Annotated in this window: 41 protein-coding genes; 10 read left to right on the forward strand and 31 right to left on the reverse strand. The window is 60.1% G+C overall.

The genetic code is table 11. From position 1 onward, the window contains the following. Nucleotides 1-13: 13 nt before the first annotated feature. The 29 genes from xylB to dnaK form a co-directional block, all read right to left on the reverse strand. A complete protein-coding gene (xylB, locus tag FJ404_08685) occupies nt 14-1,540 on the reverse strand; it encodes a xylulokinase (protein ID MBM3822943.1) in 1,527 nt (508 codons plus the stop codon). Between the two features lie 23 nt (nt 1,541-1,563). After that, on the reverse strand, nt 1,564-2,859 hold the full coding sequence (locus FJ404_08690; GenBank protein MBM3822944.1) for a histidine--tRNA ligase: 1,296 nt from the start codon (nt 2,857-2,859) through the stop codon (nt 1,564-1,566). 380 nt (nt 2,860-3,239) lie between these two features. Then, nucleotides 3,240-3,575, reverse strand: a complete 336-nt coding sequence (locus FJ404_08695) for an integration host factor subunit beta (protein MBM3822945.1) — start codon at nt 3,573-3,575, stop codon at nt 3,240-3,242. A 465-nt stretch (nt 3,576-4,040) separates the two neighbouring features. Next, nucleotides 4,041-4,712, reverse strand: a complete 672-nt coding sequence (locus FJ404_08700; protein ID MBM3822946.1) for a hypothetical protein — start codon at nt 4,710-4,712, stop codon at nt 4,041-4,043. A gap of 117 nt (nt 4,713-4,829) precedes the next feature. Beyond that, complete coding sequence (locus FJ404_08705) at nt 4,830-5,486, reverse strand: hypothetical protein (protein ID MBM3822947.1); 657 nt, start codon at nt 5,484-5,486, stop codon at nt 4,830-4,832. A 205-nt stretch (nt 5,487-5,691) separates the two neighbouring features. Further along, nucleotides 5,692-7,482 (reverse strand): CRTAC1 family protein, encoded by a 1,791-nt coding sequence (locus FJ404_08710; protein MBM3822948.1) that lies wholly within the window; start codon nt 7,480-7,482, stop codon nt 5,692-5,694. Nucleotides 7,483-7,506: 24 nt separating this feature from the next. Beyond that, nucleotides 7,507-13,224 (reverse strand): hypothetical protein, encoded by a 5,718-nt coding sequence (locus tag FJ404_08715; protein MBM3822949.1) that lies wholly within the window; start codon nt 13,222-13,224, stop codon nt 7,507-7,509. A gap of 89 nt (nt 13,225-13,313) precedes the next feature. Next, nucleotides 13,314-14,624: a bifunctional folylpolyglutamate synthase/dihydrofolate synthase gene (locus FJ404_08720; GenBank protein ID MBM3822950.1), complete on the reverse strand. Its 1,311-nt coding sequence runs from the start codon at nt 14,622-14,624 to the stop codon at nt 13,314-13,316. Beyond that, nucleotides 14,621-16,228, reverse strand: coding sequence for a CTP synthase (locus tag FJ404_08725; GenBank protein MBM3822951.1), 1,608 nt, complete (start codon nt 16,226-16,228; stop codon nt 14,621-14,623). The genes FJ404_08720 and FJ404_08725 overlap by 4 nt, the downstream gene beginning before the upstream one ends. A gap of 39 nt (nt 16,229-16,267) precedes the next feature. Next, nucleotides 16,268-17,017, reverse strand: a complete 750-nt coding sequence (gene kdsB, locus FJ404_08730) for a 3-deoxy-manno-octulosonate cytidylyltransferase (protein MBM3822952.1) — start codon at nt 17,015-17,017, stop codon at nt 16,268-16,270. 52 nt (nt 17,018-17,069) lie between these two features. Further along, nucleotides 17,070-18,026, reverse strand: a complete 957-nt coding sequence (locus tag FJ404_08735; protein ID MBM3822953.1) for a pyruvate ferredoxin oxidoreductase — start codon at nt 18,024-18,026, stop codon at nt 17,070-17,072. Between the two features lie 58 nt (nt 18,027-18,084). After that, complete coding sequence (locus FJ404_08740; GenBank protein ID MBM3822954.1) at nt 18,085-19,908, reverse strand: 2-oxoacid:acceptor oxidoreductase subunit alpha; 1,824 nt, start codon at nt 19,906-19,908, stop codon at nt 18,085-18,087. A 346-nt stretch (nt 19,909-20,254) separates the two neighbouring features. Further along, entirely contained in the window at nt 20,255-21,073 is an 819-nt protein-coding gene (locus tag FJ404_08745) for an HAD-IIB family hydrolase (GenBank protein MBM3822955.1), read from the reverse strand. Next, a complete protein-coding gene (locus FJ404_08750) occupies nt 21,070-24,351 on the reverse strand; it encodes an efflux RND transporter permease subunit (protein MBM3822956.1) in 3,282 nt (1,093 codons plus the stop codon). Before FJ404_08750 ends, FJ404_08745 begins: the two co-directional genes overlap by 4 nt. Next, nucleotides 24,348-26,111 carry an efflux RND transporter periplasmic adaptor subunit gene (locus FJ404_08755; protein MBM3822957.1) on the reverse strand — a complete coding sequence of 588 codons (1,764 nt, stop codon included), beginning with the start codon at nt 26,109-26,111 and terminating at the stop codon, nt 24,348-24,350. The genes FJ404_08750 and FJ404_08755 overlap by 4 nt, the downstream gene beginning before the upstream one ends. Next, nucleotides 26,108-27,547, reverse strand: coding sequence for a TolC family protein (locus FJ404_08760; GenBank protein ID MBM3822958.1), 1,440 nt, complete (start codon nt 27,545-27,547; stop codon nt 26,108-26,110). The genes FJ404_08755 and FJ404_08760 overlap by 4 nt, the downstream gene beginning before the upstream one ends. A gap of 643 nt (nt 27,548-28,190) precedes the next feature. Then, entirely contained in the window at nt 28,191-28,475 is a 285-nt protein-coding gene (locus FJ404_08765; protein ID MBM3822959.1) for a hypothetical protein, read from the reverse strand. Nucleotides 28,476-28,543: 68 nt separating this feature from the next. Continuing rightward, nucleotides 28,544-29,566 (reverse strand): Gfo/Idh/MocA family oxidoreductase, encoded by a 1,023-nt coding sequence (locus tag FJ404_08770; protein MBM3822960.1) that lies wholly within the window; start codon nt 29,564-29,566, stop codon nt 28,544-28,546. Between the two features lie 225 nt (nt 29,567-29,791). Further along, on the reverse strand, nt 29,792-30,073 hold the full coding sequence (locus FJ404_08775; GenBank protein ID MBM3822961.1) for an ATP-binding cassette domain-containing protein: 282 nt from the start codon (nt 30,071-30,073) through the stop codon (nt 29,792-29,794). A 2-nt stretch (nt 30,074-30,075) separates the two neighbouring features. Next, a complete protein-coding gene (locus tag FJ404_08780; protein ID MBM3822962.1) occupies nt 30,076-30,480 on the reverse strand; it encodes a GntR family transcriptional regulator in 405 nt (134 codons plus the stop codon). 265 nt (nt 30,481-30,745) lie between these two features. Then, on the reverse strand, nt 30,746-32,734 hold the full coding sequence (locus tag FJ404_08785) for a c-type cytochrome (GenBank protein MBM3822963.1): 1,989 nt from the start codon (nt 32,732-32,734) through the stop codon (nt 30,746-30,748). 21 nt (nt 32,735-32,755) lie between these two features. Next, nucleotides 32,756-35,035: a hypothetical protein gene (locus tag FJ404_08790; GenBank protein MBM3822964.1), complete on the reverse strand. Its 2,280-nt coding sequence runs from the start codon at nt 35,033-35,035 to the stop codon at nt 32,756-32,758. A 62-nt stretch (nt 35,036-35,097) separates the two neighbouring features. Continuing rightward, on the reverse strand, nt 35,098-36,651 hold the full coding sequence (rny, locus tag FJ404_08795; protein MBM3822965.1) for a ribonuclease Y: 1,554 nt from the start codon (nt 36,649-36,651) through the stop codon (nt 35,098-35,100). Beyond that, entirely contained in the window at nt 36,651-37,253 is a 603-nt protein-coding gene (locus tag FJ404_08800; protein ID MBM3822966.1) for a 5-formyltetrahydrofolate cyclo-ligase, read from the reverse strand. The genes rny and FJ404_08800 overlap by 1 nt, the downstream gene beginning before the upstream one ends. After that, a complete protein-coding gene (locus FJ404_08805; protein ID MBM3822967.1) occupies nt 37,250-38,647 on the reverse strand; it encodes a replication-associated recombination protein A in 1,398 nt (465 codons plus the stop codon). The genes FJ404_08800 and FJ404_08805 overlap by 4 nt, the downstream gene beginning before the upstream one ends. Nucleotides 38,648-38,814: 167 nt before the next feature. Further along, nucleotides 38,815-39,960, reverse strand: a complete 1,146-nt coding sequence (locus FJ404_08810; protein MBM3822968.1) for an RsmB/NOP family class I SAM-dependent RNA methyltransferase — start codon at nt 39,958-39,960, stop codon at nt 38,815-38,817. 125 nt (nt 39,961-40,085) lie between these two features. After that, complete coding sequence (gene groL, locus FJ404_08815; protein ID MBM3822969.1) at nt 40,086-41,723, reverse strand: chaperonin GroEL; 1,638 nt, start codon at nt 41,721-41,723, stop codon at nt 40,086-40,088. A 37-nt stretch (nt 41,724-41,760) separates the two neighbouring features. After that, the gene (locus FJ404_08820; protein MBM3822970.1) at nt 41,761-42,054 is read right to left on the reverse strand and encodes a co-chaperone GroES; all 294 of its coding nucleotides are present in this window, start codon (nt 42,052-42,054) and stop codon (nt 41,761-41,763) included. A gap of 137 nt (nt 42,055-42,191) precedes the next feature. Continuing rightward, nucleotides 42,192-44,141 carry a molecular chaperone DnaK gene (gene dnaK, locus FJ404_08825; GenBank protein MBM3822971.1) on the reverse strand — a complete coding sequence of 650 codons (1,950 nt, stop codon included), beginning with the start codon at nt 44,139-44,141 and terminating at the stop codon, nt 42,192-42,194. 186 nt (nt 44,142-44,327) lie between these two features. On the opposite strand from dnaK, the gene grpE reads away from it, so the two are divergent. Next, the gene (gene grpE / locus FJ404_08830) at nt 44,328-45,209 is read left to right on the forward strand and encodes a nucleotide exchange factor GrpE (protein ID MBM3822972.1); all 882 of its coding nucleotides are present in this window, start codon (nt 44,328-44,330) and stop codon (nt 45,207-45,209) included. 467 nt (nt 45,210-45,676) lie between these two features. Here grpE and FJ404_08835 read toward each other — a convergent pair whose 3' ends face one another. Next, nucleotides 45,677-46,168, reverse strand: a complete 492-nt coding sequence (locus FJ404_08835) for a hypothetical protein (GenBank protein MBM3822973.1) — start codon at nt 46,166-46,168, stop codon at nt 45,677-45,679. 11 nt (nt 46,169-46,179) lie between these two features. Next, nucleotides 46,180-46,977, reverse strand: a complete 798-nt coding sequence (locus FJ404_08840) for a prepilin-type N-terminal cleavage/methylation domain-containing protein (protein ID MBM3822974.1) — start codon at nt 46,975-46,977, stop codon at nt 46,180-46,182. A 511-nt stretch (nt 46,978-47,488) separates the two neighbouring features. Here FJ404_08840 and FJ404_08845 point away from each other — a divergent pair. The 9 genes from FJ404_08845 to FJ404_08885 all read left to right on the forward strand — a co-directional run bounded on the left by FJ404_08845 (nt 47,489) and on the right by FJ404_08885 (nt 52,581). Next, nucleotides 47,489-47,704, forward strand: a complete 216-nt coding sequence (locus tag FJ404_08845) for a redoxin domain-containing protein (protein ID MBM3822975.1) — start codon at nt 47,489-47,491, stop codon at nt 47,702-47,704. An 18-nt stretch (nt 47,705-47,722) separates the two neighbouring features. Further along, complete coding sequence (locus FJ404_08850) at nt 47,723-48,049, forward strand: peroxiredoxin family protein (GenBank protein ID MBM3822976.1); 327 nt, start codon at nt 47,723-47,725, stop codon at nt 48,047-48,049. 311 nt (nt 48,050-48,360) lie between these two features. Continuing rightward, complete coding sequence (locus FJ404_08855) at nt 48,361-48,951, forward strand: transcriptional regulator (GenBank protein MBM3822977.1); 591 nt, start codon at nt 48,361-48,363, stop codon at nt 48,949-48,951. A gap of 24 nt (nt 48,952-48,975) precedes the next feature. Next, a complete protein-coding gene (gene rpmG / locus FJ404_08860; protein MBM3822978.1) occupies nt 48,976-49,143 on the forward strand; it encodes a 50S ribosomal protein L33 in 168 nt (55 codons plus the stop codon). 6 nt (nt 49,144-49,149) lie between these two features. Continuing rightward, nucleotides 49,150-49,407, forward strand: a complete 258-nt coding sequence (gene rpsR / locus FJ404_08865) for a 30S ribosomal protein S18 (protein MBM3822979.1) — start codon at nt 49,150-49,152, stop codon at nt 49,405-49,407. A gap of 73 nt (nt 49,408-49,480) precedes the next feature. After that, nucleotides 49,481-50,452, forward strand: a complete 972-nt coding sequence (locus tag FJ404_08870; GenBank protein MBM3822980.1) for a hypothetical protein — start codon at nt 49,481-49,483, stop codon at nt 50,450-50,452. Then, nucleotides 50,449-51,252 (forward strand): metal ABC transporter ATP-binding protein, encoded by an 804-nt coding sequence (locus tag FJ404_08875; protein ID MBM3822981.1) that lies wholly within the window; start codon nt 50,449-50,451, stop codon nt 51,250-51,252. Before FJ404_08870 ends, FJ404_08875 begins: the two co-directional genes overlap by 4 nt. A gap of 11 nt (nt 51,253-51,263) precedes the next feature. Further along, on the forward strand, nt 51,264-52,070 hold the full coding sequence (locus FJ404_08880; protein ID MBM3822982.1) for a metal ABC transporter permease: 807 nt from the start codon (nt 51,264-51,266) through the stop codon (nt 52,068-52,070). Further along, entirely contained in the window at nt 52,048-52,581 is a 534-nt protein-coding gene (locus tag FJ404_08885; GenBank protein MBM3822983.1) for a transcriptional repressor, read from the forward strand. The genes FJ404_08880 and FJ404_08885 overlap by 23 nt, the downstream gene beginning before the upstream one ends. The last annotated feature ends 212 nt before the right edge of the window (nt 52,582-52,793 follow it).

A 52,793-nucleotide genomic window follows, 5' to 3' on the forward strand; every position in this document is an offset into this window, starting at 1 on the left:
GATCCTTCCATCATCATGCTTGTTGAAACTTTCGCTGCGCCGGGAAGAGCGGGCGCAACGCGACACTGAGACGGTCTTGAAGAGCCTGCCTTTCGCGGTAGCGCGCCGCGGCCTCCGCGTTGGGCGAGGCGCTCTGGCCCGAATTGATCTTCACAAATCGATCCGTGATTTCATGAATCTCGACGCGTTCGCCCTCCTGCCGCCTCCAGCACCACAAGGCTTGCAACGCGGCTCCGTAGGCCGCGCCCTCTCCCACCTTCAAGGTCACCACTTCCGTGTTAAAGACATCCGCCATGATTTGCCTCCACAAAGCGGATCGAGCCCCGCCGCCGGTCGCGCGAATCTGCGCGGGGCGCACACCGAGCTGCTCCAGTTTTCGCAACCCGTAATTCATGCCCAGCGTCACGCCTTCCATGGCCGAACGAGCAAAGACCCCGGGATGAAAAGTGCCCGGATTCACCCCCAAAAACACCCCGGTTCCCTCCGGCACGTTCGGGGTTCGCTCCCCTTCAAGATACGGCAAAAGCAAAAGCCCCATCGACCCGGCCGGAACCCGGGACGCCTCGCGCTCGAACTTTCGGTGATCCCAGCCGAAACACTTCCTCAGCATCTCGGTCGCGACGGTGACGTTCATGGTGCAGAGCAGCGGAAGCCATTGGTCCGTCGAATCACAAAAGGCGGCGATCTCCCCATCGGGATCCACCACGGGCTTTTCCGAGCAGGCATAGATGGTTCCACTGGTGCCAAAACTCGCCGTGATCACGCCCGGACGCGTGTTGCCCGTGCCAATGGCCCCCATCATGTTGTCCCCCCCGCCGGCACTCACCCAAACGCCCGCGCCAAGGCCCAAGGCCTTGGCCACTTCCGGTCTCAACGAACCGGCGGGCTCCGCGCTCGATTGCAAAGGCGGAAACTTCCCGGGCAGATCGGCATCGATCGCAGCCATGGCTTCTTCGCACCACCGGCGACGACGCACGTCCAGCAACGCGGTTCCACTCGCGTCCCCGTACTCCATCGTCATCTTCCCCGTCAGCCAGAAATTCAAGTAATCGTGAGGCAGCAAGACCTTGGAAAGACGGGAAAAATTCCTGGGCTCATGGTCTTTCAACCACAGGATCTTCGAGGCGGTGAATCCCGGAAGAATCGCGTTGCCCAACAGCTTCGTCACGCGCCGCGATCCTCCCAACTTTTCGGTTAATTGGACGCACTCCTCCCCGGTCGTCGTATCGCACCAAAGCTTCGCGGGACGGATGACCTCCCCGTGCTTGTCGACGGGAACAAATCCATGCTGCTGACCGCTGACCCCCAGGGCCCGAACTTCCCCCGTGCGAGCCCCTGCTTGCCGCAAGGCCATGCGAAGCGCCTTTTGTGCAGCCTGCTTCCAAACTTCAGGATGTTGTTCCTTGGCTCCAGGGGGAAGCCCCTCAATCAATCCATAAGCGCTGGATCCCTCCCCTTCGACACGCCCGTTGCCGGCGTTAACCACCAACGCCTTTGTCGATTGGGTCCCGCTATCGATTCCCGCCACCAATGTTCTCATGCTGCGCGAAGGAAGCATGCTGCTCATCCCACCGGCTGTCCAATCTTCTGTTGGCATCCGCTTCGCAATTCCCCCACCCACCCCGGAATGGCTTCCCAGTCCAAGGAAACCTCTTCTCGAGTTCGCAAATTCCGGCACCACGCTTTGCGCAAACCGGAGCCCTCGGCCCGCGCCAAACCCAAACACCCCAGCTCCACAGCGCGCTTGATTTGCTTGTCCAGCTTCTGCGGCGTGAAACTGTGATCCACCGCGCATCCTCGATCCCGCAGCCATTGCACCAAACTCAGCGCTTCAGCGCGCGAGCCTCCCGGTTCGCTCAGGACAAAAACTTCGGCCCCCGCGCCAAATTCCGGCAAGAGACCGCGATCCTTCAAGAGTTCCAGCAACACCACATCGCCCATGCCGAATCCCAATCCGGGCAGATCCGCCCGGCCCCCGCTGAGCATCTTGACCAGTTGATCGTAGCGACCTCCCCCGGCAATCGCACGAAAAACGCCCTTGCGATCGAATGCTTCAAAAACTGGCCCCGTGTAGTACGCCAATCCACGAATCACGGAGTAATCGATCGCGACATAATCGGATAATCCTCGTGCGCACACATCATCCAGAATCTCACGGAGATCGGGCGTCGGTTCGGCGGCCGCAACGTAAGCCTTGACCTGATCGAGGGTGCAGCCCGCGAGGGCGAGCTTCCCGTCCGTCGTCTCGGGAGGTTCCCGCTCCATCTTGTCGATCGCCTGGAAAAACCCGGCCGGATCAGCGCCGGGTTTCGCGTTGCGCTCGAAAAAAGCCTGCCAAGCCAGCCGGCTGCTCAGGCGCACCACAAAATCTCCGGAACCCAAACCGAGCTCGCGCAGGGAGTCAATCAAGAGAGCGATGATCTCCGCGTCCGCCGCTCGCCCCGTTTCCCCGAAGATATCCGCGTTGAACTGAAAGTGTTCCCGCAGCCTGCCTTTCTGCTGCTTCTCGTAACGGAAGAGCTGGGGAATGGCGAACCACTTGATCGGCTTCCTATAGTTCCGTTCCTGTCTGGCCACCATGCGCGCGAGCGTCGGCGTCATCTCAGGCCGAAGGGAAACCGCACGATCCCCTTTGTCCGTGAAATTGAACAGTTGACCGACAATTTCGTCCCCGCTCTTGGCCGTGTAGAGCTCCAAGGGCTCCAAGGGCGGGCCGTCGTACTCGCGGAACCCGTACCGAACGGCCACTCGACGCCACGCCTCAAAAACGTGCCGACGCGCGTCCAAACTCCAACTTTCGTTGGCAGGCAGTGGCGCCGGATAGAACTCGCGGAATCCTGGAAGGTGATCGAGGTTCACAACAAAACTTGGCGGTATTTCGTCTCTCTACGACTCGCCCTACGTTCGTTCGCCATCGGAGCGCGGACGTTGACGCCGCCTCAACGTCCACCCATCAACTCGCGCCGAATCACTCCGGCCCCGAAGCTGACCACGCTGGGAGTCCTCACCCCACAAACAACCCCGTCGATCGAAAGCTCGAGGTTCCCTGTCCAAATCCAATGCTGAAGCGTTGTCAAGGCCGGGCTCGCCAAGGCCAATGACCCTGCAATCTTCGCTGCTCGCCCATTCCCATCTCCCATTGCATCGCAACAGCTTGGTGGACATAAGAAAGTGCGATTGGTGAACAAAAAAGGCGCCCCCGGCCAAGCAGGTGCGCCTCTGCGAAATATTCTTAAGGTTCAATCAGGCTTCTCAGAATCCCCGCCCTCGTTGGCGCTTTCAATTTCAGTCGGAGTAAGCTTGAGCACCGCTTCACGCATTTCCTTGCCAGGCTTAAACTTAACCACAGCTCGAGGAGGGATGATCACATCAGCCTCGGGCGCATTCGGATTCCGTCCGATGCGGGCCTTGCGAACCTTGACTTCGAAGACACCGAAATTGCGCAACTCCACTTTCCTTCCCTTGGACACAGCCTCTCCGATGTAATCCAATGTCTTTTGGATGACATCCAATACGGTCTGTTGCACAAGGCCTGTTTCGTTACTGATGCGGACCACCAGATCACGTTTCGTCATAGGGATCTCCGTTGAGAGAGTAGTTTGAGCCGCAAAACACAACAGCACGTGCAATCTAAACCCTTAGCAATCAAGGGTCAAGTGAGGAATTACGTTGAGCCAAATGGGTTATCCCGAAGTTGACGGCAGAGAAGCGCAGGCGGCCAAGCCTGACGAATAGTCTCCAATTCAAGCGATTGGCATTCAACGATTTAGATTCCGGATTCCGGGGCGAGAATGGCGCCAACGTGTGGCAAACTCGAACTCGATTCCTCCTACCCCCGGTCTCCAGGCGATAGGATGCTGTTCCGCCGACGGCCCGTTGGCGCCGCAGGCCACATCAGCCGGTGATTCTTTCTCCCGAGGTGCCTCGTTCCTAGCGCTACCTCCCAGGTCGGGCGAACGGCACAACGAGAAACAGGGCTGTCTGCGCTCAGATCTCAACTCCGTCATCGTGGACTGAGACGGCTCGCGGGCCACCGCTTTTCACGACTCACCCCCTATTCCTCGCGCGATCTGCCACACATTCCGAAGAAGCCACGCCGTATCCTGAAACAGCGTCGCCCCGAAACGCTCGATCCCTTCTCCCCCATGCAGACAGGAAACGGCAAAGCCAAAAACCAAACCATTCCCCAGCCACACCACGACACCGGAAAAAAACATCCCGTGCTCCATCCAATCGGGCTGACGCACTTTCAGCACCTCCCAATTCATCAAGAGATGAAAGGCAACCGTGAAACCCAGTCCCACGTGAAAGAGTGCCCCCAACAACGGACCATTCCTCCACATCCGCACCAGCCCATAAACGAGAATCAATGCGCTGGAATAGAGTGGAAAAAAGTAGGGGGCGAGCGAAATCAAGACATTGGACTTCGTCACCACGACGTGGCCTCCTCGGGCGGTGGCCTTGAGGCGTCGAACTTTTCCCCCAAACAGAATCACCCACAAGGCATGAGTCAATTCATGTCCAACCACATAAATCCACATGGGCTTGGGAACCCAAAGAAAGAGTAGTAAGAAGGCCATGAAACCCGCCCCGAAGGGGACCCAAACCTGATCCAATTCAGTGGCAACCTTCAGCATCCGCCAAAGCGTGATGCTGCTGGACAAGGCGGCAGGCAAGAGCAGAACACCCAGTGCCCATTTCAGCCATTTCATGGCCGAGCCTCAATGAGGGATCAAACTCACCAGATCCTCACCCTGAGATATCCGACAAAGAAAAAACCCCCGGCGATGCCGAGGGTTTCGTGTTTAAATTGAACAACTCAAACCCGATCAACGATTCGGATCTGCACCTGGAGATGCGTAGTTATTAACGCTTACGGGTGGAAGGACCGTAAATACTAGGCGTGTGTTGATTCGATCAATCCGAACTGTGAATTTACCAATCGTGAGGAGTGGAGGAAAACGACGCCCCACATTTGAAAGAGTCTCACCTTCAGTCAACTCAGCCGCAATTTTAGTGATAGCCTGCTGTTCCTCTAAAACCGCAGATTTCACCAACTCCATTGAGTTTAGGGAAGAGTTCTGCAAGGCCGAAATGATATTTTCTGCCTGACCCGAAGCTGTAATCGTGGCGACGCGCGCTATGTCAATCGTTTCATCGGGAGCAACTTCCGCAACCGTTGCCACCAAGCTAGGAGCCAACTCAGGCGCTACTATTGAGAGACTTCCCACCACAGAAGCCAAGTTCACCGAGCTCTTCTTGGCAACAGCTTTAACGACCAAGATAGCCGTTTCCTTGCGTGTTGCATCGCTGGCCTTCTCCACTAGACTCACCGCTTTAGGAACGAGTTCAACCGTCGGAGTCTTCTGGATTGTGGTTTGGATTTTATCCTGCTGGCTCTTGGTCAGTGTGGCCGTGGTTCCGGCCATCAACGTCACCGAGCCCGCCAAGGCCGCAACAAGGATCAGTTTGTTCACACGTTTCATAAAAATTTTGGTCGCCAATGGTGGTTAACAGAACCACTTATATCTGATTGAGCACACGCGTCAATCGAATTTTTCGAGCTCGAGGCTCATCTCACACAGAGCAAACTTAATGCCACCAACCGAGGTGCCATCCTAGGTGGAAAATTCTTCCAAAGCAATATGAATTTTCTCAATCCCAGCAAACCAGAGGCAAGAACTGCCTGCCTCACGGCTCTTGAATCAAGGTCGAACGGTTCACCTCAATTCCTTCGACTTTCTGAATCCGACCGTTCGGCCAGCGAACTTCCAGACTCCCAAGCCGCCCGGACTGGCCCAGTCCCAGTGTTATCGGCAGTTCCGACTGAGAAAGATAGCTTTTTGTGGGCATCACTTGCCGTGCCAACTCCTGGCCGTTAACCCGCGCCATGACCCACGCCCCAATGGCATCGGTGTTTCCGCCTCGGCCTTTCAAGCGCAACCGAATCCAGCGAACCGCCGCAGAAGACTCATTCCGAACCAGTAAGGCGGGACCGCCAACCTGCGTCATCACCACGTCCAAATCCCCATCCCCATCGATATCCGCATAGGCCGAACCCCGCCCGACCATGGGCTGGAAAAGATCAGAGGGACCTTCCACGGGCACGAACCGTTCACCCCGCACACCGCCCTGGTTCCAAAACAATTGCGCAGCTTGTCGATATCGTTGCCCGGGACTTGATCGCTCGATGAACTCGTCAAGGTGGCCATTCGCGGTCAGCAAATCGAGGCGTCCATCCAAATCGTAATCGAAAAAGAACAGACCGAAGGTGAGGCGATCGCGGCTGGCCGCTCCAAGTCCCTCCGCCACCGCTTCGTCCGCAAAAAGAGTCATCTCCCTTTGCGAAACATAAAGAGCATTCATCTCGTTGGCAAAGTTCCCAATCGCAATCCCCAAGGCCTCATCATTGCGAAACTTCGCCGTGTCAATTCCCATCGCGCCTCGAGTCTGTCCCAAGGTGTCGAAAGCAATGCCATACCTCGCCCCCACCTCCTCAAATGTTCCATTCTGACGGTTTAAAAAGACAAAATTCTGCACGGTGTCGTTGGCCACCACCAAATCCATCCACCCGTCTCTATCAATATCCACCGGCGCCACCGCAAGTGATTTCGCCTTAGGCCCTCCCCCACCCGGCAGCCGCACTCTCAAACCTGCCTGCTGCGAAACCTCTCGGAATTCACCCCGGCCCTCGTTGAGAAAAAGCCACGGATAGGCGCCACCAAAGTTGACCGGCGGACCGTAACTTCGTCCCAATCCGGGCAGCCGGTAATTGGCCTCCATATCCAACTCACGGCTCCACTTGACATAATTGCAAACAAACAGGTCCAAATCTCCATCCCGGTCAAAATCGATCCACGCTGCCCCGGTGCTCCAGCCTCCATCCCCACCCACACCCGCCTTCAAAGTGGTCTCTTCAAATTTTCCGCCGCCCAGATTGCGAAACAAAAAATTCCCTCCCACCGCCGTGCAATAAAGGTCCGTCAGCCCATCCCCATCGTAATCTCCACAGGCAACTCCCATTCCATAAAACCGCTTTTCCAACCCGCTGCCTCTAGTGGCTTCCCGAAACTTTCCATGACCGTCGTTCAAGTAAAGCTCGAGCGAGGACTGGGGCCCTCCCGACCCGCTCCAAGCCGTCCCGTTCACGAACACCAAGTCCTGGTCGCCATCATCCTCAGCGTCGAAAAACGCGACTCCGCCCCCCATCGTTTCGGGCAACAGCTTCTCACCCGTGGCGCCGTTGAAATGAACAAAGCGAAGTCCGGACTCGAGGGTCACATTTCGAAATCGAGCCGGTGCCGCCGCAGGGCTGGAGTCTTCGGATGAAGCAGGCGGCTTGGGACTTGCCGGCTTCCTCCCGACCGCCAGCCACCCCATCAACCCGCCCAATGACAAGACGCCGCATCCGGCCAGAAAAAACACCCACAGCCGCCCGACCGGTTTCGGCTTCCCTTCGACCCAACCCTCGCCATCCTTCATGTCCCGAACGATGAACGCGCCTGCCTACGGGAGCAATACCAGCCTGAAGTAACGTTCCGTCGCACTCCCCAGGTCCAACGCTACTTCTTGCGGACCGGATGCCGCAAACGAGATGGCTTGGCCGGAACCCTCCCACCGCCCGGACACCAACGAGGTCCGGGTCTCGATCTGATAGCGTTTCCCCGCTTGAACTACAAATCCCAAGACCAAGCGCCCGCCGCGCAGGGTCACGCGATCGAAGCGCAATCGCTGGAGTGATGGGGAGGCGTTGGATGCCGCCGGAGTGGGTCCCTCCACAAAACGCGTCCAGGAGGCCGAACCGTCCGGCCATCTTCCCTCCGATACGCCAGCGGATTGCACCCCAAAATCAACCCCATCGAGCAAAGCCAGGCCGGGAGAATAAAGCCGCAAGGTCTCACCGCGATTATGGAGCGAGAAGGTCACATGATTCCCCCCCTGGGAAGGATCCCGATCACAAATCCACAAGGTGAATCCTTTCGGGCCGACAAACGAAAGGGCGCCAATCGCATAGCGCGTAATGCCCGCAATCGAAGGATCGTCCGTCAGGTAGTGGCCCGAAAGCTCCACGGGCTGGGAGCCCGGATTGTAAATCTCAAACCAACTGGCCCCCTCTTCCGGAGCGGCCATCCATTCATTGAATTTCAATTCGGATGAAGCACCGAGCGATACCGGCGCGGCATTCGCGGTTCCAGGAGTGGATTTCGCAAGCAGTTTCCAACTCCCGGAGGAAAGCCCGAGGCTCAAGCCTTCCACTTGATATCCGAACTCCACCCGGTCGATGAGCCGTCCCAACGCGTCGAACAAGAACACCGCATCACCTTCCGTGGAAAGTCCCATGCCGGAGTTGAGCGGCGGTTGGGAGCTCTTGGAAGCTTCCCGGGCGGGTTCCATCCATACGACCAAATAAGCCCCTGGAGAAATCTGAGTGCCGGACGGGAACCGCCATTCCCCCGCTTCGGGAAAACGCGTACTCAAGCTCATCCCCGATAAATCCATCGATGATGCGCCCGTGTTGTGCAGCTCAATCCAGTCAGAACCGCCTCCCCAGGGCGAAAGATCCGCCAAGCCCGGTGAGGCCAGCAACTCGTGCAGCCTCAAGGCCACATTCGGAGCGGCATAATTCGGCGCGCCACCGCTACCCCCGGCCGGGAAGTTCGCGATGATGGTGGACCCGTCCGGCAAACGGCCTTCCGAAAACCCCTGCCGCTGCGCCCGATAATCCACCCGGGCAATCTCCTTTCCAACGCGATCCGACAAGGCGATCCATCCTCCGGCCGACGGGAGCTTGAAATGCAAATGTCCGCCGCCGGAAGCTTCGTCCGCCAGCAACTTCACATGGCCGAGCGAAGCGATGAAGCCCGGGGCGGTCACCCGAAAGAGGGCGTTGCTCGTGGAAAGATAAAGCCCCTGCAACGAGGCCGGACGCGAGGGGTGCCGGTTGAACAGTTCGATCCAATCCTCCTCGCCTGGTCGCGTGTTGGCGTACCACTCGTTGATGACAAGATCCGTGTCAGGAGCCAACTCCGCCACCCGGTTGGCCGCGTTCGGAGTGGGCACCCCAAGCACCCACCGCGAATCCACCCGCGACAAGGTATAACCTGAAATCTGGGGACCGAACTCAACGCCGTCCACCCGGTTCGTCTGCGCATCGAACAGGAAGACCCTCTCGCCATCCGCGTCGAGGCTGAACCCTGTGTGAAGCCCAGGCCGATCCGCGTCGGAGTCGCACCACACACGCAGCCAGGTTCCCGCGGCAAGAGTCGTCCCCGCGGGGAATACATAACGGCGGGGATCCGATCCATCCGTCAGGCTCCATCCGGCCAGATGGACCACACTGGGCCCGGCATTGTGCAGCTCAACCCAATCTGAGGCGCCCGAGTCAGAAGCGGCACTCACCTCGCTGAGGGAGAGGGCTGAAGGAGGAAGTGGAACGGGCGAAGCGCCAGGGGTCCCACCATTCTGAAGACTCGCGCGCCAGTTGGCCGCGGAATCGGGGTCACCCTCCGGATCGATGACCTCAAGTGAGCCGCCCGTGCGAGCCGAAACCGGCCACAGCCCTGCGGTTCCATAATCGACCGACTGGACCACGCGTCCGGACGGATCGAGCAAGGAAATCCGCTCGCCACCGCCGGAAAGCGAGCCGCCGAACCAGCCTGTCACCGCGATGCCCGGATAGCGCAAAGCGAAGGACCGCGGATCAACTCCCGAACCGATGACGATGGTTTGTCCGGGCTGCACGAGGACATTCTCGGGAAAAGTAAAACTCACGCCATCGAGCGAGAATCGTCCGAGATTGAGGGCGACCCCGCCCGCGTTTTGCAGCTCGACAAATTCGTAGGGATCCCCCCCGGCAGGTGAATGCATGATCTCCGTGAACCGCACGGGCACGCCGAGCCTGCCCACCTGAAACACGGCCTCGGTGAGCGCGCTCCAGTTCGTCCCGGACAAGGAACGGCCCTTCCACACCAAATCACGCGCGATCGAGAAAGGACTCCCCGAGTGTCGAAGGGCGCCGGGGGCCACTTGACTCGTCAAAGGGACGCGGGGATCCGAACCGTCCAGCGTGTAATAGATGGCACCCTCGAGATTGTTCACGGTCAAGGTCTGGCCGGGACTGACCAGCCCGCCATGCTGGCTGAGCTGGGGCGCATTTGTGGAAGCGATGAGGCTGGCCGACCGCAAATGATTGAAAATATTGGTCCGCCGCCGGGGAATCCACGTGGTCTGAATCGAGGTCTGCATCCCGGGAATGACCAGGGCGAGTTCATTGCGCAAGGCCTGATATTGGGCGCGGACGCGATCGTCGGTCAGAGCACCCCCGTTGAAGAAATGCTGGTGCAAACGATCGGCAAAGAGCAGTTGAAATTCACGATTCCCCCTCAGGCGCTGAAACATCGTGGCGATTTCAGATCCATTGTTCAACTCGACCGTCAAGGTGTTCGCGGTCACGGACCGGCCCAAGTTCCCCAAAGCCCATTCCGCGTCCCAAATGTAAAACCGGAATTTTCCCTTGGTCGACCGCTCGCGCGCCATCCGCCAATTGTTGTTCGGCCAATCCCCCGTCCCTCCATAGATGTTCACGAGCAGATAATCGACGAAGTTGGTCATGTCCATTTGCCGGTCGGCCAGAGCGTAGTTGGCGGACAACACCATGTTGGACCGGGTAATCAAATTGTAGAGGCTGTTGAACGCCATCGTGTCCCCGGAATTGGCGATCCGGCCTTGCGTGATCAAATCCCATCCCGCGTTTCCACCATGCCAGGACTGGAAGAAATCCTCCTCATAGCCTTCGGTCAAATTGTAGTAACCCTTGTAAACGCCATTGAGAAAGAGGTGGGCATGGTTGCCCCGGGTCGTCACTTGTCCCGTCTCAATCAGAAGCCGGCGCATCAGCTCGTCCACAATGAAGGGATTCGTCGGGTCATTCATTCCCGCCCGGATGACGATGCGGTCGAAAGCCTCGACCGGAGATCCGGCAAAGAGCGGATAGCGGAGCTTTCCCGGCCCGTAATCGCCCCGAAAATACAATCGAAAGGAAAACTTCCCCTGAGGCGCCGCGGTGGTATTGGGATTGTATTGGCCTCGGATGTAATCGCCTCCCTGCACTCGTAATCCACAGTCGATCTGAAACCCGCCGTTGTCGCCGGGCAGGATGTACTCCGCAGAGGCCGGACGTTCCCAAGCGATGCCTCGACGGGTGGTATTGCGCGGACTCACCTCCATGATGCCAGTGGGTCCGCGCAAATGATTCGACGCCGTCACCACGGAGATCGCGGGAAGAGAAAGGCGGGCGGCGGAAAGCCCCATCAGATAGGTATGAGTCACCGTGCGGGATGGAAGATGATTGGGCGCGAAAGCCGCCGCCCTCACCATGGTAGTCTCCCGAATCGCGAAGGGACGCAAATAGACAAAACCGGTGGACTCCGTGGGCGGAGCTCCATTCGTGGTGTATCGAATCGCGGCTCCGGGAGTCTCACAACTCAGCGAGAGGGTGAAAGGTTGATTGAAGAATCCTCGGGGGACGCTGAAGCGAGGCTCCTCCACGGCTCCGAGGATTCCGCTTACACCGTTTGCTGATCCCGGGGTTGGCGTCGAGAAATACCTCCACTCGCCCGCAGTGTCCCGGCCGTAAGAAAATTCATTGCGCTGGCTCGGGTAACGCGGGCTGATGCCGCTGGCCAAACGTCGGGGAGAGTCCGCCGAATAGAGGCCTAGAAATTCCCCATCAGCACCCAGTTTGAAGTTGGTGTGGAGGCGTCCGCCGGCGACGGGAGTCCGGCGGTCCTTGCCCGAGGTGAAGACCACCAAGTGCTGCTTCGCGCCCAAGAGGATGTTTGGGAAAATCCATTGATCGGGAACCCCCTCGTCGTCCGTCAAAGACCAGCCCGTGAGATCCACACTTTGCTCCCCCGGGTTGTAGAGTTCGATCCAGCCTTCCAATTCCCGGTCTTCGTCGCGGATGCCTCCCGCCGACGTATTGAGCGCCAAGAATTCGTTGATCACGAGCTTGGCCTCGGGCAGGTCTCGATTCAAAAAATAGGACCATCCTTCCCCCAGAAAACGGTTCGCCGGCTCGCGTAAATCCTGAATCGCATGATCAATGCGCCAACTGACCTTCACTGTTTCCGAAGTGATCGGCGGACACTTGAACACATAGACCGAGGCGGCCCGAGCTTGCATGTCCAGAGCGGGCACCCCGTTCACCAGAAGATCGGCCGCGGCCAATCCTTGCACCGGCTCATCGAACTGAACCTGGATCAGGCTCAGTGTTCGAAGGGTGGCGTTGGCGGGAGGTAAAACTTGGATGACGCGGGGAGGCTGATCGTCGAGAAGTTCATAGGACCAATGGGCGGACAGGGCGGACGCATCGAATGGATTGGCCTGGAACGAAGTGTCCGTAATGCCATGGCCCTGAAACCAGGTGATCGCGGCAAAGTCATGGGCGGGGGGATCGAAGGAAAACGTGTAGGTTGCGCCTTGCCCCGCGACCGATTTGGCCGGCGTGCCGTTCACCCAAAAATCAGTTGCGTCCACGCCCTGCACCGCTTCGCTGAAGGTCACGCTCACTTGGTTGAGCACCGGGACCCTTCCAGGAGGAGGGAACACCTGGGTTACCGTCGGAGGGGTCGTGTCGGGTGGAGTGGAAACCAGGGAAGCGTTGAATTGGAAATCACTGCTGGCGGTCAGGCTTTGGTTCATGGCGTGCACGGCAAGCACGTTATCCCCGGTTCGCAAGTAATCCGTGGGATTGGGCAAAGGAAACGGTGCCAGACCGACGGGTTCCGACGCGCTAGCCGTCGCAACGCTTCGAAAGGTCAGCGGACCTTCAGGGGCGTTCGCTCGTGCCACCTCGACGCCATTGATCCAGGCGACGAATCCGTCATCGATGGCCACATTCAGAGTCAGGCCTCCGACACGATTCTTGTCGGCCACAAAAAAAGTTCGAAGGAGGAAGACTCCGGCATAATTGCTTCGCATGTTGGAGAGCAACGTGCCGGTGGTGATGTTTTCTCCGTAGTGAAAGGGTGCGCGACTGCTCTCCCAAGCCGTGACATCGAAACCCGGAAGCCTCCAGGCCGTCACGGGCACCGAGGCTTCGTTGGTGGAACGTTTAAAGGACCAGAAGGTGTTCGTCGCCACGAGCGTTTGGTTTTGCGCCAGCAGCGAAATCGAGGATGCCGCCAAGCCCAGGATCCCGAAAATAAGTGTTCGAAGTGCCATGCAAGGGTTGAAGCAAGCATAATTGGGGCCACTCGGCGAGCCCTTTGACGCCCTCCCGACTCACTTGATGCTCAAGTGAGTCGGGTGGGTCAAGGAACATGCCCCCGCCCGGAAGGCTTGTCCCCAACTCGACCGGCCCATTCGTTCAACCCCGATTCATCCCCGCACTCGGGAAACACAGGAATCACCTGAAGCCATCGCAACGCTTGCCCCACGAGATAGAGCGAACCGCAAATCACCACTTCCACGGAATCCGGCACCCGGTGGAAACACTCCTCTAAAGAGCCGCAAATCTCGCGATTCACTCCGCCCTCAAGCTCCCGCCCTAATTCCGCGGGAGACGCGGACCGGGAACTGCCCACAGGGACGAGAAAAACCTTGGAAAACAAGGGCGCCAGGACCCTCAGCATCTCACCCCAATCCTTGTCTGCCAACGCGCCGAAAATCAGAACCCTCCGGCGTCCCGCCTCGTCACAGTCTCCCAGCGTTTCGCGCAGCGCCCGGGCCCCGGCGGGATTGTGTGCCCCGTCCACCCAAAAAACCCTCTCCCCGCGCTGAATTCTCTGAATCCTCCCCAGCCACTCGGCTTGACTCAAACCTTCCCCGACCACGGCGGGCGTCACGAGCAATGCTCTCTGAAGTACTTCGACGGCCAGGCAAGCCAGGGCGGCATTGCGCCTTTGGTGTCTTCCCCGCAACGCCGGACGCAGAGCGCCCAACACTCTTTCCTCCTCACCGTCCGCCAACTCGATCAAAGGGCTGCCTTTCTCCCGGGCGGCGCGACGGATCACCTCCAGCGCCTCCGGGTCCACCACCGCCGTCAGGGCCGGCACTCCGGGCTTGATGATCCCGGCCTTTTCCCCGGCGATGGCGCCGAGGGTGGACCCGAGCCAGGCCTCATGGTCGAAGTCGATGGTGGTAATGAGGCTCGCCAGCGGCGTGACGATGTTGGTGGCATCCAACCGCCCCCCCATGCCCGTTTCCCAAATTACAACGTCGCAAGCGGACTCGGCGAAGATCTCCATCGCCATCACGGTGACACATTCGAAGAAGGTCGGGGGGTCAGGCTCGCCCATCGACTCGATTCGTGTTCGCAGGTTTTCAACCGCCCGAGCCACCCGAAGGGGAGTGACGGGCTGGCCATTGATCCGGATGCGTTCCGTGAAAGAGACCAAGTGGGGTGAGGTGAACAATCCTGTCTTCCTCCCCGAGCGCCGGTAGATTGATTCCAACAGGGCACAGGTCGAGCCTTTGCCATTGGTGCCAGCCACATGAATGAAGCGGAGTCGGTCCTGGGGGCGACCCGCAAGCTCGGCCAGCCGAAGGGTCTTCTCCAGCCCGAGTTTCATCCCGAACTGGCGAAGGCTGTAGAGGTAAGCAACGCCCTCGGCGTAGGTCATTGCTTCAGGGTATGCTGATGCACCGCCTGGATGAAGCCGCGGAAGAGGGGATGAGGAGCGTTGGGTTTGCTGAGAAACTCCGGATGATACTGGCAGGCGACAAAAAAAGGATGATCCTGAAGTTCCACCACCTCGACCAATTCCCCGCTGGGCGTGGTTCCGCTGATGACAAAACCGGAAGCCTCGTAACGTTCCCGGTAGTCATTGTTAAACTCATAGCGATGGCGATGCCGTTCGTTGACGATGAACGCCCCATACAAATGCGCCGCCTTCGAACCCACCTTGAGCTGGCAGGCCTGCGCACCCAGACGCATCGTCCCTCCTTTGCGGTCCACCCCGCGCTGAACCTCCTGCAAGGCGATCACCGGATGCGGAGTTTGCTCATGAAACTCCGTCGAATGGGCCCCGGTCAGCCCCAGGACGTTCCGTCCAAACTCGATCGTCGCCACTTGCATGCCCAAACATAATCCCAGGTAAGGCACGCGCCGCTCACGAGCGTAGCGGACGGCGGCAATCTTGCCTTCGATGCCCCTCTCGCCAAATCCCCCGGGCACCAGAATACCGCCAAGCCGGTTCAAGACCTTCTCGGGGCCCTCCTTCTCGATCTGTTCCGACTCCACTTTTTCGATCTCAACCCCGCAATCGTTGGCAATACCCCCGTGAATGATCGCCTCGTACACGGACTTGTAGGCGTCGTTGAGCTCGATGTACTTGCCCACGACCCCGATGCGAACGCGATGCTGCGGCGCGATCAGCTTGCGCAAAATATCCTGCCAGTGCGCCATGTTGGCCACCGGCGTATCCAGGTGAAGCAGCTTGCAGACAAGGTCGTCCAGCCGCTCACGCTGGAGCATCAGCGGGACTTCGTAAATCGAATGATCCACGTCCTTCTCCTCGATGACCGCCTCGTACGGCACGTTGCAAAACATCGAAATCTTGTGGCGCAAATCCTTGTTCAAAGCCTGCTCGCACCGGCAGACCAGAAGATGCGGAGTGATGCCGATTTCACGGAGCTTGGCCACCGACTGCTGGGTCGGTTTGGTCTTCAGTTCGCCCGCCGCCTTGATGAACGGCACAAACGTCATGTGGAGAAACACGACGTTGCCATGACCCGCGTCCAGCGCGAATTCCCGAATCGCCTCCAAAAAGGGCAAGCCTTCAATATCCCCGGTCGTCCCGCCGATCTCGGTGATGAGCACGTCGGCCTTCGACTGCGCGGCGATATCGCGGATCCGATTCTGAATTTCATCGGTCACATGCGGAATCACCTGCACGGTCTTGCCGAGGTAGTCCCCCCGCCGTTCCTTGTCCAACACCGTCTGATAAACCTGTCCGCTCGTCAGGTTGTTGAATCGCGTGAGCTTGGTGCTGGTGAATCGCTCGTAGTGGCCGAGGTCGAGGTCGGTCTCGGCTCCATCATCCAGCACGTAAACCTCGCCATGCTGATAAGGGCTCATCGTGCCGGGATCCACATTCAAGTAGGGGTCGAATTTCTGGATCGCCACGCGAAGGCCGCGATTCTCGAGCAGGGTGCCCAAGGCCGCCGCCGTCAAACCCTTGCCCAGCGAACTGACCACCCCACCGGTCACAAAAATATATTTCATGGCGACTCAATTGGATTGGCGTCGCGGCCCCCAGGCGGCTTAAACACCGCTGGACTGGGCCAGCAAACGCTCAACCCGGACCACATCCTCAGGCACATCAACGCCGATGCTGTCCTGCTCCACCCGCACCACCTCAATGTTCAAACCGTGTTCCAGCGCTCGCAATTGCTCCAGCTTCTCCGCGGCCTCGAGCGAGGAAACAGGCCACCGAACCAGATCGAGCAGGGTTGCCCGACGATAACCGTAAATGCCGAGATGCTTCAAAAACGGAAATGCCGCCAACTGCTCGCCCTGTGGCCGGCTGTCCGCATCACGCAGATAAGGAATCGTGCGGCGGGAAAAGTATAAGGCGCGGCCGAAACGGTCCACAACGACTTTCACGACATGGGGACTCGCGTAGTCACCCTCGCTTCGAATCGGAACGGCCGCGGTGGACATTTCGCAGCGTTCCAACGCCTCTGCCACGCGATCAATCGTCGCGGGATCCATCAACGGCTCATCCCCCTGGATGTTCACAACCGCCTCGTAATCCAGGCGCGAGGCGACTTCGGCCGCCCGGTCCGTGCCGCTGGGGTGGTCCCCGCGCGTCATTTCCACGCGGCAAAAGGCGGAAGCATGATCCCGAATGCGAACATCATCCGTCGCCACCACCACGTCCGCCAGCCGCCGCGAGAGACGGCAGCGCTCCACGACACGCTGGATTAAAGACTTTCCGGCGATGAGCGCCAGCGGCTTGCCGGGGAAGCGCGTGGAGGCGTAACGGGCCGGGAGAACGCCGAGAACTTGCATCGGTTCCGATCCTGCCGCGCCACGGGGATTCCGCTCTCGTGGCGCGCCTGGGTTACTTCAATCGATCGAAGCTCTTTTGAAGTATTTGCCAATCCTTCAATCCCTGCACCTTTTCCTGATGCGAGGCGATGATCTTGGCTTCCGCCGCGTTCTTGGTCGTGCGCTGAGCGCGGTAAAAGATTCCGAAGTGGCCCGGAAACGGCTCTTCCGCCAGCCGATACGCCGCCATTTCGTCCGTCACATCATGCTCCGCCGGGACGGTTAAAAACTGGCCGCCCTTGCGCGGGTTGGAAGCGTCGAAGGCACCCTCGTAGAACTCAACGCATTCGCTGAGGCACTCGATGAAACTGAACCCGTCGTGATCCATCGCCGCTTCCATCATTTGCAGCACGTGATTGGGATTGGTGTGCGTGGTGCGGGCCACAAAGGTGGCGCCGGCGGAGATCGCCTGCTTCATCGGGTTGATCGGCTGATCCACCGCCCCCCAGACGTCGGTCTTGCTCTTGAATCCCTGCGGCGAGGTGGGTGAGGTCTGTTTCTTGGTCAACCCGTAAACCCAGTTGTCCATCACCACATACGTCATCTTGATGTTCTTCCTGGCGGTATGGTTGAAATGGTTGCCCCCGATCGAGAACGCGTCGCCGTCACCCCCGAACACGAAAACATGCAGATCGGGACGCGACAGCGAAATGCCGCTGGCGAAAGGCAGCGCGCGACCATGGATGAAGTGGGCGCCGTGGGCTTGCACGAAGTAAGGGAACCGGCTCGAGCAGCCAATGCCCGCAACGGTCGTGACCTTCTCATGCCAAATCTTCCGCTTTTCAATCAGCTTGAAATAGAGGGCGAGAACCGAGAAATCCCCGCACCCGGGACACCACGTGGGGTGATCGGCGGCGATTTCCTTCTTCGTCAAACCTTTCCGCTCCGCATCCACCACCGGCGGGGCGGGAATACGGGCGGCTTCACTGGTGCGGGGCAAATCGTGAATGGAGAGAACCGTGGAGCTCATCAGCAAATTAGGGGTCAATGGGTAGGTTGTGCTCGTCGCAATAAACAAGGAGCGGGATTCAAAGCTTGCGCATGCCCTCGCTCACGGCCGTCTTCGCGCGATCCAGGATTTCGCGCACTTTCCAGGTCAGCCCGTCGGATTTGTTCAAGCCGCGAATTTTGGGATCCGCGAAACGCGCTCGCAACAAAGCCGCGAGCTGCCCGTATCCATACAATCCCTCGTCGTTCATCTCCACGACATAGACGTGATTGAAACCCGCGAACACGGTGTCGATGCCGTGGGGCAACGGATTGAGATACTTGATATGCAGCGCCGAGACGCTGTCTCCCGCACCCCGCGCTCGATCCACCGCCTCGCGAATCGGGCCCTGAGTGGATCCCCAGCCGACCAGGAGGATGTTCCCCTCCGGCGGTCCATAGAGCGTCGGAGCCGGAAGCTCCGCCGCAAGCGCCTGAAGTTTTCGACGCCGCTTCGCCGTCATCGCCGTGTGCAGCTTGGGCGATCCCGTGGGATGCCCAAGCTCATCGTGTTCAAGCCCCGTCACAATGGGATACTTGCCGCTGGCAATGCGGGTGCCCGGCGCAATGTGCCGCGTAATGCCGTCCGGGGCCTTCAAATCATAAGGCCGGTGATCCGTCACCGGTGTCAGATCAGGCGATATGTTCTGGCAAAGCTTCTCCAAATCAGGGGCGGGAAACGCCTCGATGCGCGTCGCGATGGCCTGATCCGTCAGGATCAAAACGGGCACGCTGTATTTCCGCGCGATGTTCACCGCGTCAAGGGCAACATAAAAGCAATCCTCAACGTTGGCCGGGGCCAGCACCACCCGGGGCGAGTCGCCATGGCCTCCAAAACAAGCGATCTGGAGATCCGATTGCTCCACATTCGTCGGCATGCCCGTGGAAGGCCCTCCCCGCTGCACATCCACCACCACCAGCGGCATTTCCGCCATGACTCCCCATCCAATGGCTTCCGTTTTTAACGAAATGCCAGGGCCGCTCGAACCCGTCACCGCCACGCGACCCGCGTAACTGGCCCCGAGCGCCATGGAGACGGATGCGATCTCATCCTCGCACTGCACAAAGAGGCCGCCGTACTTCGGCAATTCGCGCCGCAGCAGCTCCATGATATCGGACCAGGGAGTGATGGGATATCCGGCCCCAAAGCGCACCCCCGCGGCGATCAGGCCATAGGCCAGCGCCTCATTGCCGTTCATCACCATCTGCTGGCCTTCACGCTTCTGCGCGTCCAGAAAACGGAAGGTTTCAAGAATGCCCCCCAGCGAATGAGTGTAGCCGGCATGAAAGGCCGTGAGCGCATTGGACGCCACGCTCGTGTCCTTGCCCGTGAATCGCTCGTGAATCAACTTCTCGAGTTTGGACACATTCAAATCAAACATCTTGGCAAGCAACCCCAGCGCAAAAATGTTCTTCCCCTTGTCTTTGGCCGTGCCACCGATGGCCTCCACCGTCAGCCCGGAAATCGGCACGCCCACATGCCGGTAATGCTTCTGCGACTCCTCGGCAGGCTGCACATGGTCGGAATCGTACAACACAATGCCACCCTTCTTGACAAACGCGATGTGCTCCTCATACGAATGCTGATAGAAGGCGAGAAGCACGTCGGCTTCGTCGCCCGAACTCAACACCTCGCCCGTGCCAATGCGCACCTGAAAAATGGATGGCCCGCCCGAAATCGTGGAGGGAATCGTCATGAAGGTCATGACCTCCTGCTCACTGCGTCCCGCCAAACGAGCCAGGAAACCGCCAATGGCCTGAATGCCGTCCTGCGAATTCCCCGCAATGCGGATCACCGCCTCCTGGATCTGGGAAACCCCCGCAGACCCACCCGCCGAAACCGCGCCCGTCGTCACTTCACTCATGAAATTGTTAGATTAACTCTGCTGATCTACCTTCAAGCTCGAATCGCCAGACCCTCTCTTTCCAAGGATCCACAACCGAACACGTCCAAACAATCTAACATTGAATCCACTTTCAACAAGGAGTTTTTTTTGGCGTAAACACCTCATAGAAATCCACTTATCCATAAGGTTATAACTATTTCTCGAAGCCCGGCGGGCAGGCCGGATCCACGGACTATTAGACGAATTCATGCAAACGGATCGAAACATTCGTCCTGAGTGATAGCAGTTCGGACCGTTCAGGCGGGACAAGAGGATCACCGGAGAACACCGACGCCCGCAAGATGACGCGATCAACCCGCCACCCCTACGGCCTGAGGACGCGGTCCATCCACGCCTCCAAACCGCGGGCCAATCCCCGGCCGCAAGTCTGCGTGCTCACGTATCCCCCTTGGGATCTCACCCGCTCTTTCACAGCCTCCACCGCGTTCCCCGGCGCAATCAGCATCGCGGCCCGGTCCCGCGCCAGCATCGGAAGATCATTCAAATGATCCCCGGCCGCGACGGTGGCGTCCGCCCCGATCCCATGCCGTTCCGCGATCGCCGAAAGGGCTGAACCCTTGTGATAACGCTCATGGCTGAACCGCAAATACACATCGTTGCGCACCACCATGAGCCCGGGTAGTCCCTCGGCAAAATGCTGCAGCTCGGCTTCGATGGCGTCAGTCGCTTCCTGACCTTGAGCGATCACACAGAGTGGAGAGTAGGGATCCTCGTACACCGTCACGGGAAATCGGTTTTCCATCCAAGAGACGAGGCGCGGGACCTCCGGACGCAGCCGCGCGAATAGCTCGCGATGAGCCTTCGTGCATTCCCGATTCCACTCTTCCCACGCCACATACCGAGCCCCGTCATGACGGTAGATTTCACGCTCAACCACCACGAGGTAGTCCGGACGGGGCCTTAAACCCGAACGTCCCATCGCTTCCACCAGGCTCGACAAATCACGCCCGGTGTTGATGGCCCAAAGGGACCCGGCTCGTTGCAGGTCCCCCAGGAGGGACTCCGCCTCGGGAGCCACGGGAACGGGCTCGAACTCGGCATACAGCGTGCCGTCGAAATCGGTGGATAGGAGTCGCATCTGCTCCGCCGCTTTGCGACACCGCTCGTCCATGGAATGAGTCATGGCGGCGTCAGTGATACGCTCGATTCGTGAGGAAGACGATCTTCCTTTTCGCGCATCCAGGCGAAGAGCACGGGCGTGACGATCAGGATGTGGAGGAGGCTGCTGATCATGCCGCCGATGACGGGTGTGGCCAGCGGCTTCATCACTTCCGACCCCGTTTGTTCGCTCCACATGATCGGCAGCAGGCTCGCCACAATGGTCGCGACGGTCATGACCTTGGGCCGCAGCCGAAGCTTGGCTCCTTCGATCACCGCCGCCGTTAAATCGGCCCGTGAAAAATCCCCGCCCTTTTCACGTCTTCGTTTGGCCAGCGCTTCCTCCAGATAAACAACCATCACGACACCGGTTTGAATCGCGGTGCCAAAGAGGGCTATGTATCCCACCCAAACCGCGACGCTGAAGGGATAACCCATCATCTTCTGCAGAAAAACACCTCCGGTCAGCGCGAAAGGAACCGCCAGAATGACATGCGCGGCTTCTTTCGCCGAGCGATAGACAAGATAAAGCAAGACAAAGATGATGCCCAGCACAGTGGGCACTACGACCCAAAGCGTCCGGCCGGCCCGCAACAAATCTTCGAATTCACCGGAGTATTCAAGCGTCATGCCGGCGGGCAATTGAGGGAGAATCTCGCTCTCAATCCGCCGGCGCACTTCGCTGACAAAACCGCCCAGATCCCGATCCTGCACGTTGGCCTGCACAAAAACGCGCAAGCGCCCGTTCTCGCTGGCGATTTCGCTCGGCCCCAATACGCGCCGAATCAGGGCTACCTGGCCGAGCGGCACACTCCCGCCCGAGGCTATCGGCACCGGCAGATCTCCCAGACGCTCCAAATCATCGCGCGAAGACCGCTCCACTCTCACTTGCACCGGCACGCGTTCCCGCTTGTCGATGAGGGTGGTCACAGTCCTCCCACCCAATCCCGCTTCCACCATCTCCAGCACGTCCGCCGCCCGCAGTCCATACCTCGCCATGGCTTCACGTTGAACTTCCACTTCAAGGTAAGGCTTGCCCTGCACCCGCGAAGGGGCCACCCCAACGGCGCCGCGAACCGAGCGCACCACCTGCTCAACCTCAAACGCCTTTTTTTGCAACGCATCCAGGTCGTCCCCCAGGATCTTCACCCCCAACTGCGCGCGAATGCCGGTGCTGATCATCAAGACTCGATTCTCGATGGGCTGGAGGAATCCAGGAACATATCCCGGAACCACCGACAGTTTCTCCATCATGGCCGAAACCAGCTCGGAGCGGGTTTTGCGCCGGCCCGTCGTTGCATCGACCGGCCATTCCGACTCGGGCCTGAGCATGATGGTCGTCTCAATCATCTCAACGGGGGCAGGATCCGTGGCGGTCTCGGCCCGGCCCAATTTGCCCGCCACCGACGAAACTTCCGGGAAGGCCCGAATCACACGATCCTGCCAGGACATGATCCGCTTCACTTCGGTCAACGAGGTGCTGGGCAAGAGCACCGGCATGAAGAGCAGCGACCCCTCGTTCAACGGCGGCATGAACTCGCGTCCAAAACCCCCGAACACCCCCGCCAGCGGCCCCAAGCCCCCTTTCTCCATGCGCTCGATGACGGATCGAGGCAATCCCGTGACCATCGTCACCGCCACCGCCAGCACCCCCGCGGCGAGAAACACAACCGATTTCCGCCACCCCAAAGCCAGCCTCAGGCAGGGATCGTAAAGGGCCATCAAGAAACGCATGATCCAATTCCGATCCTCCGCGTGGAAGGGCCCCCGCACCAGCCAGGCACAGAGCATGGGCACCGCGGTCACGGCCAGAATGGTGGATCCGATCATGGCGAATGTCTTGGTGTAGGCCAGCGGATGAAAGAGTTTTCCCTCTTTGCCGGTCATTGCGAAAACCGGGACGAAAGCCAGAATGATGATCACCATCGCGAAGAAAATGGGTCGTCCCACCTGGTGGGACGCTGCCCGAGTCACTTCGAGCGTCTCCAGCGCGGTCAATCGCCTCCCCTTCTCATGCTCGGCTTGCTCACAATGCCGAATCACGTTTTCCGTCAATACGATGGCCGCATCCACCAGCACTCCGATGGCAATCGCGATGCCCGCCAGGGACATGATGTTGGAACTGACGTGAAACACTTCCATGAACCCGAACGCGATGAGAATCGACAGGGGCAGAGGCAGGGTGACAATGAGAATGCTCCGGAAATGAAACAGGAAGAGCACATGCGCCAGCGTCACCAGCAACATCTCCTCGAGCAGGGCTCTCCTCAATGTATCAATCGTCTGGTCGATCAGACCGCTCCGGTCATAAAAGGACTTGATCCTGACCCCTTCCTTCTCCAATCCGGGCGCCAGCTCATCAATCTTGGCCTGGACGCGACGAATCACATCCCGGGCGTTCTCCCCGGTCCGCATGACCACGATCCCGCCCACCACCTCCCGCCCGTCCACGTCAAGGGTGCCACGTCGAAAATCTCCGCCGAGCTGCACCGTGGCCACGTCGCCCAGATAAATCGGCGCTCCATTGGTCTGCATCAAAACCGTGCGCTCGAGTTCCGCCTTGGCCCGTTCCGCCCGGAACAACCCGAGGCCTCGCACGACGAATTCCATGCCGTTCTCCTCGATCACCTTCCCGCCCACGTTCAGATTCGCGCGCTCCACCGCCATTAGCACCTCTCGCAGGGGAATGCCCGCCGCCCGCAAGCGCGTGGGGGAAACTTCCACTTGGTATTGCCTCACGAACCCGCCCACGCTCGCGACTTCGGCCACCCCCGGCACCGCTCCCAATTGATAACGGACGAACCAGTCCTGGATGGATCGTAACCGGCCCAAATCCAATCCACCCTCAGGCGCTTTCCTGGGATCCACGTCCAGGTAATACTGATAAACCCAGCCCAAGCCAGTCGCATCCGGACCCAACCTCGCCACGACCCCCTTCGGAAGTGTGTCGGTGAGGTAATTGAGCCGCTCCAACACTCTGGAACGCGCGAAGTAATTGTCGATGCGGTCCTCAAAAATGACCGTGACGAGCGAGAAACCGAACATGGAGTTCGCCCGCACGGACTTCACACCGGCCAGTCCGCGCAGATTCGAAGTTAAAGGATAGGTGACTTGATCCTCGACGTCTTTCGGGCTTTGCCCAGGCCAATCGGCAAAGACGATCACCTGGTTCTCGCTCAAATCCGGGATGGCATCCACCGGGGTCCGCAGGAGCGCGCGAGTCCCCCAAGCGGTCACCAGCAGCACGCCCACCACGACAAGAAACCGATTCTCGAGGGATGCGTTGAGAAGCCGCTTGATCATCGAGTGACCTCCGCGCCGCAATCGAGCATCTCGGCGCCAAAATAGGGATTCCGGATCGGTCCGGATCGCTGAATCCAAACCGCCGATCGAGGCGCGCCCGGAAAAGCGCTCTTCGTCATCGGGCAGCGAAACACCTTCACCGGCCTCCCCGTGCCAGACCGTTTGAGCGCCCGAGCCGCCTCCGCCGCCGCTTCGGCCAGCGCGTAAAACTGCTTCCGGGCATCCACCAGGGTCGTGGATGAACTCCAAGCACCGACTTGTCGCAGCCGGCTTTCCACCTCTTCCCAACCGGTTTGTCCCTTGAGGAGCTCGGCGCAGGCGAGCGCTCGCTGCGGAGCCGTTTTCGCGGCCTCGACAAAACGCGCGAGATCATCGGCCGCCAGGGTCTCAGCCAGCCCGGATGCCACATCCAAGATCGCTTCGACCGATTCCAACGCCGCCGCGTCCAGCTTGGCTTTGTCCGTGGCGCTCTCGGACTTCCTGGCTGCGGGATCCGGGCTTGAGCCTTCCTCCGCTTGATCCCTCGGCTGGGTGATTTGATTGAGTTGGGCCTGAGCGTCGATCATGAGGTTGCCTTGCAGCACGACGCGATCTCCAGGTTCGAGCCCCTCCAGGACCTCCCAGACCTCGTCGCCCAACCGCCCCAAACGAACACGCCGCGCCTGATACACGCCTTCCTCGCGTTCAAGATACACGACCGGGTCTTGCCCGGTCGCCAGAACCGCGGTCCGCGGAACCGCCAGCACTTCGGGGGCGGAGAGTCGCACCACCGCCTCGGCATAGACGCGATGCATCAAAGCCCGCCTGCGAGGGCCGCCTTCTTCCACCAAGGGGTTCGGCAACTCCACCCGTGCCCTCAAGCTCCGGGTCATTTCATTGGCGTTGGGATCAAGAAATCGCACGACTCCGGAAAACAGTCGGCCCGGCTGCGACGGCAGCGAAACCTCCACTTCCTGGCCCGGTTGAATCCAGGGGAGGTCTTTCTCATACACCTCGAACTTGAACCACATGGTCGAGAAATCCGCCGTCTCGAAAAGCTTGTCCCCCTCCTTCACATATTGACCCTCATAAACGAAGCGGTTGACGACGGTGCCTGTCTCCGGAGCAAGAATCAGGCTGGTGGTTTCGTCCTCAGCCTTGTCGGCAAGCGCGGCCATGGCGGCCTCGGACAATCCCAGCCGCTTGAGCCGGGTGCGGGCGGCGGAAAGCAGCGTTTCGGAATCGGCCGTGCGTGGAGAACGTGTCAACAGGATGAACTCCCGTTCCGCTTTGAGCAGCACGGGACTGAAAAGCGCGGCCAGCGGCTTTCCTGCCTCCACCTCGGCGCCGACATAATTCACCATCAATCGATCGATGCGCCCATCCACCGTGGCGGAGATGAAGCGGTGCCGGGTATCGTCGTCCTCCACCACACCGGCAACGCGAAGCGTCTTCCGCAAGGGTTTCCGCTCCACCTCTCCCACCTGGACGTGCATCGTTTGCGTGGATCCCGGACCGAGCACAACCATGTCAGGTTCCTGGGTGAAACCCGTGTCGCCTTCATAGACCGGGACCAGTTCCATGCCGCAAACGGTGCATTTCCCCGGCTTGGGTGAGGTGACCCACGGGTGCATGGGGCTCTGGAAGAATTTAAGTTTGCGTCCCGCGGAGGACTCGGATTCGGGGCGGGCAGGCGCTTTGCTCCTCGCCATCCATTGCCATGTGATCGCTGAAGAAACCATGGCGACCACCAGCCAACTGAGCGCGATTTTGACTTTCATGGTTTTGTCTCCTTCTTGGTGCCCTCACGCTCGAGGACGAGCGGCGGGGTTTTGCCTTCCTCGATCATGGCCAGGGCTTCCAAGTCCCCGACACCACAGCAGAGGGCGAGCTCGGAAAGCAGCGTCCATTGCTCGCTGACCCCTCGAGCCTCCATGCGCAAAGCCTCGAACAACATGCGTCTTGATTCCAAGACCATGGCTAAGTTACCCGCGCCGGATATCCAGGCGGAACGGGCCGAGTCCACCGATTGCTGTCCTCGCGGAAGCAGAATCTCGCGGCTGAGCTGCGCTTCCCTGCGTGCCGCGTCAATGCCCCGCGTCAACTTGGTGATCTCGGCCTCGACTTCGAGTTCGCTCTGCCGGATCTGGAGCTCGGCGGCTTCAGCCAGCGCCGCGTCGCGAGCGAAGTCCTTTTCGTAACGGGCGCGATTGAACCAGGGGATGTTCATCGATGCCGTAAACATGCCCTCGCGAAACGTGCCGTCTCCACTGAATTGACGTCCTTCAATCCCCAGGGCCACGTCGGGCCGCCGCGACCGGCGCGTCGCCTCTACCCGGGCGAGGGCGGCAACGCTTTCGGAACGCGACATGAGGATTCTCGGATCGTCCCTCAAGGCCAGATTCAGCAAGCGCCGGTGATCCCGCAACGCCGGCCACAATTCCGGAAGCCGCAGCTCTGGAAAAGGCGCTCCCACGGACCGACCCAGCCGCCGGTTCAATTCCGAACGAAGCTGGTCGCCCCGCTGCATCTCGACTCGCCGCCGTTGCTCCCATTGATCCTTTTCACTCCGCAGTTTGTTGATCTCTGCCAGCCCCCCCGAACCCGCGCGCAGACGTTCCTGCGCCACCTCGATCTGCCGCTCCAGCCAGGACTGCTCCTCCCCGTCGATCGACGAAATCCGATCCGAAAGCGCGATGGCGAAAATCAATACCGCCGCTTGCTTGCGGATCTCTTGAAAGGCAGCGTCGGATCTCGTTCCCAACGCCTCCGCCTCGGCCAGCTTCCAGGCCCGCGCCCGTTTCGCCTTCCCGAAAAGCGGAAGCTTCTGCTCCAATCCATAAATCAAGTCCCCCTCTTCGCTCGCGTTGAATCCCATTTCCAACCGCGCGGAGTGGTAAGCGGGGCCAGCACTGGACATCGTCTCGAAGACCAGATCCTCCGTGCGTTTCCGACCCACGGCGCCCCCAAGTGAAAGGACCGGATCATCCCAGGTGCGGAGGGCAGCCGCATCCGCCTCTCCGCTGCGGAATCGGGCGTCCGCGGCCCGAAGAGCCGGACTGTTCGACCGGGCAGCCGCCGTGAGTTCCGCCACGAACAGCGCGGTCACTTGGACCGGCGGCCCGTTGCTCCTCAAGGAACCGGGTTCGATCCATTCCTGAGGGAATGCCGGGGAGCAGCAGATTCCGGCAATCACGCCGGCTAAAAAGACTTTCATAACTTCTATCGTTTTCGTGTCCGAGGGGCGAAGAGGATTCCCAACCCCAAGTCGGCAGGAACGCACGCGAATGAAGGGATTGGGGAGCGTCCCAAGCCGGCAAAGATGCCGCACTCAGGACACAACGCGGGTACGAACGGTCAGAAGCTCAGAGAAGAAGGACGCAGTATCGGGAGTAGAGCCGGTCAGGTTTGCCGACGCTCCGCGCGGGCAGGGCCAAGCCGTCCGAGACCTCGTCCCGGGGTGTCCCACCCACCAGGCATTCGCTTGGCGGCTGACTGGGAAATTCCTTCGCAGAGGAAGTCGGAGACGGAACTCCGGAAGGATTGGGGACAGGTGAAGAATGGGGAAGGGAGACCGGGGTAACACAACAAGCGCACTCGACGGGAAGGCAGCAGGAACGATCCGAGCAAGCCTCACCGACATCTTCACCTGAAGTTCGGAAGGTGGACCCGAACAAGGCGGCGACGAACTGCGTGATCAGCATCAAGCAGAACATCGCGGACCTCAAACGGATCCATGTCAACGCAGGCCGCATTCGAAGGAGGAAATGTTCCCGTGGAGCAAATAACGCTCTCCCGGGCAGAGCACCCGCCGGGCTCCATTAGGAGCGGAACGGTTCGAACAGAACCGCTCCTCTTGATTACTTCGCGGATTTCTTGTTGGCCTTGGCGATCTTTTTCATGATTTTCGCCGAGTCCTTCTTGAAATCCTTCATGCACGATTTGCAGCACAGCTTGATTTCCTGACCTTCGTGCTCGAACACATAGGGATCCCCCATGTCACCCAATTTTTCGTCTGAAACAGCGCAGGTCTTAAGTGGATAAGCCTTCACCTTTTCCTTGGCTTTGCCCGCTTTGTCGGCGGCTTGCACCAAAGAGATCGAGGCGATCAGGGCCAGGGCAATCAGGGTCGTGATGGTTTTCATAGTCAATTCAAATGTTTCAGTTCAAACAAAACTCTATCCCTTACGGACGGAAAAGGCATGCTTTTTCTTCATTCGGCGTCGAAGCGCCATCCGTGCTGGCGCAGCACGTCCTCCATCTTCACCGGACGGCCTCCCTGACGTTTGCTTTCGTCGGCTGCTTCCATAAAGGCCATGAGCTCAATGGTTTCCTCGGGTGGAATGGGAGGGACACCGGTCTGGAAAAACTTCACAATTTCGGCCACCAGGGGCGCATAATCCCCGCTCCCCTTTTGCTCGGCCACACCCTGACGGCCAAACACAATGACCTTGTGGGGCGTGGCTCCGGTACGCAACCCGACCAGCACACCCGTTCGGCCTTCAGACCAAGTTCCCGTGACCACATCCGTCTCCTCGGTGGCCGAGCGCGTCACCACTTCACATCCGCGTCCCAAAATCGTGTAGAGCGCTTCGGCCGGGTGAATGCCGTACCAATAAAAATCAGGATGATGGGGCTCCTTGTGGGAAGGTCCGTAAGAGATCGCGCTGCGGATTGCGCCAATGTTCGCCTTTCGAACGTCGGCCATGCTGAGATAAAAACGATAGGAAGACGAGGTGAACCAGGGCACCCGGGTCCTTTTGCCCAAACGATAGATCTCAATGGCGTCCCGAAGTGAACCCGCCAGCGGTTTGTCGATGAAGAGCTTCTTCCCGGCCTGAAACGCGGGCCGGGCCTGCTCCAGATGCGGACGCCCGTCCACGCTTTCAATCATGACCGCATCGACCTTGCGACAGAGCTCTTCGACGGTGGGAACCATCTCGACCCCGTAGGTCTGGATCAATTCCTGAGTGTACCCCTCAACCCGATCCCAGCTGGAGGGAATGTCGCGGCTGCCCCCCTTGACCGCGGCCACCACCTTGGTCCCGGGCGTGTATCCTTTCGCCGTCGAGTCGTTCATCAACTTCGTGAAAGCCGTGGCATGGGACGTATCGAGTCCCACCATGCCCACGCGGATTTCGGCGGCGGTCGAGACGGAAGTCACGGCAGTCGGGACACTCATGGTCATGAGAAGAAGTCGAAACCAAGTCGAAGGCAACGAAAACGATCGGAACATGCCTCGACCATGCCGCACGAACCACCTCGAAGCAAGGCGTCTGTGGCGACCACCACGTGCGGCGGTGCGGGGGATTTCTGGTGTCCTTCTCGCACCATTTCATGTCCGGCCCGGACACCGTTCTGCAATGACCCCGTGTCCATGGTTGAATTGTGAAGTGCAGTCGTTCTCATTTTACACCGGAGCGCGGCCGGGTCGTCCTTCGACCCGCCGCAGCACGTTGAATCATCTGGAGTATCCCGGCCTGTCCTCAGGCTGCGGCTGGTCTCCGACCCAGCCGCGCTCCCCCAAAGGAGAATGCCTGTATGAGATCCCTGTTCCGCGGACGCGAATGGAGCCAGCCTCGGCAATTCCCAGGCCGAAGATCAGTTCCAGAAGCGTGGTTTTGCCGGATCCGTTGGGGCCGATCAGGCCGCAAATGGAGCCTTCCGGCACGTCCAGATCGATCGGGCCGAGTTTGAACTTTTCGTAAGACTTAACAATGCCTCTGATCTCAATCGCATTCATAGTCATGAGGATTCTTTGAGTTTTTTGAGGGCTTCCCTGAAAATATTTTCAATTTCCACCCGCTTGAGCCCGGCGTCCGATGCCTCACGGCAGCCTTCGGCAAAGAGTGACGACGCATGGGCCAGTTTGGCCTGCCGCCCGCGATCCTCTCCCCCTTCAGCAACGAAAGTACCCAATCCCTGTCGGCGGAGGATAATCCCTTCGCGCTCGAGATCTTCGTAGGCGCGCTTGACCGTGATCACACTGACCATGAGATCCTGAGCCAACGCCCGGAACGAAGGCAGGGCAGTACCCCCTGGCAACCGCCCGGAACTTACCTCGCGCTTGAGACCGTCCACGATCTGTTGATAGAGCGGTCCCGGCGCCGCCGCCGAGAGCGGCGGCAAGAAGATACGGTGATCAGCCATAACTACTGTATATATACACCATACACAGTAAGCTGGCTACATCTTTTTTAGCTTTTCAAGATGGAGAACCTCTCAAGCGGATGGACCCGCGATCGCAATCCGGAATCATTTCCCCAATCCCCCAGCTTCCAATCCGGCCAATTCTACGCCGTCAAAAAACGTAACTTATCTCACCCGCGCAATGCCTCGCGGCACAGAACTTGATCGATGCGTGGGCTTGGCTCCAACTTGCGCTCTCACGGAGACTCGGTGGCCGTTTCCCGTTTTACGGCACAGGCGGCGCGGGCATGCGCGATCCCAAGCGCAAATACTGCCAGATCGCTTCCCGTTGCTTCGTCCCATCCCCATCCAAGATCTCCGTCAAAGGACTTTTCCCCTCCTCGTCAAAGTACACGGGCATCTTCGAAGTTGGGTCGATCGACAACGGATTGCGCAGCCACCGCAGCACCCAATCTTTGCGCAAGCGGCTTCCGCTCAAAATCAAATTGACTCCCGGCGCCTCGAACACTTGCGTGGCTACCATGCTCCCCACGCTGTGGCAACTGGTGCATGAAAAGCCACCCGCGGCCGAGACAAGCTTCGCCCCCGTTTTCACCAGCTCCGCGTCAGGATCAGGTTCAATCGCCGAGCGCCCGCCAAGCCCGTGCCCATGCGCCAATCCCTTCGCCAGCAGGCTTGCCCGCGCCGGAAACGACGGCATCCGACCCTCCAGCCACGGCCGGGGCTTCTCCTTCACAACGCCGGCTAACATCGCTTCCACATACTCCGGATTGATCTTCTCCCCGAGCCTTTCGAACGGCGGCCAGCCTTCCACCTTCCCATGGCACTCGCGGCACTGCAGTTCCCGCGCCTGCCGCCTCGCAAAGTCCGCGGCCACCTGACGGTTGAGCGAACCCGCCATGCGCTTGCCGAACTCGCGCAATGAGTCTCGCGCGTCACCTACCAACCCGAAGTCCGGTGCCGCCAAGGGTGGACGCTCCGACAAACATCCGGACTCCCAATTCACCACTTTTTTGAAAACGTTGGACCGCACCCCGTCATCCTTCCTCGTTTTGTGGCACTGCAAACATCCTCGATCCTGCACCAAGCGCCGCCCTCGATCCACGCCGCCACCAGCGTCTGCCTGCAATGTGTTCGCGTCACTTCCGCCCGCCTTGGTGAGCAAAAAGGACGATAACGCCGCGGCCTCTTCGACGCTCAAATGAAAATTCGGCATGCGAATCCAATCATAGTGCGCCTCGGGTCGCATCAGGAAATCACGCAAGGATCGTCCGGGGAATTTCCTCCGCACGTCTCGCAAACTCAACTTGCCTCCCTCCACCTCGGCCTCACCAGGTACCGAGTGGCAAGACCCGCAATGCAAAGTGCCAAAAAGTTTTTCCCCCTGCCCGGCGTCTCCGCTCGGCTCGGCTGCACCAGCCGCCGTTTTTGCGGAATCCGTCAAACTCGCCAAATATCGAGCCACCGATTCCGCCTCCTCCGCGGCGCGTTCACCTTGAAAGATCTTGGGCATCCTCGCTGAATGTCGATGCTTTTTCGGGTCCAATATCCAGTCCCTCATCCATGATGGCCCCCGCCGCGACCCGATCCCGTCGAATGTCGGAGCGCCCATGCGCAGGTCGGCAGGTTGACCCGGCCCGTGGCCCTCATGGCAACTCGCACACCGCAGCTCGAGGAACAAGTCACGGCCTTTCCGCCGAACCTCATCGGACTCCACCTCGGGACTCGGCGCGTGCGAGAAGGCGGACGCGGGCACCGGCCCGGGAGGCGTGTCCCGATTGGACCAAAACAACCTCACCCATCCATCGCCGGCGTTCGGTCGTCTCCACTGCACCCGAAACGAGTTCGTTCCTTTGCCTAAGCGAACCGTGTTGCTCGCGGGCAATGAAGGCGCATCCCCATCCGCCTCCAATTCCTGAACCAGCTTGCCGTTGATCTCCAACCGCACCGGGCCCCTCGCTTCGAACTGAAAGCGAAAATCAGCGCGCAAGTCCACCGAGATCAGACCCCGCCACTCAGCCTCCACCAACCCCGGTGCCACAAAGGGCGAAGGCGTCTCGCCAGCGGGCACGAACAACTCCACGGTCGGCCGAGACTCGATATCACGACCCTCCCCGGCGAGGGATCGAAAGGACACCTCCAATCCCGGCTTCAAATCCGCCGCCCACCCCGAACACCACGCGACGAAGGCGCCTACCAGCCATCCCAACAGCATGTTCCTCCGCGTGGAGTCGCGTCTTGAATTCATCCTCATTCCCGGCGCGCTCCGCCCCTCTCAGGGAACCACATGCACCGTGTGCAAGACTTCCTGATTCAACTCGAATCCGTCTGCGGCTCGGAGGGCGAACTTCACCTGCATTTGCATCACCGGCTTAAGGTCCTCCAACGACAGCGTCACGGTCTTGCCATCCTCCGAAAGCCGCGCGGATTTCACCACCATCGCGTCACGTCCGGTCTTTTCCGGATGAGCCACGGAATATTCCATGGAACCATAATTGAGGGAGCGCCGGTAATTCCATCGTTGCACGTTATAATTCTCCGCGCCCTCGGCCGACGCCCGGTCCAGCGGCTGGGTGAACGTCAAGTGCACTCCCTTCTGATCCACCCGCAAACCTTGGACGGAATACACAGGCTTGCCCGTGTAACGAACCCGGTCGAAACCGCTCAGCCGCGCCGCCTTGGTCTGCCACCCTTGCATTCCCGCGACGTACAACTGGCCGTCCGCCGGATTGAATTTCGGACGCATCGCCGCGGAGGAGAACTTCAACGGAATCCTCACGGCCCCTCCCTGCATACGCTCCCCGACCTGCTGCCGCATGACAAGATACAAGGCGCACTCCCCGTAGGAAGTGTGCAACAGTTCGTCGCGGAAGGGTCCCCAGCGCTCACTGGTGACCCAAACTTGCCCGCCCCCTGAATTGTCCCAGCCGTTGCGGGAAAGCCAGCACAACGGCGGATCGAACTCCGGCACCGGTTTGCGCTGGGCCACGTGCTCCACTCCATAAAACCCACCCGGCTTGATCCAATTCACCGGACAACTTGGAATCCACGTCCCCTCATTGTCTCCCGTCGTCAACTGGCCGTCGGCCCGCACCCCAATGCCGTTCGGAGCACGAAAGCCTGTGGCAACCACTTCCAACTTGCTTCCATCGGGAGACACCTTGCAAAGGGTCCCGTTGTGGGCCGCGATCCGCTCAAATCCACTCCCGCCCGGCCTCACCGGCGCCGCCTTCGCGAAATAAAAGTTCCCCGCCCGGTCGCGCTGCAAGTCGAAGACAAACTCGTGAAACCCCTCCGTGGAGGTGTAGAGATTGCAAAAATTCTCATAATAATCAGCCTCCCCATCCCGGTTGAAGTCGTGCAGCCGGGTGATTTGGTCCCGGCCCGACACATAAATCACATCGTTGACAATGACCAATCCCAGCGTCTCGTAAAGCCCGGACGCGTATCGCGTCCACGTCAGGTTCTCCAGCTTATCGTCAATTCCCGAGACCACCCAAACGTCCCCGTCCCAGGTGCAAAGCGCGGCCCGCCGCCCGTCCGCGAAGAAATCCATCCCTCCAAAGCGCACGCGCCGCCGCCACGGGTTTTCCGTGGGCGGAGTCAACCGGTCGAGAACATAAGCGCCGTCGGGTGTGGCACTCGCTTCCAGCTCGCCTCGAGTGATGATTTGATGTTTCCAACGCGCCGGCCCGCCCTTGCCCGCCATCGGCACCCGCACCTCACCCTCCAGTTGCGCCTCAAACTTGCCGGCCATCGACCTCGGCCCCTTCCACACCACCACCCTGAACGAACCTGAAAAACCTTTCGGAAGCTTCACCAAGGCGCGGTGACCTTCCGCAACCAGACTCCCGCCCTGAGGCAGTCCCGTCACCCCCACCCGGGTCGCATCCTGCCCCTCTTGCTGAAACACGATCATCCGCCCCGACGAACTCTGGAAGGGAACCCCTCCCTCCACTTCGCAAACCACCAGCGTCATGGCCTCTCGCGTCTGGTCAATCTCGATGTTCCTCGTGAAACCAGTCACTCCTTCCAAAAACTGCGTGGTGGGATGTTCTCGAATCTTCGCGCCGCGCACCGTGTAGGTCAGCACCACATCTTGGCCATGGACATAGTGCCCGTCCCAACGCGCCCAACCACCCGGCAACGGACCGAACGGCTCCGTCCTCGGATCGGCCAGCGAGTCTTTCTCCCCAAGCCAGCCCGGCAGCGCCGGCGTGCCAAAGACCTGCTCGCCGTGGATCGAAGGATGCCCGCCATGCTGCCCGTCGAAGGCCACGCCGTGCGTGGTGATAAAGCCCTCGCGCCAACCGGCCGCCATGCGCATCAATTCCGTGTCGAAAAGCATCGACGACCTCGGCCCCACCCGGATCGCCAAGCCCTTCATGGCGGTATTGCCTTTAGGTTGGGGCGCCGAGACACACGCCGCCTGCACCGGAAAGTCCGATTGCAGCAAGGCCTCGTTCACCGGCGGCGCGGCCGCCAACGCCAACCCGGTCCAGGCGCCCATGGCCATGCCGATCCACCCCTTCGCCTGCTTCGTCCAAAAGTGCATTCCCATTCAACAATCTCCGCGCGAAAAGGTTCCTGAAAAAAGCACCGCCCGCCCCCCCGGCCTCACTTGGCAAATTCCACGCAGCGGCTCTCCCGAATCACGGTGACCCGAATTTGACCCGGATACTGCAACTGCTCCTCGATCTTCCGCGCAATGCCCCGTGCCATCATATGGGCCTGCGCGTCGTTCACACTTTCCGGCTGCACAATCACCCGCAGTTCGCGCCCCGCTTGCACCGCGAAACAACGTTCCACGCCCGGAAAGGACTTCCCAATCTCCTCCAAATCCCCCAGCCGCTTCAGGTACGTCGTCATCGTTTCCAACCGCGCTCCGGGACGGGACGCGCTCATCGCATCGGCGGCACTCGCCAGAATCCCATAAAGTCCCACGTGCGGGACCTCGTCATGATGGGAAGCCACTCCCTGCACCACCTCATCCGCCTCGCCGTGGCGCTTAATAAACGCCGCGCCGGCCGCCGCATGCGAACCTTCCGCGTCTTGTTCCATCGCCTTGCCAATGTCGTGCAGCAAGCCCGTTCTCCTCGCTAATTCAACGTCCAACCCCAATTCCGCCGCCAGCAACCCCGCCAAGCGAGCCACCTCCACCGAATGATCGAGGATGTTCTGAGTGAAACTGTACCGGAATCGCAATCGTCCCAATTTGCGTACGATCTCCGGATGCAACGGTTGCGTTCCCGCCCGCGTCACCGCGTCCTCCCCGGCACGGTCAATCGTCTCGTCCATCTCCTGGCTCACCTTGCCCACCACTTCCTCGATGCGCCCGGGATGAATCCTCCCATCCAGAATCAACAGCCTCATCGCCTCGCGGGCTACCGCCCGCCGCACCGGATCGAAGCTGGACAGCACCACCGCGTTCGGCGTGTCGTCAATCAGGACCGTCACCCCCGTCGCTTGCTCAAAGGCTCGGATGTTTCTCCCCTCCTTCCCGATGATGCGCCCTTTCATGTCATCCCCCTGGAGTGCCACCGTGGCCGTGGTGGTCTCAAAGGTGTGTTCCCCGGCGTATCGCTGAATCGCGATCGCAATGACCCGCCGAGCTTCGTCTTCCGCCCGCGCCTTGGCCTCCCGCACGATGCGACGGCTGATCTCCACCGCGTCGCCCAAACTTTCCCGCTCCACATCGGCCAACAACTGCTTCCGTGCTTCGGTGGCGCTCAACCGAGCGGCCTTCTCAATCCGCTCCCGCCACTGGATTTCCAATTCGTCCAGAGCTTTCTGGTGGCCATTCTGGTCTTGCGCCCGGCGTGTCCATTCCCGCTCGACGGATTTCAATTCCTCTTGCTGTCGCTGAAGCCGCGCCCATTGCTCGTTCATCAGGCACTCCCGCTCCGACAGCCTTCGGCCCGCTTCGTCCAAATCATGCTGGCGCTCGGACCAGCGGCGATCCTGTTCGTCCCGAAACTTTTGCTGCTCGGCCAACCCCGCCGCCTTCGCCTCCTTCAAGGAGGCTTGGTGTTCGGCCGCCAAACGCGCCCTTTCCAATTCCGATTCACGCGCCCGTTGCCTGCCGCGCGCCCAACTCCAAGCCCAAACAGCCAAGGCCCCCGCCGCGAACGAGGCGCATCCCACCCAAATCATCATGGTCGATCCAGACATCAATCGGCTTGCGCGGATCGGCAACGCCAGCACCCCGATGGGGTGAACAAAAACTCGACCCGGACGTCATGCGCCTCGAACGGAAGTTCCGCCACAACCTGTTCGTCAAACGCCACCCCGCAATGAATCCCGCCCGTTGCCGCCAAAAGCCGGTCGTAATACCCCTTCCCCCGGCCCAAGCGCAATCCGCATCGCGTCCACGCTATTCCAGGAACCAAAACCAAGTCCAGTGGGTTCAAAGAAAGGGTCTCACCATCCGAGCACGGCTCCAAAATGCCAAACTGGCCCGCGACACAGTCCGCCCAGCCCCTCTTCATCCAGGCCGCCACATACTCCCGCCCGTCCCAGCGCGGCAAACAAATCTGTTTCCCCTCCTTCATACCCACCTCGCAAAGCCCCCGCACGTCTGGCTCAAGTTGAATGGGCGCAAACAACAGCACCCGCTTTGCTTCCCGCCAAATCGGCTGCGCTCGCACTCCCGCCACAATCCTTCTCGAACCCTCCTCCCGCACCGCCACCGGCATCGATTCCAAACGGGCGCGAGACTCCTGGCGCGCCTCCGCCTTGGCCACCACCACCGAATGCTCCGTCGCGCCGCTCATCGTTTCGAGGAAGCCGGTGCGGAAGAAACACCCGTCGCCTTTTTCCAATGTTCCATCCGCTCTCGTATTTTACGCTCATGCCCCTGATCGCTCGGCTCGTAAAATCGCCTCGCCGCCCCCAAGTAATTCTGCGCCACATGATGCCCCGCGTAGTCATGCGGATATTGATACCCTTCCCCATGCCCCAAGCGGCTGGCGCCCTGGTAATGGCCGTCGCGCAAGCTGGGCGGCACCGGTAACGTGCGCCCGTTTCGCACGTCCTCCAAGGCCGCGTCGATCGCCTTCACCACACTGTTGCTCTTGTTCGCCGTCGCAATGTAGAGCGCCGCCTCGGCCACCGGAATCCGCGCCTCCGGCCAGCCAATGAACTCCGCCGCCGCATGCGCAGCCTGAGCCACCACCAGCGCCAAGGGATCCGCCAAGCCCACGTCCTCCGCCGCATGAATCATGATCCGCCGGGTGATAAACCGCGGATCCTCCCCCGCGTGAATCATCTTCGCGAGCCAGTAGAGGGTGGCGTCCGGATCCGAACCCCGCATCGATTTGATGAACGCCGAAATCGTGTCGTAGTGCGCGTCGCCATCGCCGTCGTACACCACCGCCTTCTTTTGAATACACTCCTCCGCGATCGAAAGGGTGATGCGAACGCGCCCATCAGCGTCCCTGGCCGTCGTCAACGCCGCCAACTCGAGCGCGTTGAGAGCCTTGCGGGCGTCACCATCCGAGATCCTGGCCCAATGCGCCAGCGCCTCCGCCCCGGCCTCCACCGCCATGGCTCCCAGCCCGCGTTCGGGGTCCGAAATGGCCCGCTCCAGCAGTCCTCGCAACGGTCCTTCCTCCAACGGGCGAAGCTCAAAAATCTGGCTGCGCGAAACCAGCGGCGCATTGACGAAGAAAAACGGATTGTGCGTCGTGGCACCGATCAACTTGACCACCCCGGCCTCCACATCCGGCAGCAGCACGTCCTGCTGCGGCTTGCTGAAACGGTGAATTTCATCCACGAACAACAGCGTGGGCTGGCCCGTGTTCGCCAGGCGGTTGGCCGCCGCCGCCAAAACCCTGCGCATGTCAGCCACATTCGATTCCACCCCGCTCAACCGTTCAAACTTCGCCCGCGTCTTCGACGCGATCAATTGCGCGAGCGAGGTCTTCCCCGTGCCGGGCGGACCATACAGAATCAGGGATTGAATCCGGTCCGCCTCGATCGCGCGGCGCAACAACTTGCCCGGCCCCAACAAATGCTCCTGGCCGGCAAATTCCTCGAGCGTCCGCGGACGCATCCGTGACGCCAGCGGCGCCGGACGCAACGGAGCCTCCCTCGGATCCAGCCCAGGCCCGGCCGTGGACCCCGGCGGCTCCACACCGCTCCTTGCAAACAGATCATCCGCGCTCATGCCTGCATGCTAAAATCCCAACGGCAAATAGCAAGGAAGTGCTGGCAGGGCGCCCTCCGCGACGGCCACCCTTCCAGCCTGCCGGGAATCCTCGGGATCCCTTCGAACACACCCTCCGTTTCCCCCTCACTCGAGCCGCAACTCGTTTGGTCCGCATCCCCCGGCGGTCAATCTTTTCTTTTCCACGTCGCCACAAACATGCCGTTTCCGCCGTTCGTCTGAGGCCAAAAAAAACGGGCCGGTCTGGCCTCGGTGCGGGCGTCGAAAGGATCCGCCTGCGCGCACGGATCGAATCCCTGAACCTCGCGTTGAAACGCATCCACCACTCCCCAGGTTTCCGCCCGTGTCATGGTGCATACGGAGTAAATCAAGCGCCCGCCCGGTTTGACCCGGCTCGATGCCCAACGGAGCAATCTGGCCTGCACGACACTCAACTCCTCGATATCCCGCGGTTCCAGCACCCATCGCGCATGCGGATTCCTCTGCCAAGTCCCGACTCCCGAACAAGGAGCATCCACCAACACGCCATCGCAAAGAGTCTTCATGGGCGGCTTCCCTTCCCCCAGCCAAGTCCTTGTTCGATAATTGAAAACCCTGGCCCGCGCCGCGCGCATGCGCAGCCGGCGCAATCGCCGCTCGGACCGGTCTGTGGCCCAGATCAAACCGCGGCTTTCCATCAGGTCGGAAAGATGCAGCGTCTTGCCTCCCTCCCCGGCACAGACATCCCACCAGGTCTCGCCGGCGCGGGCTCCGCAGATCGAACCCACCCCCTGGGAAGACAGATCCTGCATCTCAAACTTGCCCTCCTGAAAGGCCTCCTCGCGCCACAGATCGCGCTCCCCCTCATAACGCCAGGAATCCGGCAGCGGCCCCGGACTCACCTCCGGCAGCCACCGTGGCAATTCCAAAGTCCATCGGCGGGGCGTGCGCAGCCACAACATCGGGTCTCGCTGCAAAGCCCGAAACCACCCGGGCTCCGCATCCAAGTGCGCGTGGATCCAATCCGGCACCGCATGTCGCTCGAAGGCGGATTCCTCGAAACCACCCGGGTTCTCCTCCGAGCGGCGCGCCCAGCCCAGCGCTTCCTGCACGCTCTCTCGACTCGGGACCGGGGATTCGAGAAACCCCCGCCATCGCGCGTGGGTATGCACCGCCTGGCTGACCCAGGCCCGTGCCTCGGGACTCATTCCCCGTTCTTCGCGCAACGCTTCCCGCAACGCGGCGTCCGCCGGATGTCCGCGCCCGGATTCGGACAGCACCCGGAGGACCAACGCCAAGTCGGAATCGGAAGTTCTGGAGCTTCGAAAAGACATGGGATGTCGCACGGACCGTTTTTGGGGCAGGGACAAAAAAAAGGCGAGGCCGGCTTGCGCCGGCCTCGCTGAATTCACGCCTTCTCTCCGCCCTGCGAAGGGGGCGAACGTCGAAGGAGTCAGGATCAGTAGTCCATGTCACCCATGCCGTGACCGCCGCCGCCCGCCGGAGGAGCTTTCTTTTCCTTCTCGGGAACTTCGGTGATGAGGCATTCGGTGGTGAGGAGCAAACCGGCGATCGAGGCCGCGTTCTGCAGCGCCGAACGGGTCACTTTCTTCGGATCCACGACGCCCGCCTTGACGAGGTCTTCGTAAGCGCCGGTGGCCACGTTGTAACCGTCGTTGCCCTTGCGCTTCTTGACTTCCTGCACAATGAGGGAGCCTTCGACACCCGCGTTGCCCGCCAGCGCGCGCAACGGGAACTCCACGGCGCGCTTGACGATTTCCACGCCAATCGCTTCGTCGCCTTCCAGCTTGAGGGCCTCAATGGCCGGCAAACAGCGCAACAACGCCACGCCACCCCCCGGAACAATGCCTTCCTCAACCGCAGCGCGGGTCGCGTGCAAAGCGTCCTCCACGCGCGCCTTCTTTTCCTTCATTTCGGTTTCGGTCGCGGCGCCGACATTGATCACCGCCACGCCGCCGGCCAGCTTGGCCAAGCGTTCCTGGAGCTTCTCGCGGTCGTAGTCCGAGGTGGTCTCCTCGATCTGGCGGCGAATCTGATTCACCCGGCCTTGGATCTCGGAGGACTTGCCGTTGCCTTCAACAATGGTGGTGTTTTCCTTGTCCACCACCACGCTCTTGGCGCGGCCGAGGTCGTCCAGTTGCAGACTCTCAAGCTTGATGCCGAGGTCCTCGGTGATGCACTTGCCGCCCGTGAGGATGGCAATGTCTTCGAGCATGGCCTTGCGGCGGTCGCCAAAACCGGGCGCCTTCACGGCACAGGCGTTGATCGTGCCGCGCAGCTTGTTCACCACCAGCGTGGCCAGGGCTTCGCCCTCCACTTCCTCGGCAATGATCAAGAGCGGCTTGCCGGTGCGCGCCACCTTCTCCAGCACGGGCAGAAGATCCTTCAGACTGCTGATCTTCTTCTCGTAAATGAGGATGTAGGCGTCATCCAGCTTCGCTTCCATGGATTCGGAATTGGTCACGAAGTAGGGAGACAGATATCCCTTGTCGAACTGCATGCCTTCCACCACGTCCAGCGTCGTCTCGATGGACTTGGCTTCTTCCACCGTAATGGTGCCGTCCTTGCCGACCTTGTCCATCGCGTCGGCGATGATCTCGCCAATCGTCGTGTCCCAGTTGGCCGAGACCGTCGCGACCTGCTTGATTTCTTCCTTGTCCTTGACCTTCTTGGCGACTTTCGCCAACTGCTCGGTCGCGGCTTCCACCGCCTTCTGAATGCCGCGTTGGATGCCAATCGGATTGGCCCCGCTGGTCACGTACTTCAAGCCTTCGCGATAAATCGCCTCGGCCAGCACGGTCGCGGTGGTGGTGCCGTCGCCCGCTGCGTCGCTCGTCTTGCTCGCGACTTCGCGCACCATCTGAGCGCCCATGTTTTCGTACGGATCGTCCAGCTCGATCTCCTTGGCGACCGTTACGCCGTCCTTGGTCACCGTCGGGGAGCCGAATTTCTTGTCGAGAACGACGTTGCGGCCCTTCGGCCCGAGCGTTGCCGCCACGGCCTTAGCCAGTTTGTTCACGCCGCGCAGAAGCGCCTGCCGGGCGGCTTCGTCAAAAATAAGTTGTTTCGCTGCCATAGTACTGTTGAGGGATGAGAGAGTTCGGTTTCAGTTGTTAGTCCACAATCGCCAGGATGTCGTCCGAATTCAGGAGCTTGTACTCCTTGCCGTCGAGCTTCACTTCCGTTCCACCATACTTGCTCACCAGCACTCGGTCGCCAACCTTGACTTCAAACGGAATTTTCTTCCCGTTATCATCGGTCTTGCCCGTGCCCAAGGCGCGGACCAAGCCCTCGGTGGGTTTTTCCTTGGCGGAATCAGGAATAATGATACCGCCCTTTTTCACTTCCTTCTCCTCGACGGGTTCGACCAGAACACGGTCGCCGAGCGGTTTCAGGTTCAGTGCCATAGTTGTATGCTTCGCTTTGGTTCTTACTGCTTTGCTGCTTTGGACCTGTTCATCGCCCGCGGCACCCGCCGCGGGAAAACGGAGTTTGGCCGGACGGGGGATGTTTCCGCCGGCCGTCTCACTCCCCAGGTTCGAAATCACTTTTTCGGGTCATCCACCACTTCCGCGTCGATAATCGGGCCGTCGTTCTTGCGACCGGATGGGCCGCCGACGCTTTCGCCCGCAGCTTCGCCGGGAGGCTTGTCCGCCCCATCGCCGCCCGCCCCCTGACTGGCTGAGGCCTGCTTGTAAAGTTCCGCCGACACGGACTGCCATGCGGCGTTCAATTGCTCCGACGCCGTGCGAATGGCCTGCGCATCGCCGCTCTTCAAAGCCTCTTGGACCGCCGCCGCCGCCTTCTCGATCTTGGCCTTGTCCTGCCCTGGAATTTTGTCGCCGCTTTCCTTGAGCATTTTCTCCGTGCGGTAAACCGCATTGTCCGCCTCGTTCCGAGCCTCCACTTCCTCGCGGCGGCGCTTGTCGTCGTCCGCGTGGGACTCGGCGTCCTTGCGCATGCGCTCCACCTCGTCCTTGGAAAGCCCGCTCGAGGCCGTAATGGTGATCTTCTGCTGCTTCCCCGTGCCCAAATCTTTAGCGTTCACGTTCAGGATGCCGTTCGCATCGATGTCAAACGTGACCTCGATCTGCGGCACTCCCCGTGGCGCCGGCGGAATGTCCGTGAGCTGGAATTTTCCAATGGTCTTGTTGTCCCGGGCGAACTGCCGCTCGCCCTGCAACACGTGAATCTCCACCCCGGGCTGACTGTCGGAGGCCGTGGAGAAGATTTCCGATTTACGGGTCGGCACCGTTGTGTTGCGCTCAATGAGCCGCGTGAACACTCCCCCCAAAGTCTCGATGCCCAGCGAAAGGGGCGTGACGTCAAGCAACAATACGTCCTTCACGTCACCCTTCAGCACTCCACCCTGGATCGCCGCGCCGACCGCCACGACTTCGTCGGGATTCACGCCCTGATGGGGCTGCTTGCTCACCAGCGCCCGCGCCGTCTCCACCACCCGCGGCATGCGGGTCATGCCCCCCACCAGCACCAACTCGTCGATCTTCTCCGCCGGCAGCTCGGCGTCCTTCAAACAGTTCCGCGTGGGCAACATCGTGCGCTCGAACAAATCGTCGCACAATTGCTCCATCTTGGATCGGCTCAGCTTCAGACTGATGTGCTTCGGGCCGCTCGCATCCGCCGTGATAAACGGCAAATTGATGTCGTACTGCTGCGAGCTGGATAGAGCGATTTTCGCCTTCTCAGCTTCTTCCTTGATGCGCTGCAGCGCGTCGGCCTGCTTGCGCAGATCCATTCCGTGCTCACGCTTAAACTCGTCCAGAATCCAATCGATGATCTTGTTGTCCCAATCATCGCCGCCCAAATGCGTGTCGCCGTTGGTCGCCTTCACCTCGAACACCCCGTCCCCGATCTCCAGCACCGAGATGTCAAACGTCCCCCCTCCCAAATCGTAAACCGCGATTTTTTCGTCCTTCTTCTTGTCGAGCCCGTAGGCCAGCGAAGCCGCCGTCGGCTCGTTGATGATGCGCAACACTTCCAAACCCGCAATCTTCCCCGCGTCTTTGGTCGCCTGGCGCTGCGAATCGTTGAAATATGCCGGCACAGTGATGACAGCCTGGGTGATCGTCTCCCCCAAACGCAGCTCCGCATCCGCCTTCAGCTTGGCCAGAATCATGGCTGAAATCTCGGGGGGGCTGTAAATCTTGACCTTACCCTCGGCCTCCACTTCCACCGCGGCATCCCCATTCGCGGCCCGCACCACCTTGTACGGCACCCGCTTGATCTCTTCCTGAACCTCCTCGTACTTGCGCCCCATGAAACGCTTGATCGAATAAACCGTGTTCCGCGGGTTCGTCACCGCCTGACGCTTGGCCGCGTCACCCACGAGCCGCTCACCCGATTTCGCGAATGCCACCACCGACGGTGTCGTCCGCTTGCCTTCGGAATTCTCCAAAACCAAAGGCTCGCCCCCCTCCATCACCGCCATACAGGAGTTCGTCGTTCCAAGATCAATGCCAATGACTTTTGCCATATATTGAATCGCTCACCTCCACCCCAGCAAGGAAAGTGCCGAACTATCTCAACCATCTCAACATGCTTTTAATCAAACACTTGCATTAATATCTACTCAACCATCACACATTCGAAACGAGTCAACGTGTCGCATGTGTGTCAATTCGGATGGCACACACCTCACACCACGCGGCCCTGTTTTCCGATGCTTCTCCGCCCCTTTCGACTGGTCCAATCCACCCTTCCAAGAAATGATGACGGCCTCATGACCGAAGCCCAAAATCCTTCCATCCCCGATTTGCCGCGCTGGCCCTTCTGGTTGGCTGACGCTGCACTCCTCGCCGTCGCCTTCTGGGTGGCCTACCACGGACGACCGCATTTTGGCCCCGTCCACGCCGCCGCCTGCGTCCTGGCGGTGGCCGCAGGAGCTTTCCTCAGTGTGTCGCCCTACCTGATCCACTATAAATCCCTCCAAACTCAGGAAAAACACGAGGCACTCCTCACCGCCCTCGGTCGTCTCGACCGGCTCACAGAAATCCAAAACTCCATCCAATCCGCCTCCTCAAACTGGCAGCTCGCCCAGGAATCCTCGAAGCAAATCATCCAGTCCTGCCGCGAAATCTCGGACAAAATGTCCGTGGAAGCCAAAGCGTTCGGCCAATTTCTGCAATCGACGCAGGATCAGGAGAGAGCCCAACTGCGACTGGAGATCGAGAAACTGAAGCGGAGCGAAGGCGACTGGCTTCAAGTCTGTGTCCGGACCCTGGATCACGTCTACGCGCTTCATGCCGCCGCTCGCCGCTCGCAGCAACCTGAGCTCGCCACTCAAATCGGAAATTTCCGCGCCGCCTGCCAGGACGCGGCCCGACGGATCGGTTTGGTGATGTTCGAGGCGCAACCCGGAGAAAACTTCGACGCCCGTGGTCACCAGCCCGTGGAAGGCGGACCGGAACCTGCCCCGGGATCGATCATCCTCGAAACGATGGGGCCGGGCTACACCTTCCAAGGCCAGCTGCTTCGACGCGCCGTGGTCACGCTCACCCCCACTCCAACTTCAGATTCCTCCGAGCCCGGCCCAACGGCCTGAACGAAGATTCGGTTTCCCCGCGTCCTGAGCCCGAAGATTTCGTCCTTGTTTGGCGACTGGGAATTTCCGGGCTGGGGAAACCGCGCCCTGGTGGCACGAAAACGGATCCTTGAGGCGTGGTCCGAGGAAGAACTTCTTCCAACGGGGTGTGCAGTGAGGATGGCATCCGTTTGTTGAACGGGGGGGCGCGGTCGGCGCATCCAGAGGTTGTCGGTGACCGGGTTGTCGTGGTCACGCAGGCTGCCCAGCCTGCGGGGCGACGAAGGAAACCCGGCGCGTGGAGAGCATGGAAGGGCCTCGTTCTTCACCCGCAGCGCCGACGGGCCGTCGGCGATACGGCAGGCTTGGCAGCCTGCGCCACACCACAGACAACTTCCGGATGCACGGGGGCGCGTTTCAATCTAACCCGCATTGCTGCAACTCGATGGGGAACGTTTCCCAACCCCGTCGAGGGTGAAAGATGCGGGTTAGGGCGTGCAGACCACGGGTGAAAGACCATCCGGGCCAGGCACCGCCCACTCGCTCACCAGCCGTTCTCCCTCCGGAGTCAGGAGCGACACCCATTGGGCATCATCCACGCGCTTGACCCATCGGTGGCCTTGGGCGGCTGTACGCCCCATCTCGGGCGATCCACCGCGAGCTTTCGCTTCCTCCATTTGCCGTTTTAATTCAGGAGAGTATTTCTCGAGATAAGCGATCCTGCGGGAGGCGGGATCCTCCGGTCGTCCGTTGGTCGAGATCACGACGGCACGCACCCCGTCCTCCGTGGTGTCGTTCATGCCCCGAATAGGCGGCACAAGCCCGCGCTCTGCCACAAAGAGCTTCTTCTCGCTGAGATCGTAGAAGAACGCTTTTTCGCTCACACCGGAATCTTCCCGCCAAAACCGCATCAGAAAGAAACCGGCAACTCCCAGCATCAAAAGGGAGCCCGCAAGTTTCACCCATTGAACGCGATTCATAACCCGAGGCATCAGTGAGGATCCGCCTTCACTGACCACCAGCATTCATTCGTATGACACGGAATCCTCCCCGAATCCAACCGGTCGGTGTGACCGTCGGCAAAGGCATAATTCGCCTTCCGCGCATGTCGCACGGATCCCTTGTCCCCCTGAGCCACCCGGTTAAATCCCGGCGCATTGGCGTCCCCGAGCTCCTTCCAAATCCACCAGCGATCCCGCGGCCAAACTCCATTCACATCGCTATGACCGTCACCGAACAGGATCACCCGCGAGGAGGATTCAATGGCGGAGCTGCGGCACACATTGTTCTCGTACTCCCGCGGGCGTCCGAAGGGCGGCGGCGCCCCACCCGCCACCCAATGCACGTTGACCGCGCCGATGCCGCTGGGAATATCGATCTCCGCATCCTGGAACTGGCCCAGCAACGCATCGTTCCCCGGCCCCGTCTTTTGTCCCGCCCGCCGCGCGCTGGCATACACTTCCTCCTTCTCCGATGGACAATCAAACACCCGGGCGGTCCTCCCCGCGTAGGGATAGAGAAAAGGCCGCCAAGTGGTTTCCCCGGAGGGAATCCTGGCCTGGATCGGCGGATACCACTCGTCGTGATCCCCCGCGTAGAGCTGGGTGGCGAGAGCCAGTTGCCGCATGTGGTTGGCGCAAAAGGTGGCTTGGGCGCGCGCCTTCGCCTTGCTCAACGCCGGGAGCAGCATGGAGGCAATCAGCGCGATGATCGCAATCACCACCAGCAACTCGATCAACGTAAAGCCAGGAGGCAAAGACGAATCTTTCTCACGGAGGAGTGTTTTCATAACTTGAGATTCGCGTTGCGGTGCGGTCGGAACCATGCGCCTTCGACGGTCATCAAGCAAGCTGTGCGGAGCGAAATCCGTCGTCCGGCATTGCTTATCCTGGAATCAGGGAGAGCCCGGTTCCACGAATATCGGCCGAGCCTTTTCTGGGGCAACCACGGATCACAAGGATGGATGGAGAATGCCTCGCTCTCCTGGAGTTCCAGGCAAACGGTCGATCATCCTGATTCTCATCGAGCCGACCGCAAGCCTGTTTGCATCCGCAAGGGTGCTGCCAGGGCGAAGGCATTCACCCAGGGCGGGCCATGGAGCGTGAGAGAATCGCCGCGGCCGATGGGCGCGAGCGGAAGCGCCGTGAACGGCGCGCCCCGACAACGTGCGGACGCACCTCCGTGGATTGGGAGAGGGGAATACCTCTTGCCAAGCGAGCGGCGTTGCGTCCACCATTTTGAGTTCACTGCGCGGGGCACCTGCAGCATCCGAACACCTACCGATGGCTACGAAGCATTCGATGAAAAGTCTGGTTTCCTTGCTGACATGGGTGCTGCTGTGGAGCGCCCCCCTCCAGGCCGCCCCAGGGGCGGGGAGTCGCGAAGTGGGTCTGTCCGTCGGACAGCCAGCGCCGGATTTCCGATTGCTGGACCAATCCGGAAAAACGGTGAGTTTGGCAGAAATGCTCAAGAAAGGCCCGGTCGCCCTGGTCTTCTTTCGTTCGGCGGATTGGTGACCCCACTGCCAGAAGCAGTTGGTTCAACTGCAACAAGCGGCGAAAACAATCGAAGCGTCAGGGGGCCAGGTCGCCGGGATCAGTTTTGATGCCGTGGAAGTTCTGCAAAAATTCGCCCAACGGCGTGGCATTGCTTTCCCCCTTCTGTCCGATCCCGGCAGCAAAACCATCGACGCCTATCGCATTCGCAACGAGGAAGCCGAAGGACGCACCCGCGGCATTCCTCATCCCGGCACGTTCATCGTGGATCGAAAAGGAGTGGTCCGATCCAAGTTTTTCATGGAGAGTTACAGCGATCGCCACCCCCCAACCGTTCTCGCCGAAGCCTTGAAAGCAGCTCGATAGAGAGGCTCCCGCCCACACCCTCCGTCGATTGCCGAAAACGGCTCCGTTGCCGTCCTGTCCAGACGCACCGCCTAAACACCTGCCACGAGGCTGATTGGACCGCCAACCGGCCAGGGATGCGACCCGCCCATCGAAGGTCTTCGTCGAGACTGTTCTGAGCGCAAAAAGCTCTCGAATTTTGACAATCTTTTTTGTGGCTTTTTCGATTTCTCCTGATAGGTTCCTCCGCCTTTGCCAGGCGCAACGAAGTCCTTCGGGAAATTTCCTCGCATGGTGAGCCCTTTGTTCACGGCCTTAAAACAAAGCAAGTTGTGACGACGAAAAAGACATCCGTCAAGAAACGCGCGCCTCATCCGGCGCACAAATCCAAGTCGGTCGGTTCGGCGACTTCCGCCTCGATCTTGGGCGCCGCGTCGGTGGTGGCGGCCAACAACGGGGTCCCTCCGCACATCCGGCACGAATGGGTCAAATACTACAAGAACTTGCTCGATTTGCGGGAGCGCCTGGCCAATCAAATGAGTGGCTTGGCCAAAGAATCCGCCGAGGAGATGTCGACCTACAGCCTCCATATGGCCGATTCCGGCACCGACAACTTTGACCGGGACTTCGCCCTCAGCCTGCTTTCCTCGGACCAGGATGCGATCTACGAGATTGAAGAAGCTCTGAAACGCATCGAAAAAAACGCTTACGGGATCTGTGAACTCACCGGCAAACCCATCCCCAAAGCCAGGCTCGACGCCATTCCGTGGACTCGTTTCACGGTGGAGGCTCAAGCGCAACTCGAACGGGACGGCGCCCTGCGTCAGCGCAAATTAGGCACATTGGGAACGGTGGACACTGTTGGCGCGGTGGAAACCGAAGAGGAAGAGGCCGAGGAAAAACCCGCCAAGGAGAAAGAATAACTTTCCGCAGAACTTGAATTTTTTATGCCTCGCGAGATCGTCACCATCGAATGCACGGAAGCGCGCAAAGAGGGCAAATCCCCCTCCCGCTACCAAACTTCCCGCAACAAAAAGCTGAAAACGGAAAAGATCGAGATCCGGAAGTACAACCCGGACCTCAAGCGGCACACGCTTCATCGGGAAATCAAGTGATCGTTTATGCCACGCAAAAATCAAAAAGAGAAAGACAGCAAAGGCCGCGGCGGGAGAAGCCACGAAACCCGCACCCCCAGGCCCAAGCCCAAGATCGATTTCACCTTCGACGCCCTTGATTTCAAGAACGTCACCCTGCTGCGACAATTCGTGACCGATCGCGGCCGCATTCTGCCCCGCAAATACACGGGGCTGCCCGCCCATTATCAGCGCCGCTTGAACCAGTCCATCAAGCGCGCCCGAGAAATGCTGCTCATGAAGTAGTTCGCGGCTGCAAAGTCCTTGCCACCCCAATCCGCCGTTGCGGATTGGGGTTTTGCATGCCAGCTTCGTGCAAATGAATTGCAGCAAAGACCCATGGCTCCGGAGGTTCGTCTGGATCTGGCTTGCCGCGATCGGGCAGGTCAGCTTCGGAGCCACCGGAATCCTTCCGGTTCAAGCGCAAGCATCCGGGGACACGAACCGCCCCCCCTTGATCGTAGCCGGATCCTATCCCGCCTACTGCCTGGCGGTCAAAGCCGCCGGCCCGCTCGCTCGAATCGAGGTGGTGGGCGGGACCGAAACAGGTCCTCACGGACACCAACTGACCCCCAGCGAGCTCCGAAAACTTGAAGAGGCACGGCTCGTGGTTCTGCTCGGACTCGGTCTCGAAGGATGGGCCGAGAAATACCGGGCCATGAGGGGCAGCCGCACTTCCCCGGTCATCGTCGAATGCGCGGCCGGACTTTCCGCCGAGTTGATCACCGGCGATGACAGACACGGACACGCGCCGGGCGAAGGCCATGAGCATGCCTCCGCCGGTTTCAACCCCCACATCTGGCTCGACCCCGTGCTCGCCCGGCATGCGGTCAGGAACATCGAACGCGCCTTGGTCCAGACGTTCCCGGAACAAGCGGACGCCTTCCGCAAACAAGCCCGCGCGGGCGAGGCCGAACTGGAAACGCTCCACCAACAGATCGAGTCCGCCTTGAAAGAGGTTCGCATTCGGAAAGTGGTCACCTATCATGATGCTTTTCCGTATTTCTTTAAACGGTTCCAGCTCCAGTCCGCCGACGTCGTCCAGCCGCAGGCCGATGCCAGCCCTACTCCCCGCACCCTGGCTCGACTGGCCAAGCGCATGCGCGAGGAAAAGATTCGTGTGGTCTTCACCGAGCCGCAATTCAATCCCGCGCACGCGCAGAGGCTCGCCCGGGATCTGGGTGTCGAAACGGCTTCCCTCGACACCCTCGAAACCGGCGAGCTGGATCCGAGACACTACGACCGGGCCATGCTTCTCAATGCGCGCACACTCGCGCGGTTTCTCCGATGAGCCGTGGCCTCCCAGTCGTCTCCATCCGCGGACTCCGCGTTTCCCTCGGCGGGCAGGAGGTCTTGCGCGGAGTGGATTTCGAGGTGAACGAGGGAGAACTGGTCGCTTTGATCGGACCCAACGGGTCCGGGAAGACCACACTGCTCAGGTGTTTGCTCAGGTTGCAGGGCGTCCAGGCGGGAGAGATCAGACTCTGGGGATGCCCCCCCACCCCGCCGGTATTGCGGCGAGTGGGTTACGTGCCGCAGCGGCTGAATTTGGAACCAAGTTTTGTGCTCAGCGTGCGGGAGTTTTTGGCGTTGAAACGGCAAGACACCCGCACTTGGTTCGTGCAGCGCAAATCGACCACAGACCACGCGCTGGAGCGTTGGATCAGCGAGTTCGATTTGAGGTCCCTGCTCGACCGCCCGGTGGCACGGCTCTCCGGAGGGCAGTTGCAGCGGGTGCTCATCGCATTCAGTCTCTTGAATGATCCCGAACTGGTCGTCTTCGATGAGCCCACCGCCGGGGTGGACACACCCGGGGAGCAATCGTTCTATGAAATGATCGGCGAAGTTCAGTCGCGTCGCAAGATCACCGCCTTGCTCGTCTCCCACGATTTATCCATGGTTTACCGGCATGCCTCGCGGGTCGTCGCGCTGAACGGAGTCGTTTGTTGCGAAGGGACTCCGGAGGAGGTCATGAACGCCGAGTCACTGAAAGCCGCCTACGGCATCCATGTGGCCCCCTACCATCATCATCATCATCACGGACATCCGCATGACCATCCACACCTGCCTCACCGAGGAGGCGAGCGTTGAAGTATTAGCCCATGTTTGAAGAGCCCTTCATGAGACGTGCCCTGCTGGCCGCCGTGTTGCTCGGCCCCCTGTGCGGGGGACTGGGGGTTTTCGTCATGGCCCGGCGCATGTCCTTTTTTAGCGACACCGTCTCCCATGGCGCCCTCACCGGGATTGCCGTCGGCCTGTTTTTTGGACTCACCGACCCCACTTTGCCCATGTTGGCCTTCAGTCTCGGGATCGCCGGAGCCATCCTGTGGCTGAAACAGAGAACCGCGCTCCTGACCGACACCATCATGGCCATCCTGATGTCAGGCTCGATGGCGGCGGGCATCCTCCTCATCACGCGTCAAAAAACTTATGTTGGCGACCTCCATCGCTACCTTTTTGGTGACATCCTGATGATCGACAGCCGCGATTTGTGGCTGGCCGGCGCTCTGGGTGCGGGGACATTCCTCTGGTTGTGGCGCCAGCTCAGCCCGCTCGCCCTGCTGACCGCCCACGAGGAGCTGGCGCACGTGGCGGGCATATCGGTCAGCCGCTTGAATTGGGGGTTCACGGCTCTGATGACGCTGGCCGTCACCATGAGCATCCGTTTGCTCGGCATCGTGCTCGTGACGTCCTTGCTCGTCATTCCAGCCGCGGCGGCACGCAACGTGAGCCGCAATCTGCGCCAGCATCTCTTGCTCGCGGTTGGGGCTGGCCTGGCAGGCGGAGTCGGAGGCACCACGCTTTCTTACCAGTTTGATCTGCCGTGCGGCCCAAGCATTGTGATGACTTGCGTGGCTCTTTTCCTTGTTTCCCTGCCCGCCCGGAATGTCGTCCGGAGCTCCGCCTGAAAACGAATCCACCCGTCGAACGACGGACCACGATATGAAATGCCATTGCCATCCTCAGCCGACCGGAGACATGAACGCCCTGGCGGGCCAATTGAGGAAGACCTCTCGCCGGGTCACGGGCCCTCGCAAAGCCGTGCTTGAATTGCTGCGCCGCCATCGTCATCCCATGACGATCAAAGAAATTCACGACTCCGTTTCACATGAGAGCGTGGATCTCGCCACGGTTTACCGGTCCATGCACCTGCTGCAGGAGATGGCACTGGTCAAGAAATTCGATTTCGGTGACGGCGTGGCCCGCTACGAAATGACCGAGGAAGGGGGACGCGGACACCATCACCATCTTGTCTGCCGACGCTGTTTCTTGATCGTTGAAGTCGAAACCTGTTTTCCGTCGGAGCTGGAATCAGGAATTGCCTCCAAACATGGCTTCTCCGAAGTCACTCACACTCTGGAATTCTTCGGAACCTGTCCACGCTGCCGGAACCTCCCTGATCCACGGGTAATTCGGTAGCGATTCAAAAAAACCGCTTCAGGACGCATCAGATGTGAATTGTTCTCTTGCAATGTTATATACATCATGTATTTATTTCGCATGCCAGCTCGCTTGCCCGTCCAAGCCAAGTCGCCGTTCGCCATCGATCCCAAGCCGCTCGACGAGACCGCTTCGTCTCATGCGGGGCTCTTGGCCACTTCGCGCGTCTATCGCTCGCTGAAGCTCCCCGA

The organism is Verrucomicrobiota bacterium (assembly GCA_016871495.1).
GTDB lineage: Bacteria > Verrucomicrobiota > Verrucomicrobiia > Limisphaerales > VHDF01 > VHDF01.

What these genes read in the sequence shown, in the direction of transcription:
- FJ404_08750 (MBM3822956.1), bottom strand. Translation starts at nt 24,351, where the DNA reads ATGATCAAGCGGCTTCTCAACGCATCCCTCGAGAATCGGTTTCTTGTC.
- FJ404_08715 (MBM3822949.1), bottom strand. Translation starts at nt 13,224, where the DNA reads ATGGCACTTCGAACACTTATTTTCGGGATCCTGGGCTTGGCGGCATCC.
- groL (MBM3822969.1), bottom strand. Translation starts at nt 41,723, where the DNA reads ATGGCAGCGAAACAACTTATTTTTGACGAAGCCGCCCGGCAGGCGCTT.
- FJ404_08875 (MBM3822981.1), top strand. Translation starts at nt 50,449, where the DNA reads ATGAGCCGTGGCCTCCCAGTCGTCTCCATCCGCGGACTCCGCGTTTCC.
- FJ404_08800 (MBM3822966.1), bottom strand. Translation starts at nt 37,253, where the DNA reads ATGAGCGGCGCGACGGAGCATTCGGTGGTGGTGGCCAAGGCGGAGGCG.
- FJ404_08720 (MBM3822950.1), bottom strand. Translation starts at nt 14,624, where the DNA reads ATGACCTACGCCGAGGGCGTTGCTTACCTCTACAGCCTTCGCCAGTTC.
- FJ404_08735 (MBM3822953.1), bottom strand. Translation starts at nt 18,026, where the DNA reads ATGAGCTCCACGGTTCTCTCCATTCACGATTTGCCCCGCACCAGTGAA.
- FJ404_08780 (MBM3822962.1), bottom strand. Translation starts at nt 30,480, where the DNA reads ATGGCTGATCACCGTATCTTCTTGCCGCCGCTCTCGGCGGCGGCGCCG.
- FJ404_08695 (MBM3822945.1), bottom strand. Translation starts at nt 3,575, where the DNA reads ATGACGAAACGTGATCTGGTGGTCCGCATCAGTAACGAAACAGGCCTT.
- FJ404_08725 (MBM3822951.1), bottom strand. Translation starts at nt 16,228, where the DNA reads ATGAAATATATTTTTGTGACCGGTGGGGTGGTCAGTTCGCTGGGCAAG.
- FJ404_08740 (MBM3822954.1), bottom strand. Translation starts at nt 19,908, where the DNA reads ATGAGTGAAGTGACGACGGGCGCGGTTTCGGCGGGTGGGTCTGCGGGG.
- rpsR (MBM3822979.1), top strand. Translation starts at nt 49,150, where the DNA reads ATGCCACGCAAAAATCAAAAAGAGAAAGACAGCAAAGGCCGCGGCGGG.
- FJ404_08770 (MBM3822960.1), bottom strand. Translation starts at nt 29,566, where the DNA reads ATGTTCCGATCGTTTTCGTTGCCTTCGACTTGGTTTCGACTTCTTCTC.
- FJ404_08805 (MBM3822967.1), bottom strand. Translation starts at nt 38,647, where the DNA reads ATGAGCGCGGATGATCTGTTTGCAAGGAGCGGTGTGGAGCCGCCGGGG.
- FJ404_08705 (MBM3822947.1), bottom strand. Translation starts at nt 5,486, where the DNA reads ATGAAACGTGTGAACAAACTGATCCTTGTTGCGGCCTTGGCGGGCTCG.
- FJ404_08790 (MBM3822964.1), bottom strand. Translation starts at nt 35,035, where the DNA reads ATGCACTTTTGGACGAAGCAGGCGAAGGGGTGGATCGGCATGGCCATG.
- rny (MBM3822965.1), bottom strand. Translation starts at nt 36,651, where the DNA reads ATGTCTGGATCGACCATGATGATTTGGGTGGGATGCGCCTCGTTCGCG.
- FJ404_08880 (MBM3822982.1), top strand. Translation starts at nt 51,264, where the DNA reads ATGTTTGAAGAGCCCTTCATGAGACGTGCCCTGCTGGCCGCCGTGTTG.
- xylB (MBM3822943.1), bottom strand. Translation starts at nt 1,540, where the DNA reads ATGAGAACATTGGTGGCGGGAATCGATAGCGGGACCCAATCGACAAAG.
- rpmG (MBM3822978.1), top strand. Translation starts at nt 48,976, where the DNA reads ATGCCTCGCGAGATCGTCACCATCGAATGCACGGAAGCGCGCAAAGAG.
- FJ404_08820 (MBM3822970.1), bottom strand. Translation starts at nt 42,054, where the DNA reads ATGGCACTGAACCTGAAACCGCTCGGCGACCGTGTTCTGGTCGAACCC.
- grpE (MBM3822972.1), top strand. Translation starts at nt 44,328, where the DNA reads ATGCTTCTCCGCCCCTTTCGACTGGTCCAATCCACCCTTCCAAGAAAT.
- FJ404_08840 (MBM3822974.1), bottom strand. Translation starts at nt 46,977, where the DNA reads ATGAAAACACTCCTCCGTGAGAAAGATTCGTCTTTGCCTCCTGGCTTT.
- FJ404_08835 (MBM3822973.1), bottom strand. Translation starts at nt 46,168, where the DNA reads ATGAATCGCGTTCAATGGGTGAAACTTGCGGGCTCCCTTTTGATGCTG.
- kdsB (MBM3822952.1), bottom strand. Translation starts at nt 17,017, where the DNA reads ATGCAAGTTCTCGGCGTTCTCCCGGCCCGTTACGCCTCCACGCGCTTC.
- FJ404_08775 (MBM3822961.1), bottom strand. Translation starts at nt 30,073, where the DNA reads ATGAATGCGATTGAGATCAGAGGCATTGTTAAGTCTTACGAAAAGTTC.
- FJ404_08785 (MBM3822963.1), bottom strand. Translation starts at nt 32,734, where the DNA reads ATGAGGATGAATTCAAGACGCGACTCCACGCGGAGGAACATGCTGTTG.
- FJ404_08765 (MBM3822959.1), bottom strand. Translation starts at nt 28,475, where the DNA reads ATGAAAACCATCACGACCCTGATTGCCCTGGCCCTGATCGCCTCGATC.
- dnaK (MBM3822971.1), bottom strand. Translation starts at nt 44,141, where the DNA reads ATGGCAAAAGTCATTGGCATTGATCTTGGAACGACGAACTCCTGTATG.
- FJ404_08845 (MBM3822975.1), top strand. Translation starts at nt 47,489, where the DNA reads ATGAAAAGTCTGGTTTCCTTGCTGACATGGGTGCTGCTGTGGAGCGCC.
- FJ404_08885 (MBM3822983.1), top strand. Translation starts at nt 52,048, where the DNA reads ATGTCGTCCGGAGCTCCGCCTGAAAACGAATCCACCCGTCGAACGACG.
- FJ404_08755 (MBM3822957.1), bottom strand. Translation starts at nt 26,111, where the DNA reads ATGAAAGTCAAAATCGCGCTCAGTTGGCTGGTGGTCGCCATGGTTTCT.
- FJ404_08710 (MBM3822948.1), bottom strand. Translation starts at nt 7,482, where the DNA reads ATGAAGGATGGCGAGGGTTGGGTCGAAGGGAAGCCGAAACCGGTCGGG.
- FJ404_08870 (MBM3822980.1), top strand. Translation starts at nt 49,481, where the DNA reads ATGAATTGCAGCAAAGACCCATGGCTCCGGAGGTTCGTCTGGATCTGG.
- FJ404_08810 (MBM3822968.1), bottom strand. Translation starts at nt 39,960, where the DNA reads ATGTCTTTTCGAAGCTCCAGAACTTCCGATTCCGACTTGGCGTTGGTC.
- FJ404_08760 (MBM3822958.1), bottom strand. Translation starts at nt 27,547, where the DNA reads ATGAAAGTCTTTTTAGCCGGCGTGATTGCCGGAATCTGCTGCTCCCCG.
- FJ404_08700 (MBM3822946.1), bottom strand. Translation starts at nt 4,712, where the DNA reads ATGAAATGGCTGAAATGGGCACTGGGTGTTCTGCTCTTGCCTGCCGCC.
- FJ404_08745 (MBM3822955.1), bottom strand. Translation starts at nt 21,073, where the DNA reads ATGACTCATTCCATGGACGAGCGGTGTCGCAAAGCGGCGGAGCAGATG.